A 52,810-nucleotide genomic window follows, 5' to 3' on the forward strand; every position below is an offset into this window, starting at 1 on the left:
CCACGTACGGACCGGCCCCGGCGGTGCTCTCACAGAGCTGTCCCGTACTGTCGTTCCATGCCACGCCGCACCGCGACGATGCTCGCCTCCACCCTCATTTTTATCGCGCTGCTCTGCGCAGGGGTGCTCATCAACGTGCCGTACTCGGAGATGTCGCCGGGGCCGACGGTGAACACACTCGGCGCGGCCCGTGGTGAGCCGGTGCTCAAGATCTCCGGCCGCAAGACATACCCGACGAGCGGTCATCTCAATATGACCACGGTCAGGGTCACCGGCGCGGACTACAAAATGAACATCGTCGAAGCGGTCTACGGCTGGCTGGCCCACGACAATGTGGTGGTGCCGCACGACACGCTCTATCCCGACGGGAAGACGGAAGAGCAGTCGACCCAGGAGAACGCCGAGGAATTCACCCAGTCGCAGGAGAGCGCGAAAGTCGCTGCGCTGCGGGAGCTGAAGATCCCGGTGAAGTCGCGGGTCGTGGTCTCCACGGTGATCAAGGACACCCCCGCGGAGAACCGGCTGCACGCGGGCGACGTCATCAAGGCCGTGGACGGCACGGCGGTGAAGGAGCCCGCGGACGTCGCCAAGCTGGTGGTGAAGCACAAGCCCGGCGAGGACGTCGTCTTCACGATTGTGCCCGCGAAGGACGCCGCGGCGGCGGAGAAGGCGGGCAAGGAGCCCGCCACCACCGAGAAGATCACGCTCACCACCAAGAAGGCGGCCGACGCGGACCGTGCGATCGTCGGCATCCAGGCCGGGACCGACCACACGTTCCCGTTCACGATCGACATCAACCTGGCGGATGTCGGAGGGCCGAGCGCGGGCCTGATGTTCGCTCTCGGCATTGTCGACAAGCTCACGCAGGACGACCTGACGGGCGGCAAGTTCGTGGCCGGTACGGGGACGATCGACGACACCGGCAAGGTCGGCCCGATCGGCGGCATCGAGATGAAGCTGGTGGGGGCGCGGGACGCGGGTGCGGAGTACTTTCTGACACCCGGGGACAATTGCGCGTCGGCGGCGTCGGACATTCCGGATGGGCTGACGCTGGTGAAGGTGAACACGATCGCGGACGCGGCGGATTCGCTGGAGAAGATCCGGACGGGCAAGACGGCGGGGCTGCCGAGCTGCGCCTCCAGCTGACCTGAGCGGGCCCTGGGACTCCAGAGCCCCAGAGCCCCGAGCCCCAGAGCCCCGAGCCCCAGAGCCCCAGGGCCTCCGGACCCCGCGAGCCGCTGCCCCGCCCCGTCGTCGGGCGGGCCCAGCGGCTCCGGTACAGGGTGCCGCAGGCGCGGCTACTCCTCGAAGGTTGCAGACAGGGCCTCCGTCAGGCCCGGGACCAGGTCCGAGCCCGTCAGCACCTCCGTCGGGGAGTCCTTCTCGCGCAGGCGCAGAGCCGACTCGCGTGTGCCGTCGCGCAGTACGGCCACCGTCATGCGGACCTCCTGGCGGTCCGGGTGGGCGGCGACCCATTTCGTCAGGGCCGCCTCGTCGAGGCCGTCCGGAACCGAGGACTCCGCGGACGGCGGGAGCATCAGGCGCTCCACCGTCAGCGCGCAGCCTGCCACCGAGTCCGGCCAGGCGATCGTCGCCAGGAACTCGTCCAGCGCCTTGTCGGCGGGGATCTCGTCCTGTTCGATCGGGGTCAGCGGCGCCGGCGTCTCTTCGCCGTCGAGGCCGAGCTGGGCCGCCAGATCCGGTTCCTGGGAGCGCAGCCGGGCGGTGTCGACCAGTGCGAAGAGCCTGGCCGGCTGGTCCCAGCCGAGCCCGGACGCGTATTCGTCGATTTCGAGCACAGCGCGGGTGAGCGGGGTCGCGGCCATCGGACCCGAGCCCGCAGGCTGCCGATCAGAGGGCGGAGTGGGCGGGGTGGGCGGGGTGGGAGGAGAAACATTGGACATGGCCAATATCCTGCCTCCTTCCAGGGCCAGGACGGGAACTAGGTAAAGCGTCGGTAAGTTGCATCAGTGGGCCCTACGATCGCGGGGCCCGCTTCACACGACCGCGAACTTCGAGGTGCGCACGTTGGCTTTCCAGATGCCGGACCGCGGCGGAGGCCCGACAGGGCCACGGATCAGAGTGGGCCGGCCGTCCCGGCGTGTCCGCACCCTGCTCATGACACTGGGCGTGCTGGCCGTCCTGGCCATGGCGTTTGTCATGTTCGCCGGGTTCTGGACCGACTGGCTGTGGTACCGCTCCGTCAAGTATTCCTCTGTCTTCACCACCACCCTGCGCACCAAGGTCGGACTCTTCGCGGTCTTCGGACTGCTGATGGCCACAGCGGTCGGTGTGAACATCTGGCTCGCGCACCGGCTCCGGCCGCCGCTGAGCGCGATGTCGCTGGAGCAGCAGAGTCTTGACCGTTACCGCATGAGCGTCGCCCCGTACAAGAAGTGGGTGCTCCTCGCGATCACCGCTCTTGTCGGGCTGATCGCCGGAGCCTCCGCCACCGGCCAGTGGCGGACCTGGCTGATGTGGGTCAACGGCGTCTCCTTCGGTCAGAAGGACCCGCAGTTCCAGATGGACGTGTCGTTCTACGCGTTCGACCTGCCCTGGTACCGCTTCCTGCTCGGCTTCGGCTTCGCGGCCACCGTGCTCTCGCTGATCGCCGCCGCCCTGACCCACTACCTGTACGGCGGGCTGCGCATCACCAGCCCCGGCGCGCGGGCGACCGGCGCGGCCACCGGCCATCTCTCGGTGCTGCTCGGCCTCTTCGTCTCCCTCAAGGCCGTCGCGTACTGGCTCGACCGGTACGGCCTCGCCGTGAAGTCCAGCGACTTCAAGGCCACCGGCAACTGGACCGGCCTGCGGTACGTCGACGCCAACGCCTACCTCCCGGCGAAGACGATCCTCTTCTGCATCGCGGTCATCTGCGCCCTGCTGTTCTTCGCGACGCTCTGGCGCCGCACCTGGCAGCTGCCGGTGATCGGCTTCGGGCTGATGGTCCTGTCCGCGATCCTCATCGGCGGCCTCTACCCGGCCATCGTGCAGAAGTTCCAGGTCCAGCCGAACGAGCAGGCCAAGGAAAGCCCGTACATCAAGAAGAACATCGAGGCCACGCGCCACGCGTACGGCATCGACACCGCCAAGCCGGAGGACTACTCCGGCAAGGGCGACACCAAGCGGAAGGCCGAGCAGCGCGCCGCGGCCCCCACGGCCGCCAGCTATCGCCTGGCCGACCCGAACGTCGTCTCGCCGGCCTTCCAGCAGCTCCAGCAGGAGCGCAAGTACTACCAGTTCCCCGCGACCCTGGACGTCGACCGGTACACCGGAGCCGACGGCAAGCCGCAGGACACGGTCATCGGTCTGCGCGAGCTCAACATCACGGGCATCCCCAAGCGCAACTGGATCAACGACCACTTCACGTACACCCACGGCTACGGAGCGATCTCGGCCAAGGGCACCAACACCATCACGGACGCGGACAAGGGCACCGTCGGTTCGCCCGACTTCACCGAGGCCGGGCTGCCGACCACCGGCCAGCTGGGCACGTACGAGCAGCGGATCTACTACGGCGAGAAGACGGACCAGTACTCGATCGTCGGCGGCCCGCAGAAGGAGCTCGACTACGAGAAGAACGGCGAGGAGACCACCAGCTACAAGGGCAAGAGCGGGGTCGACCTGTCCTCCCCGCTGAACCGCGCCGCGTACGCCGTGGCCTTCAGCGAGCCGCAGATGCTCTACTCGGGAGCCGTCGGCGAGGGCTCGCGGATTCTCTACAACCGCACCCCCAAGGAGCGCGTCGAGGCGGTCGCGCCCTGGCTGACCATCGACGGTGACGCCTATCCGGCGGTTGTCGACGGCCGCATCCAGTGGATCGTCGACGCGTACACCACGACCAACGGCTACCCCTACGCCTCTCGTACGACGCTGGGGGACACCACTACCGATTCGCTGACCACCAATCAGCGCGCGGTCGTCGCTCAGCAGAACCAGGTCAACTACATCCGCAACTCGGTGAAGGCCACCGTCGACGCGTACGACGGCACGGTCAACCTGTACCAGTGGGACACCAAGGACCCGGTGCTGAAGACCTGGATGAAGGCGTTCCCGGGCACGGTGAAGCCCAAGGGCGACATCTCGCCGGAGCTCAAGTCCCATCTGCGCTACCCGCAGGACATGTTCAAGGTGCAGCGCGAGCTGCTCTCCCGGTACCACGTCACCGAGCCGGAGCAGTTCTACAGCGGCAGTGACGCCTGGCAGGTGCCGGACGACCCGACGAACAAGGACACCAGCGCCGTCCCGCCGTACTACCTGAGCCTGAAGATGCCCGGGGACACGGTGCAGAAGTTCTCGCTGACGACGACGTTCACGCCGGCCGGACGCCCGAACCTGGGGGCATTCATGGCGGTCGACGCCGATGCCAACAGCGACAAGTACGGCACGATAAGACTGTTGAGAGTCACCGAGACCGTCCAAGGTCCACAACAGGTGCAGAGTGAGCTCAACGGTGTGCCGGAAGTCGCCACGTTCGTCCGGGACCTCAGAGGCACCGACTCGGACATCGAGTACGGCAACCTGCTGACGGTGCCGCTGGATGGCGGGTTCCTGTACATCGAGCCGGTGTACGCCCGAGGTGGCGCCGCGAACTATCCGCTGCTGAAGAAGGTGGCCGTCGCCTACGGCGGAGGCAGGCCGGTCTTCAAGGACAGCCTGACGGAGGCGCTCAACGCGGTCTTCGAGCAGAGCAGCGCGGAACAACCGCCGACGACGCCACCGGATACGACCCCGCCGACCACGCCACCGGACACCACCCAGCCACCGGCGACCGGCCAGGCGGCACTCCAGGACGCCATCCAGGACGCCGTGAAGGCGAGGGCGGACTCCAAGGCGGCGCTGGCGAAGGACCCGCAGGACTGGGCCGCGTACGGCAGGGCCCAGACGGAGCTGGAAGACGCGCTGAAGCGGGCCGAAGCGGCTCTGCCCAAGGTGAGTCCGAGCCCCAGCCCAACGGGCGGCGACTGAGAATGATCCATCCCCGCGTCGTGGTACAGTTGGGACACAACGACGCGGGGTGGAGCAGCTCGGTAGCTCGCTGGGCTCATAACCCAGAGGTCGCAGGTTCAAATCCTGTCCCCGCTACTGAAGACGAAGAGGGCCCGGATCCTTTCGAGGATCCGGGCCCTCTTCGTGCGTGTGCCCGGCTTGTGGGCGTATGCCCGGCTCGCGCGTATGTGCGGCCGGTGGGAACTGCGTGGCGCATGCGGCGAGTTGGGGCGGAACGTGTTTGGCTTATCTCTCTGTGGGCATGTCGACAAAACGCTGAAGTGACCTCACCGGCTGCGGTATACCAGGTGTACGCCGGTGGCAGGTGGTGCGACGATGGAATTTATGGGGGATAGGGCAACTCTGTTGGAGACGGGGCGGTTTGTACGGCAGCATGGCGGTAGCGGTGGAAGTGGCGAGAACGTCGAATCTGTCGAATCCGTAGAGGCAGCCGGGACCGAAGCGCGGCATCGGCGCGCCGCCGACAGCGGTGACACCGCGTCGATGAGCGTGCTCGGCGCGCTGCTGCTGCGCCGCGGCGACCTCGACGGCGCCGAGCCGTACCTGCGGGGAGCGACCGCCGAGGGCGACCGGGCCGCGGCGAACAATCTGGGTGTTCTCCTCCACCAGCGCGGATATGCCGACGAGGCGGCCGGGTGGTGGCGTATCGCCGCCGTGGCCGGTTCCGCCGCCGCGGCGCACGCGCTGGGGCGGCATTTCCGCGAGCGCGGCGACGAGCCCGCCGCGCAGTACTGGCTGTGCCAGTCCGCCGAGCAGGGCCACGCGCTGGGCGCTTACGCCCTCGCCGATCTGCTGGAGCACCGAGGCGACACGGGCGCCGAGCGCTGGCTGCGCGCGGCGGCCGAACAGGGCCACCGCGAGGCGGCGTACCGGCTTGCCAGGGCCCTGGAGCGCCGGGCGGCGGAGGAGGCTCGCACGGGCGGTGGCGTGGGGCTGCCGATGGGCCGCGCCGACGGCGTACGAGTACGAGTACGGGACGAGGGCCGGCGCGGTGCGCCCGGCGGCTCCGCGCGTACGGACCGTGTACGAGGCGGGGACCCGGACACCGCGCCCGCCAGGGGCGGCGAGCAGAGCGAAGGCACCCAGCCGTCCGCGCCGTCCGCGCTGTCCACGCCGTCCGTGCTTGACGAAGCCGCGCAGTGGTTCCAGCAGGCCGCCGCGCGCGGGCACCGGCGTGCCGCGCTGCACCTCGGCGCGATCCTCGAACAGCGCGGCGAGCTCAAGGAGGCCGGCCGCTGGTACCTCACCGCCGCCAAGGACGGCGAGGCCCGCGCCGCCTGCGCGCTCGGCTTCCTGCTCAGGGACGCGGGCGACGAGGAGAGCGCCGCCGTCTGGTGGCTGCGCGCCGCCCAGGACGGTGACGGCAACGCCGCCAATGCCCTCGGCGCGCTGCACGCCGCCCGCGGCGAGCAGCAGACCGCCGAGCGCTGGTACCGCGCCGCCATGGACGCGGGCGATGTCAACGGCGCGTACAACCTCGGGCTGCTCTGCGCCGCCCAGGACCGTACGCCGCAGGCCGAGCAGTGGTACCGCCGCGCCGCCTACGCCGGGCACCGCGAGGCCGCCAACGCGCTCGCCGTGCTGCTCCTGCAGGCCGGCGACCCGACCGGCGCCGAGCCCTGGTTCTCCAAGGCGGCCGAGGCGGGCAGCGTCGACGCCGCCTTCAACCTCGGCATCCTGTACGTCGGCCGGGACGACGACAGAACGGCCCTGACCTGGTACGAACGCGCCGCTGCCGCCGGTCACACCGAGGCGGCCCTCCAGGTCGGCATCGCCCTGCTCAGGGACGGTGACGAACAGGCCGCCGAGCGTCATCTGCGGTGCGCGGCGGGCGGCGGCAGCGCCGAGGCCGCCTTCCGTCTCGCCGCCGTGCTGGACGCGCGCCAGCCGCCGCCCGGGCCGCCCGAGCTCGGCGAGGCGCCGGCCGAGAAGACCGAGTGCGAGGCGTGGTACGAGCGCGCGGCCGAGCAGGGACACCGCCGCGCCCAGGTGCGGGTCGGCATGCTCGCCGCCGCCCGCGGCGACATGACCGACGCGGCCCGCTGGTACCGCGAGGCCGCCGAGGCGGGCAGCCGTAACGGCGCCTTCAACCTCGGGCTGCTGCTCGCCCGCGAGGGCAACGAGCGCGAGGCCGCCCTGTGGTGGTCGCGCGCCGCCCGCGCGGGGCACGGCCGGGCCGCGCTGCGCCTGGCGCTCCTGGCGGCTCGCAGGGGCGAGCTGAGCGAGGGGCAGCGGTGGTGCGCGCGCGCGGTCGAGCTGGGCCCGGCGGAGGTGTCCGAGCGGGCCGCGCGGCTGCGGGAGGCGCTCCACCAGGAGCTCACTGCATAGCTCAGGAACCCACGGCATAGCTGCGGACCTGCGGATATCGATTTGCGTTGCCCCGCGCCTCGACGTAGAGTTGTGTTCAGCGGCGCGGGGTGGAGCAGCTCGGTAGCTCGCTGGGCTCATAACCCAGAGGTCGCAGGTTCAAATCCTGTCCCCGCTACTGAAGACGAAGACCCGGATCCATCAGGATCCGGGTCTTCGTCGTTTCTGTCGTCTTGGCTTCTGTCGTCTTGCGACCGGCTCGCCAAGCCCTGCGAGCGGTCGGCGCCCTGCGAGCGGTCGGCGGCGGGCGCGCTGCTAGGCGGAGGCGCAGTTCGGGCAGGTGCCCCGGTACGTCACTTCGACGCCCGAAATGGTGAAGCCGAAGCGCTCCGTGTCCGGGAGGTCCGCCAGCGGATTCCCCGAAGGATGCACATCGCGGATCGCGCCGCACTGCGCGCACACGAGGTGCTGGTGCGGAGTGTGCGCGTTGGGGTCGTACCGCTTGGCGCGGCGGTCGGTCGACACCTCGAGCACTTCGCCGAGGCTGACCAGCTCACCCAGCGTGTTGTAGACAGTCGCCCGGGAGATCTCGGGCAGCCTTGTCACGGCACGCGCGTGGACCTCGTCGGCCGTGAGATGGACATGCTCGCCATCGAGGACCTCAGCCACGACCCGCCGCTGGGCAGTCATGCGCCAGCCGCGTCCGCGAAGTCGTCCCAAAAGGTCACTCATACGACCAGCCTAACAGCGAGGGGACTCAGATCCCGAACGAGTGTGACTCTGGATGACAGCTTGACTTAGACATTGTCCATTGTAGGATCGAGACCGGTCAATCACCAAGGAGGCGCACGTGATGCAGGGACCGCTCACCACGGAGGCCGGCGCGCCGGTCGCCGACAACCAGAACAGCGAGACCGCCGGCGTCGGCGGCCCGGTTCTGGTTCAGGACCAGGTACTCCTGGAGAAGCTCGCGCACTTCAACCGCGAGCGCATCCCGGAGCGCATCGTGCACGCCCGCGGCGCCGGCGCGTACGGCACCTTCACGCTGACCCGCGATGTCTCGCAGTGGACGCGTGCGAAGTTCCTTTCCCAGGTCGGCAAGCAGACCGAGACGTTCCTGCGCTTCTCCACCGTCGCGGGCAACCTCGGCTCGGCGGACGCGGTGCGTGACCCCCGCGGCTTCGCGCTGAAGTTCTACACCGAAGAGGGCAACTACGACCTCGTCGGCAACAACACCCCGGTGTTCTTCATCAAGGACGCCATCAAGTTCCCCGACTTCATCCACACCCAGAAGCGCGACCCGTACACCGGCTCGCAGGAGGCGGACAACGTCTGGGACTTCTGGGGCCTCAGCCCCGAGTCGACGCACCAGGTGACCTGGCTGTTCGGCGACCGCGGCATCCCGGCGACACTGCGCCACATGAACGGCTACGGCTCGCACACGTACCAGTGGAACAACGAGGCCGGCGAGGTCTTCTGGGTCAAGTACCACTTCAAGACCGACCAGGGCATCAAGAACCTGACGTCGGACGAGGCGGCCAAGCTGGCGGGTGAGGATCCCGACTCCCACCAGCGTGACCTGCGCGAGTCGATCGAGCGCGGTGACTTCCCGTCCTGGACCGTGCAGGTGCAGATCATGCCCGCGGCCGAGGCGGCCACGTACCGCTTCAACCCGTTCGATCTGACCAAGGTCTGGCCGCACGAGGACTACCCGCCGATCGAGATCGGCAAGCTGGAGCTCAACCGCAACCCGGAGAACATCTTCGCCGAGGTCGAGCAGTCGATCTTCAGCCCCGCGCACTTCGTGCCGGGCATCGGTCCCTCCCCGGACAAGATGCTCCAGGGCCGTCTCTTCGCGTACGGCGACGCCCACCGCTACCGCGTCGGCATCAACGCCGATCACCTGCCGGTGAACCGCCCGCACGCCACCGAGGCGCGTACCAACTCCCGTGACGGCTTCCTGTACGACGGCCGCCACAAGGGCGCGAAGAACTACGAGCCGAACAGCTTCGGCGGCCCCTTCCAGACGGACAAGCCGCTGTGGCAGTCGATGGCGGTCAACGGCTACACCGGTGACCACGTGGCCCCCAGCCATGCCGAGGACAACGACTTCGTACAGGCGGGCACGCTGTACCGGATGATGTCCGAGGACGAGAAGGGCCGTCTCATTGAGAACCTCGCCGGATTCATCTCGAAGGTGTCGCGTGACGACATCGCCGAGCGCGCGGTCGACAACTTCCGGCAGGCGGACGGTGACTTCGGCAAGCGCCTCGATGCCGCTGTCTCGGCCCTGCGCGCCTGACCGAGCAGTACGACCAGCACTGACCAGCTCTCACGACCAGCTCTCACGACCAGTACTGACCAGCTCTACGGAGGGCCGGATCCCGTTCCGCGGGGTCCGGCCCTTTGCGCCGCGTGCTACCCGGCCATGCTCGCCGCTCGCCGCCTCGCCGGGGCCCAGCAGCGGATGATGTCGCGTACGGAGACGATCCCGACGGGACCGTCGCCGTCCAGCACGATCAGATGCCGGAAACCGCCGTGCGTCATGGCCGACGCGGCCTCCTCCAGGGTCCAGGAAGGCGCGGCGAAGACGACGTCGGTGGTGGTGTGGGTGCCTGCGGTCTCCAGGTCCGGGTCCTGTCCCATGCCCACGGAGGTCAGGATGTCGCGCTCGGTGAGAATGCCGACGCCGTCGGCGTCGGTGTCGAGGACGACCGCGGCACCGACATGGCGCGCGGCCATCAGGCGGGCAGCCTGGCGGAGTGTGTGTGCGGGGCCGATGGTGAGGACCACCGTGCTCATGGCGTCGCGGACGAGCATGTACGGAGCCACCTCCTGAGTTGAACCGGCAGCCGCGTTCGGGAACCGATTCACAAGTTCACAAGTGAGGGAACTCTCAGAGTCGCAGCGATACGGGACCGCAGCAAGAGGGCGCGCAGCAGCAAGAGGGCGCGCACGACGCCGGTCGGCAGCCGTTCGGTACCGGTACTCAGTACCGCTGGTTGAGATAGCCCAGCAGCTCCTCGTGGAGCAGCCCGTTGGACGCCGCGGCATTGCCGCTGTGCGGACCCCTGCGGCCGTCCAGACCGGTGAAGGAACCGCCTGCCTCCTGCACGACGATCGCCGTCGCGGCCATGTCCCACAGCGAGAGTTCCGGCTCGGCGCAGATGTCCACCGAACCCTCCGCGACCATCATGTACGGCCAGAAGTCGCCGTACCCACGGCTGCGCCAGCAGGCCCGCGTCAGATCCATGAATCCGTCGAGCCGCCCCTGCGCCTCCCAGCCGGTCAGCGAGGAGTACGCGAACGAGGCGTCCGCGATACGCCCGACCTTGGAGACCCGCAGCCGGGTCGCGGAGGTCAGACTGCGCCCCGTGTACGCGCCACCGCCCTGCGCGGCCCACCAGCGGCGGCCCAGCGCCGGGGCCGAGACCACGCCCACGACCGGCTGATAGCCGCCCTCGCCCTGCACCATCAGCGAGATCAGCGTGGCCCAGACCGGCACCCCGCGCACGTAGTTCTTGGTGCCGTCGATCGGGTCGATGACCCACCGGCGGGGACCCGTGCCCTCGATGCCGTACTCCTCGCCGAGGATCGCGTCGCGTGGTCGCGCGCGCTGCAGCTGGCCGCGGATCAGTTCCTCCGCGGCCTTGTCGGCCTCGCTTACCGGGGTCATGTCCGGCTTGGTCTCCACCTTGAGGTCCAGGGCCTTGAACCGGCCCATGGTGGCGGCGTCCGCGGCGTCCGCGAGGACATGGGCGAGACGCAGATCGTCGTGATAGTCGGACATGGTTGTCACTCTATCCGGGCTCCGCGGGGCCGGACCTGGGCGCTTCCTGTGGCCCGCACATGGCCTGCACGGCTATTGACAGTGGGTGGTCGCCCGTCAACTCTGAGCACAGACTCCTTGGCCGGGGTGGCCCGGGGAGGCCCCTGGGAGGCGACGATGGCGACGGCGCGAGAGTCCTTACTGAACGCCGCTCTCGTGGCGCTCGCCGATCTGCCCTGGTCGGCGGTGCGGATGGTCGAGGTCGCCGCCGCCGCGGGCGTCTCGCGGCAGACCCTCTACAACGAGTTCGGCTCCAAGGAAGGGCTGGCCCGCGCGCTGGTGCGGCGCGAGGCCGATACGTACCTCCACGGCGTGGACCGGGTGCTCGCCGAGCGGTCACCAGCCGCGGACCGGCTGGTCGCGGTCGCCGAGTGGACCGTCCGGGAGGCCCTCGCGAGACCGCTGCTGGCGGCCATGCTCACCGGCTGCTGGAGCGAGCGGCTGCCCGCGCCGAAGCCCGCCCGCCTCGGCGCCGCGCCGGCCGGAGTGCCCGCCCAGCGCCGCGCGGACGCCGGACCGCCCGCTCCCGCGGAGCTGGTCGCGGCCGTACGGGAGCGCTCGCTCGACGCCCTCGGCGGCCCCGGCGCGCTCGATCACGGCCATCGGGACGGCTTGGCCCACCGCTGTGAGCTCGCGGTGCGGCTCGCGCTCTCGTATGTGATCGCGCCCGTCGGGGAGAGGGTCGGCCTGATAGTGCGTACGGCCGTCGCCGGGGTCGTCGCCAGTGGCGGGAGCGCCGGGAGCGCCCAGGGACTGCCGGGAGCGGGGACGGCGCGGTCGTCAGTGTGACGAGCCCGAGAGCTGGAGACCGATGACCCCGATGATCACCAGCGTGATCGAGATGATCTTGAGGGCCGAGACCAGGTCGTCCAGGAAGACCATTCCGTAGATCGCGGTGCCCGCCGCGCCGATGCCTGTCCACACCGCGTACGCCGGGCCCACATCGAGCTTCTTCAGCGCGAGCGTCAGCAGGCCGAAGCTGCCCAGCGCGAAGCTGGCGAAGGCGATGGTCGGCCAGAGTCTGGTGAAACCGTGCGAGAGCTTGAGGCAGACGGCGAAGCCCGTTTCCAGGAATCCGGCGACCACCACCAGCAGCCACGCCATCGTCTGTGCCTCCCGCGTCGGTCGGTGACTGCTTCGTAGGCCTCGGTGCGATTGCGATTATGCATTTACCAGCATTCGCAGCTCGCAAACGTACGCGAGTCATACGCCGGGCACAGTCAAACGCGCCCCAGCCATATCGCAGCCCCACCCGGGCCGTGCGTCAGTCGCCTTCGCGCCGCTCCCGCGTGGCGAGCAGCCGCCGCAGCGAGTAGAGCCGCGCCGGATCGGCGTGGCCCTCGGCCACCCACGCGTCCAGCGCGCAGTCCGGTTCGTCGTGGCTGCACGCGCGGGGACACCCCTCCGTACCCGGTACGAGATCGGGGAAGGCGAGGATGACCCGGGCCGGATCCACATGGTGCAGACCGAAGGAGCGCAGGCCAGGGGTGTCGATCACCCAGCCGCCCTCCTTGTCCGCGAGCGGGAGGGCGAGCGCCGATGTGGTGGTGTGCCGGCCCCGTCCGGTGACCGCGTTGACCACTCCGGTGGTGCGCCGCCGCTCCTCCGGTACGAGGGCGTTGACCAGGGTCGTCTTGCCGACGCCGGAGTGGCCGACGAACGCGGTGGTCCGGCCCTTGAGGTGCTCGTGGACCCGCTCGGCCGCGACGCCGTCCACGAATTCGTCGCGCGTGGTGACGATGTACGGGATGCCGAGCGGGACGTACATCTCCAGCAGCTCGTCCGGCGATGCGAGGTCCGACTTGGTCAGTACGAGGAGCGGGGTGAGCCCGCCGTCGTACGCCGCGACCAGACAGCGGTCGATCAGCCGCGGGCGCGGTTCCGGGTCGGCCAGCGCGGTTACGATCGCCAGCTGGTCGGCGTTGGCGACGACCACGCGCTCGAACGGGTCGTCGTCGTCGGCCGTGCGGCGCAGGACCGACTTGCGCGGTTCGATGCGGACGATTCGGGCCAGCGTGTCCTTGTCGCCGGAGAGATCGCCGACGATGCTGACCCTGTCACCCACCACCGCGGCCTTGCGGCCCAGCTCGCGCGCCTTCATCGCCAGTACGATCCGGTCGTCGACGAGGCAGGTGAGCCGCCCTCGGTCGACGGTGAGGACCATGCCCTCGGACGCGTCCTCGTGCTTGGGGCGGATGTTGGTACGGGGCCGGTTGCCCTTGCGGTTGGGGCGGACGCGGATGTCGTCCTCGTCGGGGTTCTTGCCGTAGCGCCGCATTCCTCAGGCCTCGAGCATTCCGGCCCACATCCGCGGAAAATCGGGCAGCGTCTTCGCCGTCGTTCCGATGTTCTCGATCCGTACGCCTTCGACCGCGAGGCCGATGATCGCGCCCGCCGTCGCCATCCGGTGGTCGTCGTACGTACGGAAGACGCCGCCGTGCAGCGGGCGCGGGCGGATGTGGAGGCCGTCCGCGGTCTCGGTGACATCGCCGCCGAGCTCGTTGATCTCCTTGGTGAGGGCCGCGAGGCGGTCCGTCTCATGAAGACGCAGATGGGCGACTCCGCGCAGCGTGGAGGGGGAGTCGGCGAGCGCCGCGACCGCCGCGATGCCGGGGGTCAGCTCGCCGACGTCGCTCAGGTCGACATCGAGGCCGTGGATACGGCCGGAGCCCTGGAAGACCAGGCCGCTGTCGGTCAGCTCGCAGGTTCCGCCCATCTCGGTGAAGATTCCGCGCAGCGCGTCACCTGGCTGGGTGGTGCGCTCGGGCCAGTCCCGGATGGTGACCCGGCCGCCGGTGACCAGCGCCGCCGCGAGGAACGGCTGGGCGTTGGAGAGGTCAGGCTCGATCGTCAGATCGTGGCCGAGCAGCGCGGACGGGGAGACCCGCCAGACATTGGGCTCGCCGCCGGTCTCCGGCTCGTCGACCTGGGCGCCGACGGCGCGGAGCATGTCGACGGTCATCCGGATGTGCGGCATCGAGGGGAGCTTGCCGCCGATGTGCCGTACTTCCACGCCCTGGTTGAAGCGCGGGGCGGACAGCAGCAGGGCGGAGACGAACTGGGAGGACGATGAGGCGTCGATCCGGACCGGGCCGCCGTCCAGCGCGCCCGCGCCGTGCACGGTCATCGGGAGCGAACCGCGCCCGTCGTCGTCGATACGGGCGCCCAGGGCGCGCAGCGCGTCGATCACGGCGTGCAGCGGGCGCTCGTACGAACGCGGGTCGCCGTCGAAGCGGACCGAGCCGTTGGCGAGAGCGGCGACAGGCGGCAGAAAGCGCATCACCGTACCGGCGTTACCGACGTCGACCGTGGCCGGTCCGTGCAGGCCGGACGGGATTACGCGCCAGACCTCGCCCGCGCCGTCGGGGCCCACGCCCTCCTCGATGCCGACACCGAGGGCGCGCAGCGCCTCGGCCATCAGGAGGCTGTCGCGCGAGCGCAGCGGGCGGCGGAGCCAGCCGGGTTCGGCGGCCAGTGCGGCGAGCACCAGCGCGCGGTTGGTGACCGACTTGGACCCAGGCACGGTGACCGTCGCTTCGACGGCTCCGGTCGCATGGGGGGCGGGCCAGAGGGCAGGGTGCACGGAGCTTTCGGTCATGGCCATCACTTTAGTGGCTCGCGACAGACCCGGATCCTGATCAAATACGTTGAAATAGGGGCGTAACGCAAGGGTGGTAAAGGGCGGTAGAGGGGTAGTGGGCGGGTCACAGGCCCAGCAGCCAGCGACCGCCGCCTATGAGCGAACAGAGTGACACCGCGTGGAAGAGGAACAGCCACATCGGTGCCGGGACGTTGGTCAGCCGGGACAGCTGGTCGGCATCCGAGTCGGGGGCCCCGCCGTGGCGGCGCTTGGACTGCAGCTCGAAGGCCGGACGTACGCCGCCGAGCAGCAGGAACCAGACGGCGGCGTAGGCGAAGGCGGACTGTACGGCGGGTTCCGTCAGCCAGGAGATCAGGAGGAAGGCGGCGCCCGTGAGGATGACGGTGAGCGCGCCGTACGCGTTGCGGATCATGACGAGCATCGCGATGAGCAGGGCGGTGGCCAGCCACAGCAGCAGCGTGATGTGGTGCGCGGCGAGCAGCCACGCGCCGCCGAGGCCGAGCAGGGGCGGGGCGGTGTAGCCCGCGGCGGCGGTGAGGATCATGCCGAGACCGGCGGGCTTGCCCGCGCTCACCGTGAGGCCGCTGGTGTCGGAGTGCAGCCGGATGCCGTCGAGGCGGCGGCCGGTGAGCAGGGCGACGAGGCCGTGGCCGCCTTCGTGGGCGATGGTGATGGCGTTACGGGACAGACGCCACAGGGACCGGGGAGCCACGACGGCGAGGGCGGCCAGGGCAGTGGCGACGATGAGCCAGGTGTCGGGGAACGGCTGGGTTCCGAAGACGCGGTCCCAAAGGCTGGTCGCATCGGTCGCGGACAGTGTGATGGCCATTTCTCGGGTGGCTCCTCGGGCGGCGGGCGGGAGTGGCAGTGTGGCACCTATGTGCGGACGGTATGCAGCGAGTCGTAGGCCCGAGGATCTCGCGGGACTCTTCGAGGTCGAGAAGTGGGAGCCGGAGGAGACGCTGGCGCCCGATTGGAACGTGGCCCCCACGAAGGAGGTCTACGCGGTACTCGAACGCCCCCTCAAGGACGCTGAGGACCCTGCTCCGGTTCGTCAGCTGCGGTCGCTCAAGTGGGGACTCGTGCCGTCGTGGGCGAAGTCGCCGGAGGGCGCGGCGCGGATGATCAACGCGCGGGCGGAGACGGTGCACGAGAAGCCGTCGTTCCGCAGGCTCTTCGTCGCGCGGCGCTGCATCATCCCCGCGGACGGCTATTACGAGTGGGTGACCGGGGTCGCCGAGCGGGAGCTGGAGGTCGAGGGGAAGAAGAAGAGGCCGCGGAAGCAGCCGTACTTCGTCACGCCCGCGGACGGCTCGGTGTTCGCGATGGCGGGGCTGTACGAGTTCTGGCGTGACCGGACGCTGCCGGACGATCACCCGCGGGCCTGGTGGGTGACCTGTTCGGTGATCACTACGGAGGCGGACCGGGGGCCGCTGGGGGTGGGGCCCGCCGAGGGGCCGCGGTCGCTGGCGGACATCCACCCGCGGATGCCGCTGATGCTGACGCCGGATCGGTGGGACGCGTGGCTGGACCCGTCGCGGACGGACGTGGAGGAGCTGAAGGGGCTGCTGGAGCCGCCGCCGGGCGGGCTGATGCGGGCGTATCCGGTGTCGACGGCGGTCAGCAACGTACGGAACAACGGGCCGGAGCTGCTGGAGGAGCTGGCGGAGCCGGAGCTGGGCACGCTGTTCTGACAGCCGGCCAGGACACTGTCCTGGCCCGGGCCATCGCGTCGCTGGGAGATACGTTCGAGCAGGCGCCGCGGACGCTGGCCCGCGCCCTGCGCCTGCTCACCGGGGCGGGGCGCGGCGTTCAGGCCAGTCGCCTCGCGGGCATCGCCGTGCGCCCGGGTATCGGGGCCGGGGCGCAGCTGGTGCTCGAGGTCGCACGGGGGCTGGGTGATGCCGGCCGCCACGACCTGTCGGCGGCATATCTTCCGCGTCTGACCGCGTCTGACCGCGCGTGTGATGGACGTGACGGGCTCGCGAGGGGCCGGCGCGGCAGGATGGAACCCGTGACGCGGAATCGTATGGAAATGGTGGAGACCGGTGCGGGCGAGGCCCGTATCACCTGGTATCCGGGCAAGCGGGCACGGCTCGTTCTGGCACTCGGGCACGGTGCCGGAGGCGGGATCGATGCACGCGACCTGCGGGGCATCGCGGCGGCCCTGCCCGCCGACGGCGTCACCGTCGCGCTCGTCGAGCAGCCCTGGCGGGTCGCCGGGAAGAAGCTGGCGCCCGCGCCCAAGACCCTCGACGTGGGCTGGCGCGGAGTCTGGCCCCTCCTCGCGAAGCCCGGTCTGCCCGTCGTCGCCGGAGGCCGCAGCGCCGGGGCGCGGGTCGCCTGCCGGACCGCCGGGGAGCTCGGCGCCACGGCGGTGCTCGCGCTGAGCTTTCCGCTGCATCCGCCCGGCAGGCCCGAGAAGTCCCGCGCCGCCGAGCTTCTCTCCACCCGGGTTCCGACCCTCGTCGTACAGGGCGGCAATGACCCCTTCGGCAAGCCCGCGGAGTTCCCCGAGGGGGAGTACGAACTGGTGGAAGTCCCCTACGGGGATCACGGGTTCGCCGTACCCCAACGGGCCGGGACGAGCGAGGCGGAAGTAGTGAGCAGCATCACGGACGCCGTCCGGACCTGGGCGCGTGGACTGTGGGAATGCTGAGCGGGCGATTGCCGTTGTGGCGGATGTCGGAATGGCCGTGGACGTCAGCGCAGGTCGGCAGACGCCAGTGAACGCCAGCAAACAGAGCATGGAGTAGGGAGTCCCTCAGATGGGTTCGACTATCTGCCCGAGCCGCTCGCACGCCGCCAACCTGGACTGGACGGTGCTTTCGGCGGCCAAGACCGTCCCTGTCCGGGCGGCGGGCGGAGCGGATCGTCGTCTATCCTCCGATTCGAGCGGGTCCGCATTCGGCCTCGCGACATCGTTGGAGGAGGTGGGTCCGGTCACTGGGACCGACGCAGGGACCGACGACGGCCAGGCGGAGCAGTCCGAGGAGACGACCGCCGAGCGCAATGCCCGTTTTGAGCGGGACGCCCTCGGTTACCTCGACCAGATGTATTCGGCCGCGCTGCGCATGACGCGCAATCCGGCCGATGCGGAGGATCTTGTACAGGAGACGTATGCCAAGGCGTACGGATCTTTCCACCAGTTCCGTGAGGGCACGAATCTCAAGGCGTGGATGTACCGCATTCTCACGAATACCTTCATCAACTCGTACCGCAAGAAGCAGCGCGAGCCCCAGCGCAGCGCTGCCGAGGAGATCGAGGACTGGCAGCTCGCCCGCGCCGAGTCGCACATGTCGACCGGACTGCGCTCCGCCGAGTCGCAGGCGCTCGACCACCTGCCGGATTCGGACGTCAAATCAGCGCTGCAGGCGATTCCCGAAGAGTTCCGTATCGCCGTCTATCTGGCTGACGTAGAGGGCTTTGCGTACAAGGAGATCGCGGACATCATGGGGACACCCATCGGTACGGTGATGTCCCGGCTGCACCGTGGCCGCCGTCAACTGCGCGGCATGCTGGAGGACTACGCCCGTGAGCGCGGGCTCGTCCCGGCTGGTGCGGGAGAGTCGAACGACGCGAAAGGCTCGGGCTCATGAGCTGCGGAGAGCCGCATGAGACGGACTGCTCAGAGGTCCTGGACCATCTCTATGAGTTTCTCGACCGAGAGATGCCCGACAGCGACTGCACGAAGTTCGAGGTGCACTTCGAGGAGTGCTCCCCGTGTCTGGAGAAGTACGGGCTTGAGCAGGCCGTGAAGAAGCTGGTCAAGCGCTGCTGCGGACATGATGACGTGCCCAGCGACCTGCGGGCGAAGGTACTGGGACGGATCGATCTCATCCGGTCGGGGCAGGCGGTGCCCGACCAGGACGTGACGGTCGCCAGTACGGAGCTGTCCGGCGCCGAGCTTTCCGGGGGAGAGCGGCCGAGCGTCGCTCAGGAGTAGACGCCGCACTTACGTCATGAGGGTGCGCCGCGATGGTTGTCGCGGCGCACCTTTCGCGTACCGCTTCGCTCACGTGGCTGTCGCCGTCAACGCATACGACGACCTGGCCGGGGGAAGCGAAGGAACAGCGGGCGGGCGTTCACGGGGGTAACCCATGGGTAATGAGCGAGCCTGTGATCGGGCATGGTTGGATGCGAAAGAAGGCACAGAGAGCACGGGGGCAGTGACCCGAGCGACCGGCAGGCGGGAATCGTGAGGATCTTCGGGAAGGTACGGCATCGGCCCTCCGCCTCGTGGCGGCAGGCCACGGACCGCGCGTTCACGCTGATCGGCGACGGCCGGTACGAGGACGCGGGGGCGTTGCTGACGCGGGCGGCGGACCTTGAGCCCTGGCTCTCCGAGTCCTGGTTCAACCTGGCGCTGCTGCACAAGTTCCGCCACGACTGGGAGCAGGCGCGCGCCGCCGGTCTGCGCGCCGTCGCGCTGCTGGACAAGGAGACCGGCGCCCCCGACTGGTGGAACGTCGGGATCGCCGCCACCGCCCTGCAGGACTGGCCGCTGGCCCGGCGCGCCTGGCAGGCGTACGGGCTGAAGGTGCCCGGCGCCGTAGCAGCGAACGGCGAGCCGGTCGGCATGGAGCTGGGCAGCGCGGCTGTCCGCCTCTCGCCCGAGGGCGAGGCCGAGGTGGTGTGGGGCCGCAGGCTCGATCCGGCACGGATAGAGGTGCTGTCCATTCCGCTGCCGTCCTCCGGGCGGCGCTGGGGCGAGGTCGTCCTGCACGACGGCGTGCCGCACGGAGAGCGGACCACCACCGCGGGCCCCTCGTACCCCGTCTTCGACGAGATCGAGCTCTGGGCCCCCTCGCCCGTACCGACCTGGGTGGTCCTGCTGGAGGCCGCGACCGAGGCCGACCGCGACGCCCTGGAGCAGCTCGCCGCCGATGCCGGCTTCGCCGCCGAGGACTGGTCCTCCTCGGTGCGGCTGCTGTGCCGGGCGTGTTCGGAGAGCCGGATGCCCAGCGCGGAGGGCGAGGGCGAGCACCTGGACCCGCACGACCACAGCGAGCCGGGGCATCCCGGGCCGCTGGGCCACCGTACGGCCGGCGAGCTGTGGTCCCCGGAGCGTGAGTGCGGCATCGCGGCGCCCGCGGGGCTGGTGCGCGGCCTGCTGGACGGCTGGGTCGCCGACAGCCCGGACTCCCGTGAGTGGCGGGATCTGGAGGAAGTCTGCTGAGTGCGTGGCCGTAGGCTGTACGGGCACATCGCAACGTCGGTTACGAAGACTGAAGAAGGCGCAGAGCGGACATGTCGCAGCAGGGGACGGACCAGCAGGTCAACGATGGTTTCGTCGTGGACACGGAAGACGCCGAGGAGCGCGAGCTGGCGTACCGGGAGCGCGGCACGGCCCGCCCGATCACGGTCGTCGGCAATCCGGTGCTCCACAAGGAGTGCAAGGACGTCACGGAGTTCGACGACAAGCTCTCCGCGCTCATCGACGACATGTTCGCCAGCCAGCGGGCGGCGGAGGGCGTGGGCCTGGCCGCCAACCAGATCGGCGTGGACCTGAAGGTCTTCATCTACGACTGCCCGGACGACGACGGCGTACGTCACGTGGGCGTCGTCTGCAACCCGGTGCTGGAGGAGCTGCCGGCCGAGAGCCGCGCCCTCGAAGAGGCCAACGAGGGCTGTCTGTCGGTCCCGACGGCGTACGCGGAGCTGGCCCGCACCGACTACGCGGTGGTGCGCGGGCAGGACGCCCAGGGCAAGCCGATCAAGGTGCGCGGCACGGGGTACTTCGCCCGCTGCCTTCAGCACGAGACGGACCACCTGTACGGGTACCTGTACATCGACCGGCTCTCGAAGCGGGACCGCAAGGACGCGCTGCGGCAGATGGAAGAGGGCACGCCGCGCTACGAGACCGTCCCGAACGACTGAAACGACTGAAATGGAGGGGCCCGCTCACATCGAGCGGGCCTTCGCCATTGGGCGAACAAATGATGCCCGCGATCAGTTGTTGACGCGCGTCGACCGGCCCCGTCAATCTCAAGCGGAACACCGCTCTCACGGCACGGAGGCCCGATGTTCCGGCGGACCGTACGACTTTCCCTCTCTCTTGTCATGCTCATGGTTGCGACTCTGGCCGGGGTCGTGGCAACGGCCGGCACCGCCCATGCCGACGGCTGTTACACCTGGTCGCGCACGCTCTCCCAGGGAGCGACCGGCGCCGACGTCACCCAGCTGCAGATCCGGGTCGCCGGATATCCAGGCTCCGGCGGCGTGCTCGCCATCGACGGGGACTACGGCCCGGCGACCGCCGCGGCGGTCAAACGGTTCCAGTCCGCGTACGGACTCGGCGCCGACGGCATCGCGGCAGCCGACACCTTCACCAAGCTCTACGCCCTCCAGGACGACGACTGCACGCCCATCCACTTCACGTACAGCGAGCTCAACGACTGCAACAGCACCTGGGCGGGCGGAGCGGTGAGCGCGGCGACCGCCAAGTCCAACGCGCTGCGCACCATGTGGAAGCTGGACGCCATGCGCCACGCGCTCGGCGACCAGCCCATCACGGTGACCAGCGGCTTCCGCTCGCACGCCTGCAACGACGCGGTCGGCGGCGCGGCGAGCAGCCGCCATCTGTACGGCGACGCGGCGGACTTGGGCGCGGGCCCGCACTCGCTCTGCAAGCTGGCGCAGCAGGCCCGCAGTCACGGCTTCAACGGGATCCTGGGCCCGGGTTACCCGGGCCACGGCGACCACACGCACCTGGACCACCGGGCCAGTCGCTTCTGGTCGGCGTCGAGCTGCGGCATCTGAGCCGCGGCAGCCGAGGGACCGGGTCAGGCCGCCCGGATCAGGCCGCGCGCACCGGTCCGCGGAAGGTGCGGCGGTAGGCGTTCGGGGTGGTCCCGAGCGTACGGAGGAAGTGGTGGCGCAGCCCCGCCGCGTTCCCGAACCCGCTCCGGCCCGCGATCGCGTCCACCGTCTCGTCCGTCGTCTCCAGCAATTCCTGTGACAGGAGCACCCGTTGGCGCAGCAGCCAGCGGTACGGGGTGGTCCCCGTCTCCTGCTGGAAGCGGCGGGCGAAGGTACGCGGCGACATATGGGCCCGGGCGGCGAGCTGCTCGACGGTCATGTCCAGGTCGAGATGGAGCTCCATCCAGGCCAGCACCTCGCCGACCGTGTCGCACCGGGTGCGCGGCAGCGGGCGCTCGATGTACTGCGCCTGCCCGCCGTCCCGGTGCGGCGGCACCACCATCCGGCGGGCGATGTGGTTGGCGACCTCGGGACCGTGCTCCTGGCGCACGATGTGCAGGCAGGCGTCGATCGCGGCCGCGGTGCCCGCCGAGGTGATCACGGACCCCTCGTCCACGTACAGCACATCGGGGTCGATCAGGGCCAGCGGAAAGCGGGCGGCCAGTGCCTGGCTGTGGCGCCAGTGGGTGGTGCAGCGACGGCCGTCGAGGAGCCCCGCCGCGCCCAGGACGAAGGCGCCGGTGCAGACACTGAGAACCCGGGCGCCGCGCTCCACGGCGTCGCGCAGCGCGGTCAGCAGCTCCTCGGGGTAGTCCCGGGTCGGGTAGGAGCCGCCGGTGGGAACGGCGATGAGGTCGGCCTCCGCGAGCCGGTCGAGGCCGTACGGCGTGCTGATGGTGAACCCGGCGTGGGTGCGCACGGTAGGGCCCTCGGCGGAGACGGCCGCGAAGTCGTAGACGGGCAGTCCGTCCGCGCCGCGGTCGAGGCCGAAGACCTCGCAGACGACGCCGAGTTCAAAGGGATGCACTTCGCTGAGGAGTACAGCGGCCACATTTTTCAGCATGGAAGCAGTGTGGCAGTAATTCGATGGTTGCTGACAGTCCTGCCACTGATTTTTTCGCCGCGGCAGGACGACAGTAGAGGACATGAACACATTCCTCAGCTACCTCGTCGTCCTCGCCCTCGCCGTCCTCGTCCTCCTTCCGTCGCTGGTCGGCCACGCCAGGGACCGCGCCATCGACCGACAACTCCGCCAGGCGGAGCGCCCCGCCCCGACGACCGTTCCGACGACTGCCGTGCCCCGGTCGGGGCGGGCCGCCGCCACCCGGCGTCAGGAGCTCGCGCACAAGCGATACGCGGTGTGAGCGGCCCAGCCGACACCCGCCCCGACCGCGTACCAGAGCAGATCGGGAGCGTTGAAGGAGGTGCCCAGCACCAGCCGGGCCACAGTGCTGTGGCTCGCCAGGGAGGCCGGAATTCCGGTGAGCTGGAACACCTCCACCGCGCAGCTGAACCCGAGCGCGATCCCCGCGGCGGCCGGCGGCTTCAGACGCGGGACGAGGAAGACCACAAGGGTGTGGATCAGCACGGTGTACAGCGCGTCCCCCGCGTACTTGGCGAAGACGCCCGTCGCCGCGGACCTGACTCCCAGGCCGGCGGCGACGGTCAGCACAGCCGCGGCGCACGCCATCGGGCGCGTACGTGCGAGGAGAATCACCGGGCTCAGAAGTCGTCGTCGAAGCCGACCGAGCCCTCGACCGCCACCTGGTACGCGGACGGACGGCGCTCGAAGAAGTTGGTCAGCTCCTGGACGCCCTGCAGCTCCATGAACGAGAACGGGTTCTCCGAGCCGTACACCGGCGCGAGGCCGAGGCGCAGCAGGCGCTGGTCGGCAACGCACTGAAGGTAGTCGCGCATCGACTCGGTGTTCATGCCGGGCAGGCCCTCGCCGCACAGATCGCGGCCGAACTGGAGCTCCGCCTCGACGGCCTCCTTGATCATGTCGGTGATCTGCCGGCCGAGTTCCTCGTCGAAGAGATCGGGCTCTTCCTTGCGTACGGTGTCGACGAACGAGAACGCGGCGTCCATGTGGCACGTCTCGTCCCGGAACACCCAGTTGGTGCCGGTCGCCAGGCCGTGCAGCAGACCGCGCGACCGGAACCAGTACACGTACGCGAACGCGCCGTAGAAGAACAGCCCCTCGATGCAGGCCGCGAAGCAGATCAGATTCAGCAGGAAGCGGCGGCGGTCGGCCTTCGACTCCAAGCGGTCGATCTTCTCGACCGAGTCCATCCACTTGAAGCAGAACTGCGCCTTCTCGCGGATGGACGGGATCTCCTCGACCGCGTCGAAGGCGGCGGCCCGGTCCTCCGGATTGGGGAGGTAGGTGTCCAGCAGCGTCAGATAGAACTGGACGTGCACGGCCTCCTCGAAGAGCTGGCGCGACAGATACAGCCGCGCCTCGGGGGAGTTGATGTGCTTGTAGAGCGTGAGCACCAGGTTGTTCGACACGATCGAGTCGCCCGTCGCGAAGAACGCGACCAGCCGGCCGATCATGTGCTGCTCGCCGGGCGACAGCTTGGCGAGGTCGCTCACGTCGGAGTGGAGGTCGACCTCCTCCACCGTCCAGCTGTTCTTGATCGCGTCGCGGTAGCGCTCGTAGAAGTCCGGGTAGCGCATGGGCCGCAGGGTCAGTTCGAAGCCCGGGTCGAGAAGGTTCTTGGTGGAGCTCATTACTGGCAGGCCTCGCAGGATTCGGGGTTCTCAAGGGAGCAGGCGAGTGCGTCCGCCGCTTCAGGGGTCTGTTGGACGGGGACGGGGACGGGGGCCGTCGCCGCAGCCGCGCGGGCGATCCGTGTCGCCGGGCGCGAGCGCAGGTAGTACGTCGTCTTCAGGCCCTGCTTCCAGGCGTACGCGTACATCGAGCTGAGCTTGCCGATCGTCGGCGTCTCCAGGAACAGGTTCAGCGACTGCGACTGGTCCAGGAACGGCGTACGTGCCGCCGCCATGTCGATCAGGCCGCGCTGCGGGAGCTCCCACGCCGTGCGGTACAGCGCGCGGACCTCCGCCGGGATCCAGCTGAAGCCCTGCACCGAGCCGCTGGACTCGCGCAGCGCCTCACGCGACTGCGCGTCCCACACGCCCAGCTTCTTCAGCTCCTCCACCAGATAGCCGTTGACCTGGAGGAACTCACCGCTCAGCGTCTCGCGCTTGAAGAGGTTGGAGACCTGCGGCTCGATGCACTCGTACACCCCGGCGATGGAGGCGATGGTCGCGGTCGGCGCGATGGCCAGCAGCAGGGAGTTGCGCATGCCGGTGCGGGCGACGCGGGCGCGCAGGGCGTCCCAGCGCTCCGGCCAGTTCAGCTCGGTGTCGTAGTGGTCGGGGTGCAGCACGCCACGGGCCGCGCGCGTCTTCGACCAGGCGGGCAGCGGGCCGATGGGGGTCCCCCCTGCACCGGAGCTTGTCGAAGGTGCTTGGGGGCGCTCGGCGAGTGCGCAGGACGCCTCGTACGCCGCGAGCATCATCCGCTCGGCGATCTTCGTAGAGAGGGCCTTCGCCTCGGGCGAGTCGAAAGGCAGACGCAGCTGGAAGAAGACGTCCTGGAGACCCATCGCCCCCAGGCCCACCGGGCGCCACTTGGCGTTGGAGCGCCCGGCCTGCTCGGTCGGGTAGAAGTTGATGTCGACCACCCGGTCGAGGAACGTGACGGCGGTACGGACGGTCTCGTCCAGCCGCTCCCAGTCGATGCCCCCGTCGGCGACGAACGCGCCCAGGTTGACCGAACCCAGGTTGCAGACGGCCGTCTCCCCGTCGTCCGTCACCTCCAGGATCTCGGTGCAGAGGTTCGAGGAGTGCACGGTGTGACCCGGCTCCGCCGTCTGGTTGGCCGTCCGGTTGGCGGCGTCCTTGAAGGTCATCCAGCCTTGGCCGGTCTGCGCGAGCGTACGCATCATGCGGCCGTACAGCTCCCGGGCGGGCATGGTCTTCTGCGCCAGACCGGCGGCCTCGGCCTTGCGGTACGCGGCGTCGAACTCGTCGCCCCACAGGTCGACCAGTTCCGGCGTGTCGGCGGGCGAGAACAGCGACCAGTCGGTGTCGGCGTCGACGCGCCGCATGAACTCGTCCGGGATCCAGTGCGCGAGGTTCAGGTTGTGTGTACGCCGGGCGTCCTCACCGGTGTTGTCGCGCAGCTCCAGGAACTCCTCGATGTCGGAGTGCCAGGTCTCCAGGTAGACGGCGGCGGCGCCCTTGCGCCGGCCGCCCTGGTTCACCGCGGCGACCGAGGCGTCGAGGGTCTTGAGGAACGGGACGATGCCGTTGGAGTGGCCGTTGGTGCCCCGGATCAGCGAACCGCGGGAGCGGATACGGGAGTACGAGAGGCCGATGCCGCCCGCGTGCTTGGAGAGCCGGGCCACCTGGTGGTAGCGGTCGTAGATCGAGTCGAGCTCGTCCAGCGGAGAGTCCAGGAGATAGCAGGAGGACATCTGCGGGTGGCGGGTGCCGGAGTTGAAGAGGGTGGGGGAGGAGGGGAGGTAGTCGAGCCGGCTCATCAGGCGGTACAGCGCGGCGACTTCGTCCAGCGCGTGGGCGCTCTCGTCCTCGGCGAGCCCGCAGGCGACGCGCAGCATGAAGTGCTGCGGGGTCTCGATGACCTGCCGGGTGAGGGGGTGGCGGAGCAGGTAACGGCTGTAGAGGGTGCGCAGACCGAAGTAGCCGAAGCGGTCGTCGGCGGCCTGGTCGATGAGGGCGTCCAGGCGGTCGGCGTACAGCGTCACGAACGCGGCCGTACGGTCGGCGATCAGGCCCTCGCGGTGCCCGACGGCGACCGAGGCGGAGAAGGCCACCGCGCCCTGCCCGGCGGCTTCGTCGGCGATGTGACGGGTCAGCAGGCGGGCGGCGAGCCGGGAGTACGCGGGGTCCTCGGCGATCAGCCCGGCGGCGGCGTCGGTGGCGAGGCTCCGCAGCTCGGCCGCGTCCGACCCGGCGTGCCGGCCACGCAGCGCGGCGGCGGCGACGCGTCCGGGGTCGGTGTCCGTCAGATCGGCGGTGAGCTCGGTCAGGGTCCGCAGCAATACGGTCCCGGGGCCGTCGCCCATCTGCTCGGAAATACCGGAAATGCCTGAAGCCGGATCGGCTGGCGCGATGGTCACGTGGTGCTCTCCCTCGCTCGGCTCTGGGCCGGCGGCGGGTGGTGAGGCCGTACGGGCGTGTCGGTGCCCGGAGTCGGACAGCACGCGGTACGGCGTCCACCGGCCCAACCGCGAGGCCCGGACGTCTGGGCACCCGGTTCGGTCGAGCCGGGTGCGCTGTCGGCAGGTATTCGGACTCCCGGGTGCGGGTGTGCGCACCGGTGCACCGTTGCGGGACAGTCCCGGATTCGCACCGGATTCCCCTGCGGCGACAGCGAGCATGAGCATACATGTGGGGGAGGATCGCTCAAGTACCCCCCACATGTTGTGTTGTGGGCTCACGGAACCGGCGATTGTCGTACCCCTCCGCTATCGTCGGCAGCGCAAGGAGGTGGACGCATGACAGTGATGGGCGACCGGCCGCACCTGTTCCCCGAGGAGTTCGACGAAGCCACTCGCATACTCGCCCGCACGACCGAGGGCGTGCTGCTGGAGCTGATCGACGGGAAGCTGAGGAGCAGGGTAGGGCCGGACGGCGACCACGGGCGGATCATTCAATGGCTGACGCGCATCTGCCTGCAGTCGCGGCCCGAATTGTGGCTTCACCCCGACCAGGGGCTGCAGGTGCAGGCCTACCGCAAGGGCCGCGCCCGACCGGACGGCTCTTTCGCGCCCAGCGACGCCTTCGTCGGTGAAGGTGAGTGGGCCAACCCCGACCCGGTGCTGATGGTCGTGGAGGTCACCTCGTACGACTCCGACACCGACCAGCGGGACCGCGTGGAGAAGCCCCGTGCTTACGCCGAGACCGGCATCCCGCTGTATCTCCTGATCGACCGGGACAACTGCGCAGTGACGGTCTTCAGCGAGCCCGACGGGGTCCGGTACGAGAACGCCCATACCGTCCCGTTCGGCAAGACGGTTTCCCTGCCCGACCCCGTGGGGATCACGCTGGAGACCGAAGCCCTGAAGGAGTGGGTGCGCTGACGGCAACGGGCCGCCGCACTCCCGTGTGGGAACGCGGCGGCCCGTCGTACGGTCGGGTCGGGCCGGGTTCAGCAGCAGCGGAACCCGTCCCGCGGATCCGCTTCCCGCGCGTCGGTCCTGCTGCGCTCGAACTCGCGCCGCGTCATGACCCGGGTCACCGGATCGCAGGCCCGGGCGTGGGCGACGTACTTGTCGTACGTCGCCTCGCCCGACACCTCGCGCACATACCAGCGCACCCACCGCACCCAGCCCACGGCGCGGCGCTTCACCGCGGTCATGTCGAGCCTGTTCATGCCGAGCCCGTCCCTGCCGACACCTCGTCGTCAGTGCCGCCGCTGTTCTTGCGGATGCCGCCCTCGGGGCCGACCCCGGCCGCCACCAGCTCCGCCTTCTCCTCCGGCGTGGGGAACATCCCGGCGGGTGCGACCAGCTTCGATTCGGTGTGCGGGACCTCGGACAGCTTGATGCTCGCGGGGTCGCGTACGGCCTTGACGCAGACCCGTGCCGCGTCCGCGATCACCACGATGATGAGGACGGCGAAGAGCGCGCAGAGCACGCCGTCGACCGTGGAGTTGGTGACGACGGTGTGCATGTCGTCCATGGATTTGGCGGGCGGCAGCACTTCCCCGGCGTCGATGCCCGTCTGGTACTTGTCCCGCTGCGCGAAGAAGCCCACGCGCGGGTCCGCCGAGAAGATCTTCTGCCAGCTCGCGGTGAGCGTGACAGCGGCGTCCCAGGCGAGCGGTACGGCGGTGACCCACGCCCACTTGAGGCGGCCGGACTTGACCAGCAGCGTGGTGCAGACGGCCAGTGCCACCGCCGCCAGCAGCTGGTTGGCGATGCCGAACAGCGGGAACAGCTGGTTGATGCCACCCAGCGGGTCGTGCACGCCGACCCAGAGGAAGTAGCCCCAGCCGCCGACGACGACCGCGCTGGCGAACCAGACGCCCGGCTTCCAGCTGACCTGGCGGAAGGGCTTGTAGACGTTGCCCAGCATGTCCTGGAGCATGAAGCGGCCGACCCGGGTGCCCGCGTCCACCGTCGTGAGGATGAACAGCGCCTCGAACATGATCGCGAAGTGGTACCAGAACGCCTTCATGCCCGTGCCGCCGATGACCGCGGAGAATATCTCCGACATGCCGAGCGCGAAGGTCGGCGCGCCGCCGGTCCGCGACAGCAGCGAGGCCTCCTCGACGTCCGATGCCGCCTTCGCCAGCGCGTCGGGCCCGATGGAGAAGCCGAAGTTCGTGACTGCCTCGGAGGCGGACTGGACCGTGGTCCCGACCACGCCCGCCGGAGAGTTGATCGCGAAGTACAGACCGGGGTCGATGATGCAGGCCGTGATCATCGCCATGATGGCGACGAACGACTCGGTCAGCATGGCCCCGTATCCGATCATCCGGATCTGGGTCTCCTTCTGGACCATCTTCGGGGTGGTGCCCGAGGAGACCAGGGAGTGGAAGCCGGAGAGCGCGCCGCAGGCGATGGTGATGAAGACGAACGGGAACATCGACCCGGCGAAGACCGGACCGTCGCCGCGGCTCGCGAAATCGGTGACGGCGGGCATCTTCAGCGTCGGCAGGGAGACGAAGACGCCGACCGCGAGCAGGCCGATCGTGCCGACCTTCATAAAGGTCGAGAGGTAGTCGCGCGGCGCGAGCAGCATCCATACGGGCAGTACGGAGGCCAGGAAGCCGTACACGATCATCCAGATGACCAGCGTGCTCGGCTCCAGCGTGAAGGTGTCGGCGAGCGACGACTCGGCGACCCAGCCGCCCGCGACGATGGCGAGCAGCAGCAGCGCGACGCCGATGACCGAGACCTCGGTGACCTTGCCGGGGCGCAGTACCCGCAGGTAGACGCCCATGAGCAGGGCGATCGGGATGGTCATGCCGATGGAGAAGACGCCCCACGGCGAGTGCGCCAGGGCGTTGACGATGACCAGGGCGAGCACGGCCAGCAGGATGATCATGATCGCGAAGACCGCGATCAGTGCCGCCGCTCCGCCGAAGGGGCCGATCTCGTCCCGGGCCATCTGGCCGAGCGAGCGGCCGTTGCGGCGGGTGGAGAAGAAGAGCGTGACCATGTCCTGGACGGCGCCGGCGAAGATGACGCCGACGATGATCCAGATGGTGCCCGGCAGATAGCCCATCTGCGCGGCGAGCACCGGGCCGACCAGCGGGCCCGCGCCCGCGACCGCCGCGAAGTGGTGGCCGAAGAGCACACGCCGGTCGGTCGGATGGAAGTCGATGCCGTTGTCGAGCCGCTCGGCGGGGGTGGCCCGGGTCTTGTCGACCTTCAGTACGCGGTTGGCGATGAAGCGCGAGTAGAAGCGGTAGGCGATCGCATACGAGCCGAGGGCGGCGGCGAGCATCCAGGCGGCCGAGATCTCTTCGCCGCGGGAGAGGGCGAGCACACCCCAGCCGGCCGCGCTTACAAGAGCGACAAGCGACCAGATGGCGATCGACTTCGGAGGCAGGCCTCTGGGCGGAGACGGAGTGTTCGGTGGCGCTGACGGCTCTGGCATCGTGGCTCGTCCCCTCGCTATCGCCTGTGTGTAACGCGCAGGAAATGTAAGCGACGGTTCCGGTCGGAGTCACCCCCCGTCCGTATATCGGTCCCGCAACGGTCTGCCGGTCCGTGCGACGGCGGCCTCCCGCGCCCGCCCGGCTCCGGCAGCACGCGCGCCACCTGCGGAATCCCCGCTACGCAACCAGCAGCCAGGCTGTCAGCCGTTGGGCCGCTTCAGCCGCGCCACGAATTTGTACCGGTCGCCGCGGTACACCGAGCGCACCCACTCCACCGGCTCGCCCCGCGCGTCGATCGAGTGGCGCGAGAGCATCAGCATCGGCAGCCCCACGTCCGTACCGAGCAGCCCCGCCTCGCGCGGGTTGGCGAGCGACGTCTCGATCGTCTCCTCGGCCTCCGCCAGGTGGACGTCGTACACCTCCGCCAACGCCGTATAGAGGGAGGTGTACTTGACGAGGCTGCGCCGCAGCGCGGGGAAGCGTTTCGCCGACAGGTGGGTCGTCTCGATCGCCATCGGTTCGCCGCTCGCGAGCCGCAGCCGCTCGATCCGCAGCACCCGTCCACCGGTCGTGATGTCCAGCAGCCCTGCGAGGGTGTCGTCGGCCGTGACGTAGCCGATGTCCAGCAGCTGCGAGGTGGGCTCCAGGCCCTGGGCGCGCATGTCCTCGGTGTACGAGGTCAGCTGGAGGGCCTGCGAGACCTTGGGCTTGGCGACGAATGTGCCCTTGCCCTGGATGCGCTCCAGGCGGCCTTCGACGACCAGTTCCTGGAGGGCCTGGCGCACCGTCGTACGTGAGGTGTCGAATTCGGCGGCGAGCGTGCGCTCCGGCGGCACGGGGGTACCGGGGGGCATCGTTTCGGTCATATCGAGCAAGTGGCGCTTGAGCCGGTAGTACTTGGGCACGCGCGCGGTGCGGTTCTGCGCGCCGCCTTCGGTCTCCGTGCCACCCCCGTCCGTGGCCATGGCCCGCCTTCCCGACTTCTGTGCTGCTGCCGTCACCGGCTCCTCCGTCTGTCGCGGCTCACATCGTGGCACGTACCGCTCACCACTCGTGGCCCTCTCCCAGGTGTCGGTCCGGTAACGGACCGTAAAGCCCCTCTTGTCGAGTCTTGACACCTCTATAGGTCTAGGCCAAGCTCCGGCTACTGGTCTAAACCATTAAAGACCAGATCCCAGCCCCACGGGCAGTACTCGACGTGTGTCTTCGCGGAGGGCAGGGGTTGCAGGCATCCCTGAGGAGGGTGGCGTGAAGCGCAAGCTCATCGCGGCAATAGGTGTCGCGGGCATGATGGTCGGCATTGTTGCCTGTGGCTCGGACGACAGCGGCAGCACCGAGAAGAAAGCCGGGGCCGGGGCCGAGGGCTTCAAGGGCCAGACGCTGACGGTCTGGGCGATGGACGGTTCCACGCCGGAGCAGTGGCAGAAGGACCTCACCGCCGAGTTCGAGAAGCAGACCGGCGCGAAGGTCAAGTTCGAGGTCCAGCAGTGGAACGGCATTCAGCAGAAGCTGACCACCGCCCTCTCCGAGGAGAGCCCGCCGGACGTCTTCGAAATCGGCAACACCCAGACCGCGGCCTACGCCAAGACCGGCGGCCTCGCCGACCTCGGGGAGCTCAAGACGGAGATCGGCGCGGACTGGTCCGAGACCCTGAACGAGGCCTCGATCGTGGACGGCAAGCAGTACGCCGCCCCCTGGTACTTCGCCAACCGCGTGGTCATCTACAACAAGGCCGTCTTCAAGGAGGCGGGCATCGCCGCCCCGCCGAAGACCCGTGATGAGTTCTTCGCCGCCCTCGACAAGATCAAGGCCAAGGGCAAAGAGCCGCTCTACCTGCCCGGCCAGAACTGGTACTTCTTCGACGGCCTCACCATCGGCAAGGGTGCGGAGCTGGTGAAGAAGGACGGCGACAAGTGGGTCTCCAACCTGGACGACCCCAAGATCGCCGAGGCCGCCGAGCTGTACAAGAAGTACCAGTCCTACTCCAAGGCCCCCAAGGACAAGGACGAGGCCACCCCGCAGCAGGCCGACGTCTTCGCCAAGGGCCAGGTCGGCGCGTTCATCGGCATGGGCTGGGAAGCGGGCACCGCCATCAAGGCCAACCCGGCCATCGAGAAGGACATCGGCTACTTCACCATCCCCGGTGACACCGCCGACAAGCCCGAGGGCGTCTTCCTCGGCGGCTCCAACCTCGCCGTCGCCGAGGGCAGCAAGAAGCAGGAACTCGCCAAGGCGTTCCTCAAGCTCGCGCTCTCCGACAAGTACGAGGGTCAGCTCGCCAAGCTGAACGGCGTCATCCCGAACAAGGAGTCGCTCAACACCAACCTGGCGGGCAACGCGGTCGCGGAAGCCGCCGCACCGTCCGCCAAGGTCGGCGGCACCACCCCGCTGATCCCCGAGTGGGCGGCGGTCGAGAACGCGCCGAACCCGATCAAGACGTACCTGACGGCGGTCCTCAACGGCAAGACACCGGCCGAAGCGGCCAAGCAGGTCGAGGGCGAACTCAACAAGCGCCTCGCGCAGAAGCAGTAACAGCAGCTGTAGCCGCAGCAGCAGCAAGGGTGTGAAGCCGGGGACGGCCCCCCTCTCGGGGGTCCGTCCCCGGCAGCCGACAGCTTCTTCGTACTTCCTCGTCCTTCTTCGTACCGCCCAGGAAGAGATGCCGAGCATGACCGTGCAGACCGAACGGCCGCCCTCCGGCCCGACGGAGGTACTCCCGACCTCCGGGGTCCCGGCCAAGCCCCCGCCGCGCGGCAGAGCAGCCGCACTCGCGCCCTACCTCCTGCTGCTGCCCCCGGTGGCCGTCACCGCGCTGTTCCTCGGCTGGCCGATGGTCAAGAACGGCCTGCTGTCGTTCCAGAACCTCAATATGAGGCAGTTGATCCAGCACCTCACCGAGTGGAACGGCGTCGACAACTACCAGGAGATCCTGGGCAGTTCCGACTTCTGGCGGGTCACGGGCCGCTCGATCGCCTTCACCGGCGTCAACGTCGTACTGATCATGGTCCTCGGCACCCTGGTCGGCCTGCTGCTCGCCCGCCTCGGCCGGCGGATGCGGGTCGCCCTGCTGACCGGCCTGGTGCTCGCCTGGGCCATGCCCTTCATCGCCGGAACCACCGTCTTCCAGTGGCTCTTCGCCTCCCGGTTCGGCGTCGTCAACTGGGTCCTCGACAAGGTCGGATTCCACTCCATGGCGGAGTACAACTGGACCGGCAGCCAGTTCTCCACCTTCTTCGTGATCACGGTCCTGATCGTCTGGCAGTCGATTCCGTTCGTCGCGATCAATCTGTACGCCGCGACGACGACGATCCCCAGGGAGCTCTACGAAGCCGCGTCGCTGGACGGCGCGGGCCCCGTCAAGAGCTTCACCTCGGTGACCATGCCCTACCTCAAACCGTTCCTCTTCGCGACGACGTTCCTTGAGGTCATCTGGGTCTTCAAGTCCTTCACTCAGGTCTTCGCGATCAACCAGGGCGGCCCGGACCGGCTCACCGAGACCCTGCCCATGTACGCCTTCGTGGAGGGCGTCGGCAACCAGCACTACGGCATGGGCGCGGCGATTTCGCTGCTCACCATCGTCATCCTGCTCGCCCTGACCTCGTACTACCTCCGAATCGTGCTCAAGCAAGGGGAGGACGAGCTGTGAAGCGCTCACTGGCCGGCCGTATCTGGCCCAACGCGACAGCTGTCGTACTCGTCATCGGCTTTGTCTTCCCCGTGTACTGGATGTTCGCGACGTCCCTCAAGCCGACCCCGGACATCGTCTCCGAGGACCCGGTCTGGTTCCCGTTGGACATCACCTTCGAGCACTTCAGAACGGCGCTGGCCGCCGACAACTTCTGGACGCTCGTCGGCAACTCCCTCACCGTCACCATCCTCGCGGTGGTGTTCTCGCTGCTCCTCGCGCTGGCGGGAGCGTTCGCGCTCGCCCGGATGCGCTTCAAGGGGCGCCGCGGCTTCATCGTCGGCTTCATGGTCGCCCAGATGGCGCCCTGGGAAGTCATGGTCATCGCGATCTACTTCATCGTGCGCGACGCGGACATGCTCAACAGCCTGATCCCGCTGACCCTTTTCTACATGGTCATGGTGCTGCCCTTCACCCTCCTCACGCTGCGCGGCTTCGTCGCCGCAGTGCCCAAGGAGCTGGAGGAGTCCGCCATGGTCGACGGCTGCACGCGCCGGCAGGCGTTCATGAAGGTGATCCTGCCGCTGCTCGCGCCGGGTCTGATGTCGACTTCACTTTTCGGCTTCATCACGGCGTGGAATGAATTCCCGATGGTGCTCATCCTCAACAAGGACGCGGAGTACCAGACGCTGCCGCTGTGGCTCTCGCAGTTCCAGACCCAGTTCGGCGACGACTGGGGCGCCACCATGGCCGCGTCCACCCTGTTCGCGATCCCGATTCTGGTCCTCTTCGTCTTCCTGCAGCGCAGGGCGGTCAGTGGTCTGACCGACGGCGCGGTGAAGGGATAACGCCTCCTCATGACGACTCTCGTACGCGGCTCTTCCGACACCCTGACCCGCGACGCCCTCGCCGTCCTCCAGCCGGGTTTCACCGGCACCGCCGCGCCGGACTGGCTGCTGCGCCGCATCGGCGAAGGCCTCTCGGCGGTGGGCCTGTTCGGCCGCAATATCGTCTCGCCCGGTCAGCTGGCCGCGCTCACCGCGCAGGTACGGGCGGAGCGGGACGACGTACTCGTCGCGATCGACGAGGAGGGCGGCGACGTCACCCGCCTCGAAGTGCGCACCGGTTCCTCCTTCCCCGGCAACTACGCGCTGGGAACGGTGGACGATACGAAGCTCACCCGGGCCGTTGCCCGCGAGCTCGGCCGCCGGCTCGCTGAGTGCGGCGTCGACCTCAACTGGGCCCCGTCCGCCGACATCAACTCCAACCCGGACAACCCGGTCATCGGCGTCAGGTCCTTCGGCGCGGACACCGCTCTCGCCGCCCGGCACACCGTCGCGTACATCGAAGGCCTCCAGGCCGCCGGAGTGGCCGCGTGCACCAAGCACTTCCCCGGACACGGCGACACCAATGTGGACTCACACCACGCGGTGCCCCGCATCGATGTGGATCTCGACACCCTGCACGCGCGTGAGCTGGCTCCTTTCCGCGCCGCCGTCACCGCGGGCTCCAAAGCGGTGATGAGCGCGCACATCCTTCTTCCCGCACTCGACCCGCACCGCCCGGCGACGCTGAGCCCGCGGATCCTCACGGGACTGCTGCGCGAAGAGCTCGGCTATCAGGGTCTGATCATCACCGACGGCATGGAGATGCGGGCCGTTTCGGCGGTGTACGGCATCGAGCGCGGCTCCGTTCTCGCGATCGCCGCCGGAGCCGACGCGATCTGCGTCGGCGGCGGCCTGGCCGACGAGGAGATCGTGCTGCGGCTGCGCGACGCACTGGTCACGGCGGTACGGGACGGTGAACTGCCCGAGGAGCGGCTGGCCGACGCGGCGGCGCGCGTGCGCGCGCTGGCCGACTGGACGCGCAAGGCCAGGGCCGTGGCCGAGAGGTCCGGGGAGCAGGGCGCGGCCGCCCAGGCGGGGACCGCGCCCGGCTCCGACATCGGCCTGGTGGCGGCCCGGCGGGCGGTGCGGGTGACGGTGAGTGACGTGCCGTACGTACCGCTGACGAGCGCCGCCCATGTCGCCGCCTTCGCCTCGGTGGCGAATATCGCGGTGGGGGACGAGACGCCGTGGGGGGTGGCGGCGGAGCTGGCCGCGATGCTGCCGGGCACGGAGACCGCCACGTACGACGAGGTGACCGATATGCGCGCTCTGGTGGGAGATGTGCTGAGTGCGGCGGCGGCCCGTAGGATCGTTGCGGTAGTACGGGATGTCCACCGTCGCCCATGGATGGCGGACGCGCTGGACGCCCTGGTCACGGCGCGCCCGGACACGGTCGTGGTCGAGATGGGCGTGAACCGGGCGGAGCCGAGGGGAGCGCTGCACATCGCGACGCACGGGGCGGCTCGGGTGTGCGGACGGGCAGCCGCGGAGGTCATCACGGGCCATGCCTGATCCCACAGTCTGATCCCAGAGTCTGATGCCACACGCCACAGGGAGGCGCCCCGCATGTCCGAACAGCCGGGCCGGATCATGTCCGGCGAGATGGCAGAGCAGCCCGCGGTGCTGCGGCGCATCCTGGAGGAGGGCGCGTTGAGGATCCGCGAGGCAGCGGCGTCGATAGCGGCGCGCAAGCCGCGGTTCGTCCTGCTGGCCGCGCGCGGTACGTCGGACAACGCCGCGCTCTACGCGAAGTACCTCCTGGAGATCCGGCTGGGGCTGCCGTGCGGGCTGACGTCGATGTCCACGACGACGGCGTACGGAGCGCGCCCGGACCTCACGGACGTGCTGGTCATCACGGTCAGCCAGTCGGGCGGCTCACCGGACCTGGTGGCCTCGGCGAGGGCGGCACAGGAGGCGGGCGCGATCACCCTCGCGGTGACCAACAACCCGGATTCGCCGCTGGCGGCCGTGTCGGAGTTCCACATCGACATCCTGGCGGGCCCGGAGAAGGCGCTCCCGGCGACGAAGACGTACACCGCGTCGCTGCTCGCGCTCTACCTCTTCGTGGAGGGTCTGCGGGGCGAAGAGGGTTCGGCGGCGAAGGCGCTCCCGGAACTGGCCGCGCGGATCCTGTCCCGCCAGGACGAGGTACGGCAGCTGGCCTCCCGCTACCGTTTCGCCGAGCGGATGGTGATCACTTCGCGGGGTTACGGCTACCCCACGGCGAAGGAGGCGGCGCTGAAGCTGATGGAGACGAGCTACATACCGGCCCTGTCGTACTCGGGCGCGGACCTGCTGCACGGCCCGCTCGCGATGGTGGACAACATCTCCCCGGTCATCGCGGTGGTCCCGGACGGCAAGGGCGGCGACGCCCTCCAGCCGGTCCTCAACCGCCTCCGCGGCCGGGGCGCGGACCTGGTGGTCGTGGGCCCCCGCCGCCAGGTCGACGCGGCCTCGGCGGGTTTTGTCCTCCCGACGGACGGCGTCCCGGAGGAACTCCAGCCGATCCTGGAGATCCTCCCGCTCCAGCTCCTGGCGTACGAGGTTACGATCGCGCGGGGCCAGGACCCGGACGCCCCGAGGGCACTGGCGAAGATCACGGAGACCCACTAGGCCAAAAGGGGCGGCGAAGTGGGTCGGGAACAGGCCCACCGCCCCCGAACGCCCCCGAACACACCCGCGGGCCACGGCGCCGTCACGGGACCCTCAGCCCGCACGGCACCGCAGCCCGGAGTTCCCCGGCCGTGCGGGGCAGCCCGTCCCCGTAGAGCAAGGGCCGCCCGCACCGCCGTGTCAGAGGCCTCGGCGCAGTCAGGGCAGAGAGCGCCAAGACCCCATTCCACCCTTCTGTGCGGGAAGGGCGGAGGCTCAGAATCATTGTGGACTAGACCATTCCTCGCTGTCCATGCATCCAGCGGGCCAAGTAGTCAGCAGTTCCCGCCCCACCCTCCACCACGGCCGACCGGAGCAACCGGTTCACCCCCGGGTACGCTCGCATATGTGCCCTCCATGAACGATCTCGTGCACCAGCACACCGCCCTCACCGAGTCCGACCTCGAGTGGCTCCACCTGCTGGTCTCGGAGTGGCAGCTGCTCTCCGACCTCTCCTTCGCCGACCTCGTCCTCTGGGTCCCCACCCGCGACGGCACCCGGTACGTCTCCGTCGCCCAGATGCGCCCCAACACCGGTCCCACCTCCTACCAGGACGACATGGTCGGCCACCTCGTCCCCCGGGGCCGGCGCCCTCTCCTCGATGCCGCGCTCGACGAAGGGCGGATCGTGCGCGAGGGCGATCCCGAGTGGCGCGAGGAGGTTCCCGTACGGGTCGAGTCCATCCCCGTACGCCGCGAGGGCCGCGTCCTCGGCGTGATCGCCCGCAACACCAATCTGCTGACCGTACGGACCCCGTCCCGGCTGGAGCTGACCTACCTCCAGTCCGCCTCCGACCTCGCCCAGATGATCGCCGCGGGTTCTTTCCCCTTCCCCGGCCAGCAGGTCGACATGGACGCGTCCCCGCGCGTCGGCGACGGGCTGATCAGGCTCGACGCGGACGGCGTCGTCCAGTACGCCAGCCCCAACGGCCTCTCCGCGTACCACCGTCTCGGCCTCGCCTCCGACCTGGTCGGACACCACCTCGGCCGGACCACCGCCGAACTCGCCCCGTCCCGCGGCCCGGTCGACGAAGCCCTCGAAAAAATCGCGAGCGGCTACGCGCCCCGCGAGACCGAGGTCGAGGGCAACGGCGGCGTCATCCAGTTGCGTACCATCCCGCTCAAACCCAAGGGAATCCGGATCGGCTCTCTCGTACTGCTCCGGGACGTCACCGAACTCCGTCGCCGCGAGCGCGAATTGATAACCAAGGACGCCACCATCCGGGAGATCCACCACCGGGTGAAGAACAACCTCCAGACGGTCGCGGCGCTGCTGCGGCTCCAGGCACGCCGGATGGACTCCGTGGGCGGCCGTGAGGCGCTCAACGAGGCGGTACGGCGCGTAGGTTCCATCGCCATCGTCCATGAGACGCTGTCTCAGAATCTGGACGAGCGTGTGGAGTTCGACGAGATCGCCGACCGGGTCATCGCGATGGTCGCCGAGATCTCGCCGGGCAAGGTCAACTGCCGCCGCAATGGCCGCTTCGGCATCCTCGACGCCGAAGTCGCCACGCCGCTGGCCATGGTGCTGACCGAGGTGCTGCAGAACGCCCTGGAACATGCCTTCGGGCAGGGGGAACAGGGCTCGGTCGAGGTCGCGGCGGTACGCGGGGAGCCGCGCGCCGATACCAGCCGGCTGCTGATCAGCGTTCAGGACGACGGCTGCGGGCTGCCCGAGGGGTTCGACCCGCAGCGGACCGGCAACCTGGGGCTGCAGATCGTACGGACTCTGGTGGAGGGGGAGTTGGGCGGCACCTTCGACATGGTCCCGGCTCCCGAGCGGGGCACGAGGGTGGTCCTCGACATACCCGTACAGGCGCGGAAACAGAAGTAGTAGGCAGTAGCGGCGAGCAGAACACGAACAGAACAGCAGCGAGCCCCGGACCGTAGGACACGGTCCGGGGCTCAAGGCTTTATGTGCTGTGTGGTGCTGTGCGCTTCGGGGTACTGCGCGCTGCGGCTCGGGAGGCGGTGAGTGCGTACTCTCTGTACGCGCCGCCAAGCGAAGGTTCGTACGGGGGGCGTCAGGCGCTGGCGTTACGCGCCCGATTGCGAGCGGCTCGACGCTTCATCGCGCGACGCTCGTCCTCGCTGAGGCCACCCCAGACGCCGGAGTCCTGGCCGGACTCGAGCGCCCACTGCAGGCACTGCTCCATGACGGGGCAGCGACGGCAGACGGCCTTGGCTTCCTCGATCTGCAGCAGCGCAGGACCAGTGTTGCCGATGGGGAAGAAGAGCTCCGGGTCTTCCTCGCGGCAAACGGCGTTGTGACGCCAGTCCATGGCTGCTACCTCTCCTTGGTATTACATACAGTAGTGCTTGTGAATGTGAACGCTTTCACGAATCCCCCCACGAGGGAAGAGACAACGGCCGACTTCCCGGCGTGGTCCTGGGTCTTGGGAGGGGTTCTGGCGGTCTGTGGGGCCGATGTTGCGGGCCGTCCCGATCGCCATGTAGAGATTCGCAAACCTCGGCGGCGGATACAACCCCTTCTGGAAGTTTTTTTTGATTCCTCGGTGTCGACTAGGTCACAGCCGTACTTCTATGGGGTGGAACCCAGCCCATACGTTCGAGATAAAGGCCTATCAGGCCTTCCACTCACACAATCACACGCAGTGCACGGCGTACGCCTGTGAACGTCACGCTCGTACGCAGTCCCAGGTGGTCACCGTCCATCTGGAAGGGCAGTGGAACCTTTGAATGCAAGGTGAAGTCTGTGAGGTCATGGAGAGTGACCGCGTGCTTGCCGTGTGGTCCGCGCTCAGGGCTGGAGGTGAGCAGCTGGGTGGCGTAACGGGCCGCGCCGGAAGTCGAAAGACGGGACAGTGCGACCAGGTCCAGGGCCGTGTCGAACGAGGCCGTGGGGGACGCGTACACCGGACGATTGCCCAGGTAGGTCCAGGGGGAGGTGTTGCAGATGATGGACAGCGCGAGCCCGGTGACCGGGTCCTGGCCGGGGCGGTCGAGCGTGATCACGCCGTGCCGGCGGTGCGGATCGTCCAGGAACTGGCGGACCACCTGGCGTATGTAGAGGGCGTGCGTGGACCGCTTGCCGCGTTCCCGCTGCTGTTCGACCCGGCCGACGACGCCCGCGTCGAAACCGAACCCGGCGCAGAAGGTGAACCAGCGGGGCGGGACGGATTCGTCCTCCGTGCCGGGGGTGCCGGCCGCGAGACCGAGCCCGACCGTGCGTTCGGTCCGGTCGCGGAGCGCGTCCAGGATGGCGCCGGTGGCCTCCACGGCGTCGTTCGGCAGCCCGAGCGCGCGGGCGAAGACATTCGTCGAGCCGCCGGGGACGACGGCCAGGCGCGGCAGCCGGTCCGGGTCGGGGCCGTGGTGGAGCAGACCGTTGACGACCTCGTTGACGGTGCCGTCGCCGCCGAGGGCGACGACCATCTCGATATCGTCGGACTCGGCGGCCCGGCGGCCGAGATCGCGGGCGTGCCCGCGGTACTCGGTTGTGACGGCTTCCAGCTTCATCTCGCTGGCCAGGGCATGGATCAGTACGTCACGGGTGCGGGCACTGGTGGTGGTTGCCGCCGGATTGACCACGAGGAGTGCGCGCATGCCAAGCAGCGTACCTCTGGGGCTACGGTCCCCGGTCCGGGCCCATTGCGGAGGGCTACCCTGCTGTGGTGAGCGATGACCAGACTCCCCGCCCTGCCCGCCTGACCGCCGCCGCGGCGGTGTCCGGCCTCGAAGGCCTGGCACTGGCCGGGTTCGGCGTCTACATGCTGCTGATGGGGCTGCTCGGCCGGCCGGACAGCCCTACACAGGCGGCGACGGGCGGAGTGACGCTCATCGCACTCGGCGTGATCCCCCTGATCGCGGCGCGGGGACTGCTGCTGCGCCGCAGCTGGAGCCGTGGCCCGGCGATGATCACACACCTGATGGCACTGATCCCGGCCTGGACGCTGCTGCGGGCGTCGGGCGCGCTTATCCCGCTGGGCATTGTCCTGGCGGCGGTCGCGGTGACGGGGCTGGTCCTGCTGGTCAACCCTACGGCAACGGAAGCCCTGGGCATCCGGGGTCCGGCGTCGCCGGACGCGTAGGGCCTTGCCTTGCCCCTCGCTCCTCGCCTCGGTGGCGGCGGCGCGCGGCCGGGTGAGGTCTTCGCCGCGCCGGTACGGGTGCGGGGCTCTGCCGGACCGAGGGCCCGTCGCCTGCCGGGCATTCCGCGCGCGGCCGGGCGAGGTCCGGCGTCGACGGGCCGAAGGCTGCGGGCGCGCCGGGAATTCGTGCTCGCCGACGCGTCGAACCCGACGCGCCCCTACTCCTCCACGAGCAGCCTCTCGCGCAGCTGCGCCAGCGTGCGCGCCAGCAGACGCGAGACGTGCATCTGGGAGATGCCCACCTCCTGCGCGATCTGCGACTGCGTCATATTGCCGAAGAACCGCAGCAGCAGAATCCGCTTCTCCCGCGGCGGCAGGTCCTCCAGCAGCGGCTTCAGCGACTCGCGGTACTCGACGCCCTCCAGCGCCTCGTCCTCCGCGCCCAGCGTGTCCGCCACCGCCGGGGACTCGTCGTCCGTGTCCGGGACGTCCAGGGACAGCGTGGAGTACGCGTTCGCGGACTCCAGGCCCTCCAGGACCTCCTCCTCCGAGATGCCCAGGCGCTCGGCCAGCTCGTGCACCGTCGGCGAGCGGCCGTGCTGCTGGGAGAGCTCGGCCGTCGCCGTGGTCAGGGAGAGCCGCAGCTCCTGCAGCCGGCGCGGCACCCGGACCGCCCAGCCCTTGTCGCGGAAGTGTCGCTTGATCTCGCCGACGACCGTGGGCGTCGCGTACGTCGAGAACTCGACACCCCGCTCCGGATCGAACCGGTCGACCGACTTGATCAGCCCGATCGTCGCGACCTGCGTCAGGTCGTCCAGCGGCTCGCCGCGATTGCGGAAGCGCCGCGCCAGGTGCTCCACCAGCGGCAGATGCATCCGCACCAGCCGATTGCGCAGCTCCGCCCGCTCCGGCGAGCCGTCGGGCAGCTTCCGCAGCTCGATGAACATCGCCCGCGCACCACTGCGGTCATGTGGATCGTGCTGCTTCTCGTGCACGTGCTCGCTCATATGGGCCGCCCGCTCTGCCTGCGCCTGCTCCGCCGCGGCCATCTGACCGCCGATGTCGTCCACCGGGTGCGGCCGGGCCTCCTGCCCCGGGATGTCAGCCGGCGCGCTCAGCACCCTGGGGCCGCGCTCCTCGTCTCGCACCGGACCACCCCCATTCCCGCTCCTCACGCCGACCCGGGTCCCGCGCCGCGCTGTTTGTACAGGCTGATGGAGACCGTACGGTCCTCGGCGACCGTGGCGTCGACCCGGCCGGCCAGCGCGGAGAGCACTGTCCAGGCGAAGGTGTCGCGCTCCGGCGCCCTGCCGTCGGTCGTGGGCGCCGACACCGTGACCTCAAGAGAGTCGTCGACGAGTTGGAACACGCAACTGAGGACAGAGCCGGGAACGGCCTGTTGCAGCAGGATCGCGCACGCCTCGTCGACCGCGATCCGCAAATCCTCGATTTCGTCGAGGGTGAAGTCCAAACGCGCTGCGAGACCGGCCGTGGCCGTACGCAGCACAGACAGGTAGGCACCCGCAGCGGGCAGCCGGACTTCCACGAAGTCCTTGGTCCCGGGCTCGCCTGCGATCTGGGACACCCTCACCTCCAAAGTGGCACAAGCTCTTTCGGGGCTACGGGAGGGGAGATCCCGAAGCCGTTGCCACGTAGCAAGTACGTAGCCGGTACTGGCCCCGCGACGCTATCGCGATCCATGGTGCCCTGTCGCCGGGACCCCTCTCCCGCGCCTGTCACTCATGGTAAGCATATGAGTACACACAGTGGCTAGGGGTCGGTGGCGTCCAATTCAGAGGATTGGGCGGAGGGTTGACGTACCCATGCGTCAGACGATCGAACCGTCCACAAAGCACCAACGCCAGTCTGCCCCAGGCTCGAAGCTGCGCATCACCGGATGGCCCGTCTCCTTGAAATGGCCGGTCGCGTGCCGGTAGGGCGAGGAGTCGCAGCAGCCCACATACCCGCACGCGAGGCAGAGCCGCAACTGCACGGGGTGGCTGCCGGTCGCCAGGCACTTCGCGCAGGTCTCCGCCAGCGGCGCGGGCTCGGGGTGCGGCAGTTCTGCGACATGCGGACACTCGCTCATGATTGCCAGATTACGACGCGGCCGGCCGTTGCACGGAAGCGCTCAGCACGGAAGAGACGAAAGCGACGAAGGTGAGAAAGAGGGCGAGATGGACGCACTGCCGCTGGTGGCGCTGATCGCGGTGAGCGCCGCGATCGCCGGGGCGGCCCGCAGGACACCCGTACCGGCGCCGCTGCTGCTGGTGGCGGCGGGCCTGATCGGCTCGTACCTGCCGGGCTTGCCCGACTACACCCTCGACCCGCACATCGTGCTCCCGCTGGTGCTGCCGCCGCTGCTGCACACCGCCGCACTCGACAGCTCGTACCTCGATCTACGGGCGAATGTGCGGCCCGTCGCGCTGCTCTCGGTCGGCTATGTCCTTTTCGCGACCCTCGCGGTTGGATATCTCGCCTATCTATTGGTGCCGGATCTTCCCCTGACGGCGGCGCTCGTGCTGGGCGCGGTGATCGCTCCGCCGGACGCCGTCGCCGCGACCGCGATCGCCCGGCGGCTCGGCCTGCCGAACCGGATCACCACCATCCTGCAGGGCGAGTCCCTGGTGAACGACGCGACCGCGATCACCGCGTTCAAGGTGGCGCTGGCCGCGGCCGTCGGCGAGGGCGCGAGCTGGGTGGGCGGCATCGGGGAGTTCGCGCTGGCGTCCGTCGGCGGGGTCGGCGTCGGCCTGGTGCTCATGGTGCCGATCCACTGGCTGCGTACGCATCTGAAGGAAGCGCTCCTGCAGAACACGCTCTCGCTGCTCATCCCGTTCGTCGCGTACGCAGCCGCCGAGCACGTCGGGGCGTCCGGGGTGCTCGCCGTGGTCGTTGTGGCGCTCTACCTGGGGCACCGCTCCTGGCAGGTCGATTTCGCGACCCGTCTGCAGGAGGCGGCGGTCTGGAAGATGGTCGCGTTCATTCTGGAGTCCTCGGTCTTCGCGCTGATCGGGCTGCAGCTGCGGCACGTCCTCAAGGGGCTCGGCGGGTACGGGGTCGGCGAATCGCTCGCGTACGCGGTGGGGGTCTTCGTGGCCGTGGTGGTGGTGCGGTTCGTGTGGGTCTACCCGGCGACGTTTCTGCCGCGCGCCCTGTCGAAACGGATAAGGGAGCGCGAGCCGGACCCCGGGTGGTCGGGGGCGCTGATCGTCGGCTGGGCGGGCATGCGCGGTGTCGTCTCGCTGGCGATCGCGTTCTCGATCCCGCTGACGATCACGGATGGCGAGCCCTTCCCGGCGCGGAACCTGGTGCTGTTCCTGACCTTCACGACGGTGATCGGGACGCTGGTGGTGCAGGGGCTGACGCTGCCGCCGCTGATCCGCCTGCTGAAGCTGCCGGGGCGCGATGTGTACGCCGAGACGCTCGCCGAGGCGCAGGCCCAGAGCGAGGCGTCGACGGCGGCTGAGCGGCGGCTGGACGAACTGCTCGCTGACGAGCGGAACGCACTGCCGCAGCCGCTGGCGGACCGGCTGCGGGCCGTGCTGGAGCGGCGCCGGAACTCGGTCTGGGAGCGGCTCGGGACGGTGAACGAGATGACCGGGGAGTCGGCGGACGACACGTACCGGCGGCTGGCGCGGGAGATGATCAGCGCCGAGCGCGAGGTCTTCGTGGAACTGCGGGATCAGCGGCGGATCGACGACGAGATGATGCGTACGCTGCTGCGGCGGCTGGACCTGGAGGAGGCTGCGGCCTACCGCGAGGAGAGGCTCTGACCGGTGGTGACGGCACTGGCGGCGCCGGTACCGGTGATGACGGCGGCGACGGTGGTGCCGGGCGGGAAGGCGGCCTCCTCGGCGAGCCGGGTGAGGCCGTACAGCATCTTGGCGACGTAGACGCGCTCGACGGGGAGCCGGTGGCGGGCCTCGAAGTCCGCGGCGAAGGCGTCGAGTCCGGGGGTGGTACGGGCGTATCCGCCGAAGGTGAAGTGCTCGTCCAGGGACCAGTCACCGGCGGGGCCGCCGAACGCCTCGTACTGAAGGGCGCGTATCGCGTCCCCGAGGAAGCCGCCCTTGAGGACGGGGAAGCCGATGGCGCGCTGCCCGGGGCCGAGGCCGGCGGCGAGCCCGGCGAGTGTCCCGCCGGTCCCGCAGGCGACGGCGACGACGTCTATGGTGTCGGCGCCCGGGTCATGGAGCTCGTGGCCGAGAGCGGCGCACCCCTGGGCGGCGAGAGCGTTGCTGCCGCCCTCAGGCACGACGTAGAAGTCCCTCGCGTCCCTCGGGTCCCTCGCGTCGCCCACGTATCCCAGGATCCGCTCCCGCACCTCGGGGACGTCCTTCTCGCGGTACGTCGTACGGTCCACGAAGACGAGCCGCATGCCGTCCGCCGCGCACTGGGACAGTGACGGGTTCAAGGGGCGCGCGGCCAGTTCGTCGCCGCGCACTATGCCGACTGTCGGGAAGCCGAGCAGGCGGCCCGCCGCCGCTGTCGCGCGCAGGTGATTGGAGTACGCGCCGCCGAAGGTCAGCAGCGGGCGGCCGCCCGCGGCGCGCAGGTTCGGGGCGAGCTTGCGCCATTTGTTGCCGGGCAGGTCCGGGTGGATGAGGTCATCGCGTTTGAGCAGCAGGCGAACACCGTGCCGGGTGAAGCGCTCGTCCTCGACTCGCCGCAGCGGGGACGGTAGCCGCGGTCGCAGGGCAGTGGTGAGGTCGAGCGCTTCCCGGTTCACGCCCCCATTGTCACTTCAGGTGCCGCTTGAGGTGTCACGCAGGTGTCACGGCAGGTGTCACTTCAGGCGCTCGTGGACACGGGCGCGCATCGAGTCCATCGAGAAGCCCCGGGGGTCGCGCTTTCCCGGCTGCCATTCCAAATGGCCGATGACCGAGCGCGCCGTCCAGCCGTGGTGGCGGCAGATCGCGGCCGTGGCCTTCTCGACCGCCTCCAGCTGGACGTCCGGCCACGGGTCCTTGCCGTCGCCGAGATTTTCGCACTCGAAGCCGTAGAAATGCCGGTTTCCATCGGTGCTCGACTCGTTGACCGCCGGGAGCCCCTTCTCCGCGATGAGGGCGCGCAGGACGTCGCCGTCGCCGAGTCCGGCGTGATTGGCGCGACCGTAGCCGACGAGGTGGACGCTGCCGTCCTTGGTGATGACGCCGTGGCAGAGCGGGCCCGGCAGGGCGGCGTGACCTTCCCGGCATGTGCGGACGGTGTTCTCGGCGCCGGTGGTGGCGGTGTGGTGGATCATCACGCCGTGGACGGGGCCCCAAGGGCCCTTGTCATTGCGGTTGTGCGTACGCCATTTGTCGTGCTGGACGATCGTCAGCCCCTCGGCGTGCAGGGCGTCGAGGAAAGTGCTCGCGGACATCGGCGGGGACATGGCCGGCTCCTTATGGGTGCGAGGCGATCTGAGCGGAATGTTCTGTACCGCGCTTTTACCCGAACTGCCTTGGAAGGGCTATTCGTTCGCACTGTGTGCGAGCCGATTTGGCCAATGCCCCGGTTTGGGTGATCCAGTCCCACTCATTTGTGTAATGGCGTGGCCACGGGCTGTGCTGGAAGGCTGTGAGGTGCAGGTCGGATTGAGACCCGTGATCGAGAGGGGAACTCATGTCGGTTGGCTCGGTTGGTTCGGATGGGTCCGGTGGTTCCGGCGGTTCCGGCGGTTCTGCTGGCGAGGTCCACGAGCAGCTGCCGCCGCAGCAGAGTCTCGGTACGGCCGCCGCGAGAAAACTCGCGACCACTACCAAATCGGCCCCGCAGATGCAGGAAATCACCTCGCGGTGGCTGCTGCGCATGCTGCCGTGGGTGCAGGTCCAGGGCGGTACGTACCGGGTGAACCGCCGCCTGACCTACTCGGTCGGCGACGGACGTGTGACGTTCATCCAGACCGGGGACCGGGTGGAGGTCATCCCCGCCGAGCTCCGCGAACTGCCCGCCCTGCGGGAGTACGGCGACGAGGCGGTGCTCGCCGAGCTGGCGAACCGTTGCGAGCAGCGGGAGTTCGCGCCGGGTGAGGTGCTGGCGGCCGCGGGATCGCCGGCGAACCGGATCTATCTGCTGGCGCACGGCCGCGTCGAGCAGGTCGGCGCCGGTCCGTACGGCGGCGAGGCGGTGCACGGCGTCCTCGCCGACGGTGCGTACTTCGGGGACCAGACGATCCTGGACGGCGACGCGACCTGGAAGCACACCGTGCGCGCGGCGACCGCGTGCACGGTGCTTGAGCTGAGGCGCTCCGATGTGCTGAACCTCGCGGAGCGCGCGGAGTCGCTGAGCGCGCATCTCCAGGGGCTGGCGCGCCTGCCTGAACAGCCCACCAACAAGTACGGCGAGGCGGCGATCGACCTCTCCGCGGGCCATGTCGGTGAAGCGGTCGTGCCGCATACGTACGTCGACTACGACGCGGCCCCACGCGAGTACGAACTGAGCGTCGCCCAGACGGTGCTGAAGGTGCACAGCCGCGTCGCAGACCTCTACAACCAGCCGATGAACCAGACAGAGCAGCAGTTGCGGCTCACGGTCGAGGCGCTGCGCGAGCGCCAGGAGCATGAACTCATCAACCACCGGGAGTTCGGACTGCTGAACAACTGCGACTACGGGCAGCGGCTCCAGCCGCACGATGGCGCGCCGACCCCGGACGACATGGACGAGCTGCTCTCGCGCCGGCGCGCGTCGAAGCTGTTCCTCGCACATCCGCGGGCCATCGCCGCGTTTGGGCGCGAGTGCAATAAGCGGGGTCTGGTCCCGGAGAGCGTTGAGGTGGCCGGGCACCACGTACCGGCGTGGCGGGGTGTGCCGATCTTCCCGTGCAACAAGATCCCGGTGACCGACGCCCGTACGACGTCGATCATCTGCATGCGTACGGGTGAGGCGGACCAGGGCGTGGTCGGACTGCAGCAGAGCGGTCTCCCGGACGAGATCGAGCCGAGCCTGTCCGTGCGCTTCATGGGCATCGACGAGCAGGCGATCATCTCGTACCTGGTCACGGCGTACTACTCGACGGCGGTGCTGGTGCCGGATGCGCTGGGGATCCTGGAGAACGTGGAGGTGGGCCGCTGGGGATGAAGGGGGAGGGGCGGGGCGGGCGCCGAGCCGCCTCGGGCGCAGGCGCAGGTGGCGGCGCCGGGCCGGGGGCGCGGGTCCGGGTCCGGGTCCGGGCCCGGGAGTCCGGCCTGGGATGCGGGGCGGGTGCCTGGCGTCTGCCCGGCCCCGGATGCTGTGGCCCGCGACCGGCTGGTCGCCGGGCCGGGTGCCCGGCCTGTGGAGCGAGCCGCGCAGCTGGTCCCTGCGGCTCGGCCGGGCGGCCGACTCCGCCGGTTGGCCGGGGTGCTGGTCCGTGCCGCTCGCCGGGTCGCCGGCCTGTGCGGGTAGCGGTGTGCCGGTGGGCCCGGCAGCCGGCCTGGAGCTGTGTGGAGCCGCTGGGCCGTGCGGCTAGAAGACTCCTGAAGATCTTGCTCAGGCCGCCAGATTCACCCCGGAGTGCCGGTAAATGTCAATCAGGTCGAACCGGTGCAACCCGGGCGCGATTTCAAGATCTTCATCGGTCTCCTCGGGCGTGTTTTAGAAGTAGCTCCCCTGGCTTCTCCCTGGCTTCGCACGGGTGGGGCCCCGGCGAAGCCAGGGGGAAGTACCCCCAGGGGACCCCCAGTCCGCCCGTAGGGCGGGCCCTGCGGGGTCTGGTGCGTGCAGTCGCGAGGCGGTGGGGGTACCTCCCGGACGAAGTCCGGGGGGAGATCGCCCTTGACGCATGGGGGCACTCCCCCCTGGTTCGTCCGGGGAAGAAGCTCCGGGGGAGAGGCTCTGGGGAGTACTTGGGCGACTCCGACAACATCGCGTGGGGGCACTTCCCCTCGCTTTGCCTGGGGGAGGCGCCGCGGGAGTGCGTGCCAGGCGTCGTGGGGCTGGGGGTCCTCCCCCTGGCTTCGTCCGGGGGAGGAGTCCAGGGACTTCTAAAAAAGCCCTGGGCCCGCCGTCTGGCCGGGGTCGCTCGGCCGGGGTGTTCGGCCTGTCGCTGGGCCGGGTTGCGGGGCACGCGCACGCGCCCCCCGCCCCCGGAAACGCGTGCGGCCGGGATGCTCGGTTTAGCGCCCGATGCCGCTCGGCTGGATCCGTGCCGTGGCCCGCGGCGCTGGGCCTGGCGTCCCGTGCGGCTGGGCCATGCAACGTGGCGCGTTGCCTGGCCGGGGCATTCGGCCGCGCGAGGTGTCTGTGAGGTTTGTCCAGCGTTGCTGGGCCGGGTTGCTGGGCCCGCGCCCCAGGAACGAGTGCGGCCCGGATGCTCAGCGCAGCCTCCGCGTCGTTCGGCTCGTGCCAGTCGGCCTGTCGCGCGGCTGGGCCATGCGGGCTGGGCGTGTCGCGGCCGGGGTCGTTCAGCCGCGCGTCCGGGCCCGTGGCCCCCGGCCTGTCCGGTCTCGGACCGCTCGGCTGCGCGGTCCGTCGGGTGTGCTTGGCCTGGCGTCCGGCGGCCCTTGGAGCTGGGTACGGCGTCCCGGCCCGGGGCGTCCGGGCGGCTGGGGCGTGCGCTTCGGTCAGCGCGCTGCCGGGGCCGGCGGCGGGCCCCGACCTTCGTGCCGCCGGGCACGCTCGGCCTGTCGTCCGGCTCGCGGGTGCTCGGCGCGACGTCCTGGCCCGGCCAGGCGTGTATGGCCCGGGGCGTTCGGGGGTGGGGCCGGTCCGGGCAGCGTGTCCGGGGGCGTCCGGGCCCGGCCGTGTCGGGCAGGGGGCGCGCGGCTGCCCCTGCCCGGCATCTGCAAACCAGTGCCAGAAGTCCGACTCCTGACGCCCATACCCAGAGCCCAGCGTCCCGGGTCAGCACCCGGCGTCCCGGGCTCCCCCACCGGAAAGGATCGCTCAGTTGACCATGGCGGACACCGTCGAATGCAGTGAAGCCCTCGCCCTCCTCGAACGCACCCGAGCCACCGTCAGTCCCCAACTACGAGCGACCATTCAGTCGTTGCCCGCCTCCGTACGCCGTGTCGCCATGTACCACTTCGGCTGGGAACACGCCGACGGCACCCCCGCCACAGGGGCCGCCGGCAAGGCCATCCGGCCCGCGCTCGTCCTGGCCGCGGCGCGGGCGCTGGGTGGGGACGCGCAGCCTGCCGTACGGGCCGCGGTCGCCGTGGAACTGGCGCACAACTTCACACTCCTCCACGACGACGTCATCGACGAGGACCCCACCCGCAGGCACCGCCCCACCGCCTGGACCGTCTTCGGCACCGCGGACGCCATCATCGCGGGCGACGCGCTGCTCGCCCTCGCGCTGCGGCTGCTCGCCGAGGACCGGCACCCCGCATCGGCCGCCGCCTCGGAGCGGCTCGCGGCCTGTGTGATCGAGCTGTGCGCCGGGCAGCAGGCGGACTGCGCGTTCGAGGAGCGCGCGCCGTACGAGGTCTCCCTGGAGGAGTGCCTCGCCATGGCGACGGCCAAGACCGGTGCGCTCCTCGGCTGCGCCTGCGCCCTCGGTGCGCTCTACGCGGGGGCGGACGAGGACGAGGCCGCCGCCATGGAGGCCTTCGGCCGGGAGTCGGGGCTCGCCTTCCAGCTCATCGACGATCTGATCGGGATCTGGGGAGACCCGGAGCGTACGGGCAAACCGGCCGGCGCCGATCTTGCCGCCCACAAGAAGTCACTGCCCGTGGTCGCCGCGCTGGCCTCCGGTACCCCGGCCGGCGCCGAGCTGGCCGAGCTCTACCACGGGCCCATGAACGCCTCGGCCGTCCGCCGTGCCGCCGAGGCCGTCGACCGGGCGGGCGGCCGGGACTGGGCGCAGCTGGAGGCCGCCGACCGGATGGCGCGTGCTGTCCATGAGCTCGCGCGCGCGGTCCCGGATCTGGCGGCGGCGGGCGATCTGCTGGCCCTGGCGGAATTCGTCACCCGCCGTACCCGCTGAGCCCGCCGTACCCCCTGAGCCCGCCGTACCCCGTGAGCTGAGCCCGCCGAGCCGGAGAAAGGCCTTGCGTAACCACTACAGCTGGAGCACTGTGAATGGAGTGGCTGACGGCCACCGCATCATCCCCCATCGCTCCAGGACCCAGAGGATTCAGTTTGCGAAAGCTCAGCTACTTCATCGCGGCCTCGATCGACGGCTTCATCGGAGCCCCGGACGGCCACGCGGAATTCTTCAACGCGTTCGTGACCGGGGATTTTCTCGAGTACCTCAGAACGGACTGCGTCGACACCCTGCCGACCGCGGCCCGTCAGGCCCTCGGTCTCGAGGGCACGCCGAACACCAGGTTCGACACCGTCATCATGGGCCGGGCCAGCTATGACATCGCGCTGGATACAAAGATCACCAGGCCGTACGCGCATCTGCGTGAGTACGTGGCGTCGCGGAGCATCAAGGAGTCCCCCGACCCGGACGTGGAGATCGTCTCCGGCGACGTGGTGGCCAAGATTCGCGAGCTCAAAGCGGAGGACGGGCTCGACATCTATCTCTGCGGCGGCGCGGACCTCGCGGGCCAGCTGCTGGGTGAGGTGGACGAGCTGATCATCAAGAGCTACCCGGTGATCCTGGGCTCCGGCATGCCCATGTTCGGCGCGGAATTCGCCATCGCGCAGTTCGCGCTCGACTCCTCCCGTACGTTCGACAACGGCGTGGTCGTACGCAGGTACCGCCGGAAACAGTGACCGACGACTGTCCGACCCGCCCATATCGCCATATCCTGTACACATGGGCAGCGAAGGACACCGGACCGTCCGCCGCCCGTCGATCGAGGAGCTCTCGTGCCCGGTCTGCGGACAGCCTGTCGGTACGGTCATCAAACGACGCAAGACCCTCGGGGCATTCGTCCCCGTCTGGGGTGCCGGCCCCTGCCGTAACCCTGAGTGCCCAGAGTACGTCGAGAAGACGGGTGAAAGGTCGGGTGAGCGCTCGAGCGAGGAGCCCGATGCGGAGGCCGGGACGGCCTGAAGATCCTCTTTGAGGGATCCCGCCTGTCGGGCGGAGCCATAGGTAACGCTACAGTCCGCGCCATGTCATCGGAGTCGACGGAAGTCTGGGCGGGCTGGTACCGCGACATGCGCGGTGCGGAAGCGGTTACGATCGAGGCGCGCGGCCCGCAACTGCGCACAAGCATCAGAGGGGTTGAGTATGAAGGGGTGGCTTTCGCCGCCCTGGGGCAGGTCGGTGAGACCGGCGTGCTGTCGTCCTGCGTACTGGAATGGGACGTGCCGCTGCCCATCCACTCGGACGGTACGGTCCAACAAGCCACGCTGAGCTGCCTGTTGACGCTCGGCGAACCGCAGCCGGACGGTTCCCTCGACCGGGCGGACCTCAATCTCACCCTGCACCACGGCGGCGCCGCGTACGAGTCCGGTGTCGCGGGCGGCGACTTCGGCGACGCCCTCAGCCGGATACGTCGGCTGCTGCCGCCCGGCGCGGAGCTGGGACAGTCGGCAGCACCGGCACCGGCACCGGCACCGGCACCGGCACCGGCACCGGCACCGGCACCGGCACCGGCACCGGCACCGGCACCGGCACCGGCACCGGCACCGGCACCG

Annotated in this window: 48 protein-coding genes, 2 tRNA genes and 1 riboswitch; of the genes, 28 read left to right on the top strand and 22 right to left on the bottom strand. The window is 69.6% G+C overall.

What is annotated here, in order from left to right; genetic code table 11:
* Positions 1-57 precede the first annotated feature (57 nt).
* Complete coding sequence (locus ACIHCQ_RS06285; protein WP_399658491.1) at positions 58-1,146, top strand: PDZ domain-containing protein; 1,089 nt, start codon at positions 58-60, stop codon at positions 1,144-1,146.
* Positions 1,147-1,298: 152 nt separating this feature from the next.
* Here the strand turns inward: ACIHCQ_RS06285 and ACIHCQ_RS06290 are convergent, their stop codons facing one another.
* Positions 1,299-1,904, bottom strand: coding sequence for a PPA1309 family protein (locus ACIHCQ_RS06290; protein WP_399658492.1), 606 nt, complete (start codon positions 1,902-1,904; stop codon positions 1,299-1,301).
* 136 nt (positions 1,905-2,040) lie between these two features.
* Here ACIHCQ_RS06290 and ACIHCQ_RS06295 point away from each other — a divergent pair, with 136 nt between their 5' ends.
* The 4 genes from ACIHCQ_RS06295 (at position 2,041) to ACIHCQ_RS06310 (ending at position 7,495) form a co-directional block, all read left to right on the top strand.
* Entirely contained in the window at positions 2,041-4,968 is a 2,928-nt protein-coding gene (locus ACIHCQ_RS06295) for a UPF0182 family protein (protein WP_399658666.1), read from the top strand.
* A 43-nt stretch (positions 4,969-5,011) separates the two neighbouring features.
* A tRNA-Met gene (locus tag ACIHCQ_RS06300) sits at positions 5,012-5,085 on the top strand.
* A gap of 240 nt (positions 5,086-5,325) precedes the next feature.
* Positions 5,326-7,338 (top strand): sel1 repeat family protein, encoded by a 2,013-nt coding sequence (locus ACIHCQ_RS06305; protein WP_399658493.1) that lies wholly within the window; start codon positions 5,326-5,328, stop codon positions 7,336-7,338.
* A gap of 83 nt (positions 7,339-7,421) precedes the next feature.
* Positions 7,422-7,495, top strand: a tRNA-Met gene (locus ACIHCQ_RS06310).
* A 137-nt stretch (positions 7,496-7,632) separates the two neighbouring features.
* Here ACIHCQ_RS06310 and ACIHCQ_RS06315 read toward each other — a convergent pair.
* Positions 7,633-8,049 (bottom strand): Fur family transcriptional regulator, encoded by a 417-nt coding sequence (locus ACIHCQ_RS06315; protein WP_399658494.1) that lies wholly within the window; start codon positions 8,047-8,049, stop codon positions 7,633-7,635.
* Between the two features lie 100 nt (positions 8,050-8,149).
* On the opposite strand from ACIHCQ_RS06315, the gene ACIHCQ_RS06320 reads away from it, so the two are divergent.
* Positions 8,150-9,619, top strand: coding sequence for a catalase (locus ACIHCQ_RS06320; RefSeq protein WP_399658667.1), 1,470 nt, complete (start codon positions 8,150-8,152; stop codon positions 9,617-9,619).
* Between the two features lie 116 nt (positions 9,620-9,735).
* Here ACIHCQ_RS06320 and ACIHCQ_RS06325 read toward each other — a convergent pair whose 3' ends face one another.
* The gene (locus ACIHCQ_RS06325) at positions 9,736-10,137 is read right to left on the bottom strand and encodes a cyclic nucleotide-binding/CBS domain-containing protein (protein WP_399658495.1); all 402 of its coding nucleotides are present in this window, start codon (positions 10,135-10,137) and stop codon (positions 9,736-9,738) included.
* A 169-nt stretch (positions 10,138-10,306) separates the two neighbouring features.
* A complete protein-coding gene (gene hisN / locus ACIHCQ_RS06330; RefSeq protein WP_399658496.1) occupies positions 10,307-11,107 on the bottom strand; it encodes a histidinol-phosphatase in 801 nt (266 codons plus the stop codon).
* A gap of 156 nt (positions 11,108-11,263) precedes the next feature.
* Between hisN and ACIHCQ_RS06335 the strand changes: the two genes are divergently transcribed.
* Positions 11,264-11,935, top strand: coding sequence for a TetR/AcrR family transcriptional regulator (locus ACIHCQ_RS06335; RefSeq protein ID WP_399658497.1), 672 nt, complete (start codon positions 11,264-11,266; stop codon positions 11,933-11,935).
* Here ACIHCQ_RS06335 and ACIHCQ_RS06340 read toward each other — a convergent pair.
* From ACIHCQ_RS06340 to ACIHCQ_RS06355, 4 genes are all read right to left on the bottom strand, one after another.
* Positions 11,927-12,250, bottom strand: coding sequence for a DMT family transporter (locus tag ACIHCQ_RS06340; protein ID WP_399658498.1), 324 nt, complete (start codon positions 12,248-12,250; stop codon positions 11,927-11,929). The two genes, ACIHCQ_RS06335 and ACIHCQ_RS06340, sit on opposite strands and share 9 nt — an antisense overlap.
* A gap of 160 nt (positions 12,251-12,410) precedes the next feature.
* Entirely contained in the window at positions 12,411-13,424 is a 1,014-nt protein-coding gene (rsgA, locus tag ACIHCQ_RS06345; protein ID WP_399658500.1) for a ribosome small subunit-dependent GTPase A, read from the bottom strand.
* A 3-nt stretch (positions 13,425-13,427) separates the two neighbouring features.
* The gene (aroA, locus tag ACIHCQ_RS06350; RefSeq protein ID WP_399658501.1) at positions 13,428-14,744 is read right to left on the bottom strand and encodes a 3-phosphoshikimate 1-carboxyvinyltransferase; all 1,317 of its coding nucleotides are present in this window, start codon (positions 14,742-14,744) and stop codon (positions 13,428-13,430) included.
* Positions 14,745-14,850: 106 nt separating this feature from the next.
* Positions 14,851-15,576 carry a M50 family metallopeptidase gene (locus ACIHCQ_RS06355; protein WP_399658502.1) on the bottom strand — a complete coding sequence of 242 codons (726 nt, stop codon included), beginning with the start codon at positions 15,574-15,576 and terminating at the stop codon, positions 14,851-14,853.
* 49 nt (positions 15,577-15,625) lie between these two features.
* Here ACIHCQ_RS06355 and ACIHCQ_RS06360 point away from each other — a divergent pair, with 49 nt between their 5' ends.
* The 7 genes from ACIHCQ_RS06360 to ACIHCQ_RS06390 all read left to right on the top strand — a co-directional run bounded on the left by ACIHCQ_RS06360 (position 15,626) and on the right by ACIHCQ_RS06390 (position 21,509).
* The gene (locus tag ACIHCQ_RS06360) at positions 15,626-16,441 is read left to right on the top strand and encodes an SOS response-associated peptidase (protein ID WP_399658503.1); all 816 of its coding nucleotides are present in this window, start codon (positions 15,626-15,628) and stop codon (positions 16,439-16,441) included.
* Positions 16,442-16,752: 311 nt separating this feature from the next.
* Positions 16,753-17,406, top strand: coding sequence for an alpha/beta family hydrolase (locus ACIHCQ_RS06365; RefSeq protein ID WP_399658504.1), 654 nt, complete (start codon positions 16,753-16,755; stop codon positions 17,404-17,406).
* Between the two features lie 274 nt (positions 17,407-17,680).
* Positions 17,681-18,346, top strand: a complete 666-nt coding sequence (locus ACIHCQ_RS06370; protein WP_399658505.1) for a sigma-70 family RNA polymerase sigma factor — start codon at positions 17,681-17,683, stop codon at positions 18,344-18,346.
* Positions 18,343-18,693 (top strand): mycothiol system anti-sigma-R factor, encoded by a 351-nt coding sequence (gene rsrA / locus ACIHCQ_RS06375; protein WP_399658506.1) that lies wholly within the window; start codon positions 18,343-18,345, stop codon positions 18,691-18,693. The genes ACIHCQ_RS06370 and rsrA overlap by 4 nt, the downstream gene beginning before the upstream one ends.
* A 252-nt stretch (positions 18,694-18,945) precedes the next feature.
* The gene (locus ACIHCQ_RS06380; protein ID WP_399658507.1) at positions 18,946-19,926 is read left to right on the top strand and encodes a tetratricopeptide repeat protein; all 981 of its coding nucleotides are present in this window, start codon (positions 18,946-18,948) and stop codon (positions 19,924-19,926) included.
* Positions 19,927-19,997: 71 nt separating this feature from the next.
* Positions 19,998-20,627, top strand: coding sequence for a peptide deformylase (gene def / locus ACIHCQ_RS06385; protein ID WP_399658509.1), 630 nt, complete (start codon positions 19,998-20,000; stop codon positions 20,625-20,627).
* A 144-nt stretch (positions 20,628-20,771) separates the two neighbouring features.
* Positions 20,772-21,509 (top strand): D-Ala-D-Ala carboxypeptidase family metallohydrolase, encoded by a 738-nt coding sequence (locus tag ACIHCQ_RS06390; RefSeq protein ID WP_399658511.1) that lies wholly within the window; start codon positions 20,772-20,774, stop codon positions 21,507-21,509.
* Between the two features lie 37 nt (positions 21,510-21,546).
* Here the strand turns inward: ACIHCQ_RS06390 and ACIHCQ_RS06395 are convergent, their stop codons facing one another.
* A complete protein-coding gene (locus ACIHCQ_RS06395; protein ID WP_399658512.1) occupies positions 21,547-22,512 on the bottom strand; it encodes a helix-turn-helix domain-containing protein in 966 nt (321 codons plus the stop codon).
* 82 nt (positions 22,513-22,594) lie between these two features.
* Here ACIHCQ_RS06395 and ACIHCQ_RS06400 point away from each other — a divergent pair, with 82 nt between their 5' ends.
* Positions 22,595-22,813 (top strand): hypothetical protein, encoded by a 219-nt coding sequence (locus tag ACIHCQ_RS06400; protein ID WP_399658514.1) that lies wholly within the window; start codon positions 22,595-22,597, stop codon positions 22,811-22,813.
* On the opposite strand, the gene ACIHCQ_RS06405 is transcribed toward ACIHCQ_RS06400, so the two are convergent.
* Genes ACIHCQ_RS06405 through ACIHCQ_RS06415 form a run of 3 tightly spaced genes read right to left on the bottom strand, consistent with a single transcriptional unit; the run spans position 22,780 to position 26,602 of the window.
* Positions 22,780-23,139 (bottom strand): DUF2809 domain-containing protein, encoded by a 360-nt coding sequence (locus tag ACIHCQ_RS06405; RefSeq protein WP_399658668.1) that lies wholly within the window; start codon positions 23,137-23,139, stop codon positions 22,780-22,782. The genes ACIHCQ_RS06400 and ACIHCQ_RS06405 overlap by 34 nt on opposite strands.
* A gap of 32 nt (positions 23,140-23,171) precedes the next feature.
* Positions 23,172-24,182, bottom strand: a complete 1,011-nt coding sequence (locus ACIHCQ_RS06410; RefSeq protein ID WP_399658516.1) for a ribonucleotide-diphosphate reductase subunit beta — start codon at positions 24,180-24,182, stop codon at positions 23,172-23,174.
* Entirely contained in the window at positions 24,182-26,602 is a 2,421-nt protein-coding gene (locus tag ACIHCQ_RS06415; RefSeq protein WP_399658517.1) for a ribonucleoside-diphosphate reductase subunit alpha, read from the bottom strand. The genes ACIHCQ_RS06410 and ACIHCQ_RS06415 overlap by 1 nt, the downstream gene beginning before the upstream one ends.
* A gap of 143 nt (positions 26,603-26,745) precedes the next feature.
* Positions 26,746-26,876, bottom strand: a riboswitch (cobalamin riboswitch).
* 104 nt (positions 26,877-26,980) lie between these two features.
* On the opposite strand from ACIHCQ_RS06415, the gene ACIHCQ_RS06420 reads away from it, so the two are divergent.
* Complete coding sequence (locus tag ACIHCQ_RS06420; RefSeq protein WP_399658518.1) at positions 26,981-27,565, top strand: Uma2 family endonuclease; 585 nt, start codon at positions 26,981-26,983, stop codon at positions 27,563-27,565.
* A gap of 68 nt (positions 27,566-27,633) precedes the next feature.
* On the opposite strand, the gene ACIHCQ_RS06425 is transcribed toward ACIHCQ_RS06420, so the two are convergent.
* The 3 genes from ACIHCQ_RS06425 to ACIHCQ_RS06435 form a co-directional block, all read right to left on the bottom strand.
* On the bottom strand, positions 27,634-27,858 hold the full coding sequence (locus ACIHCQ_RS06425; RefSeq protein ID WP_399658519.1) for a YbdD/YjiX family protein: 225 nt from the start codon (positions 27,856-27,858) through the stop codon (positions 27,634-27,636).
* Positions 27,855-30,092, bottom strand: a complete 2,238-nt coding sequence (locus ACIHCQ_RS06430) for a carbon starvation CstA family protein (protein WP_399658521.1) — start codon at positions 30,090-30,092, stop codon at positions 27,855-27,857. Before ACIHCQ_RS06430 ends, ACIHCQ_RS06425 begins: the two co-directional genes overlap by 4 nt.
* Positions 30,093-30,293: 201 nt before the next feature.
* Positions 30,294-31,058: a GntR family transcriptional regulator gene (locus tag ACIHCQ_RS06435; protein WP_399658669.1), complete on the bottom strand. Its 765-nt coding sequence runs from the start codon at positions 31,056-31,058 to the stop codon at positions 30,294-30,296.
* A 283-nt stretch (positions 31,059-31,341) separates the two neighbouring features.
* Here ACIHCQ_RS06435 and ACIHCQ_RS06440 point away from each other — a divergent pair, with 283 nt between their 5' ends.
* The 6 genes from ACIHCQ_RS06440 (at position 31,342) to ACIHCQ_RS06465 (ending at position 39,090) form a co-directional block, all read left to right on the top strand.
* Complete coding sequence (locus ACIHCQ_RS06440) at positions 31,342-32,625, top strand: extracellular solute-binding protein (RefSeq protein ID WP_399658523.1); 1,284 nt, start codon at positions 31,342-31,344, stop codon at positions 32,623-32,625.
* Between the two features lie 136 nt (positions 32,626-32,761).
* On the top strand, positions 32,762-33,739 hold the full coding sequence (locus ACIHCQ_RS06445) for a carbohydrate ABC transporter permease (RefSeq protein ID WP_399658525.1): 978 nt from the start codon (positions 32,762-32,764) through the stop codon (positions 33,737-33,739).
* Positions 33,736-34,566, top strand: a complete 831-nt coding sequence (locus tag ACIHCQ_RS06450) for a carbohydrate ABC transporter permease (RefSeq protein ID WP_399658526.1) — start codon at positions 33,736-33,738, stop codon at positions 34,564-34,566. The genes ACIHCQ_RS06445 and ACIHCQ_RS06450 overlap by 4 nt, the downstream gene beginning before the upstream one ends.
* Positions 34,567-34,575: 9 nt before the next feature.
* Positions 34,576-36,117 (top strand): glycoside hydrolase family 3 protein, encoded by a 1,542-nt coding sequence (locus ACIHCQ_RS06455; protein ID WP_399658527.1) that lies wholly within the window; start codon positions 34,576-34,578, stop codon positions 36,115-36,117.
* A 54-nt stretch (positions 36,118-36,171) separates the two neighbouring features.
* Positions 36,172-37,218: an SIS domain-containing protein gene (locus ACIHCQ_RS06460; RefSeq protein ID WP_399658529.1), complete on the top strand. Its 1,047-nt coding sequence runs from the start codon at positions 36,172-36,174 to the stop codon at positions 37,216-37,218.
* A 396-nt stretch (positions 37,219-37,614) separates the two neighbouring features.
* Positions 37,615-39,090: a sensor histidine kinase gene (locus tag ACIHCQ_RS06465; RefSeq protein WP_399658670.1), complete on the top strand. Its 1,476-nt coding sequence runs from the start codon at positions 37,615-37,617 to the stop codon at positions 39,088-39,090.
* A 190-nt stretch (positions 39,091-39,280) separates the two neighbouring features.
* Here ACIHCQ_RS06465 and ACIHCQ_RS06470 read toward each other — a convergent pair whose 3' ends face one another.
* Positions 39,281-39,538: a WhiB family transcriptional regulator gene (locus ACIHCQ_RS06470; RefSeq protein ID WP_003953983.1), complete on the bottom strand. Its 258-nt coding sequence runs from the start codon at positions 39,536-39,538 to the stop codon at positions 39,281-39,283.
* Positions 39,539-39,854: 316 nt separating this feature from the next.
* Positions 39,855-40,823, bottom strand: a complete 969-nt coding sequence (locus tag ACIHCQ_RS06475) for a diacylglycerol/lipid kinase family protein (RefSeq protein WP_399658531.1) — start codon at positions 40,821-40,823, stop codon at positions 39,855-39,857.
* A gap of 68 nt (positions 40,824-40,891) precedes the next feature.
* Here ACIHCQ_RS06475 and ACIHCQ_RS06480 point away from each other — a divergent pair, with 68 nt between their 5' ends.
* Positions 40,892-41,308 (top strand): hypothetical protein, encoded by a 417-nt coding sequence (locus ACIHCQ_RS06480; RefSeq protein ID WP_399658532.1) that lies wholly within the window; start codon positions 40,892-40,894, stop codon positions 41,306-41,308.
* 218 nt (positions 41,309-41,526) lie between these two features.
* On the opposite strand, the gene ACIHCQ_RS06485 is transcribed toward ACIHCQ_RS06480, so the two are convergent.
* From ACIHCQ_RS06485 to ACIHCQ_RS06495, 3 genes are all read right to left on the bottom strand, one after another.
* Entirely contained in the window at positions 41,527-42,483 is a 957-nt protein-coding gene (locus ACIHCQ_RS06485) for an RNA polymerase sigma factor SigF (RefSeq protein ID WP_399658534.1), read from the bottom strand.
* A complete protein-coding gene (locus ACIHCQ_RS06490; protein ID WP_399658536.1) occupies positions 42,480-42,893 on the bottom strand; it encodes an anti-sigma regulatory factor in 414 nt (137 codons plus the stop codon). Before ACIHCQ_RS06490 ends, ACIHCQ_RS06485 begins: the two co-directional genes overlap by 4 nt.
* Before the next feature lie 243 nt (positions 42,894-43,136).
* Positions 43,137-43,397, bottom strand: coding sequence for a UBP-type zinc finger domain-containing protein (locus ACIHCQ_RS06495; protein WP_399658538.1), 261 nt, complete (start codon positions 43,395-43,397; stop codon positions 43,137-43,139).
* Positions 43,398-43,485: 88 nt separating this feature from the next.
* On the opposite strand from ACIHCQ_RS06495, the gene ACIHCQ_RS06500 reads away from it, so the two are divergent.
* On the top strand, positions 43,486-45,084 hold the full coding sequence (locus ACIHCQ_RS06500; RefSeq protein WP_399658539.1) for a Na+/H+ antiporter: 1,599 nt from the start codon (positions 43,486-43,488) through the stop codon (positions 45,082-45,084).
* Here the strand turns inward: ACIHCQ_RS06500 and ACIHCQ_RS06505 are convergent.
* Positions 45,063-46,040 carry a 1-aminocyclopropane-1-carboxylate deaminase/D-cysteine desulfhydrase gene (locus tag ACIHCQ_RS06505; protein ID WP_399658540.1) on the bottom strand — a complete coding sequence of 326 codons (978 nt, stop codon included), beginning with the start codon at positions 46,038-46,040 and terminating at the stop codon, positions 45,063-45,065. The genes ACIHCQ_RS06500 and ACIHCQ_RS06505 overlap by 22 nt on opposite strands.
* Positions 46,041-46,097: 57 nt before the next feature.
* Complete coding sequence (locus ACIHCQ_RS06510; protein ID WP_399658541.1) at positions 46,098-46,688, bottom strand: N-acetylmuramoyl-L-alanine amidase; 591 nt, start codon at positions 46,686-46,688, stop codon at positions 46,098-46,100.
* A gap of 230 nt (positions 46,689-46,918) precedes the next feature.
* On the opposite strand from ACIHCQ_RS06510, the gene ACIHCQ_RS06515 reads away from it, so the two are divergent.
* From ACIHCQ_RS06515 to ACIHCQ_RS06530, 4 genes are all read left to right on the top strand, one after another.
* Positions 46,919-48,373, top strand: a complete 1,455-nt coding sequence (locus tag ACIHCQ_RS06515; RefSeq protein ID WP_399658542.1) for a family 2B encapsulin nanocompartment shell protein — start codon at positions 46,919-46,921, stop codon at positions 48,371-48,373.
* 1,795 nt (positions 48,374-50,168) lie between these two features.
* A complete protein-coding gene (locus ACIHCQ_RS06520; RefSeq protein WP_399658543.1) occupies positions 50,169-51,200 on the top strand; it encodes a family 2 encapsulin nanocompartment cargo protein polyprenyl transferase in 1,032 nt (343 codons plus the stop codon).
* A gap of 155 nt (positions 51,201-51,355) precedes the next feature.
* On the top strand, positions 51,356-51,937 hold the full coding sequence (locus tag ACIHCQ_RS06525; protein WP_399658545.1) for a dihydrofolate reductase family protein: 582 nt from the start codon (positions 51,356-51,358) through the stop codon (positions 51,935-51,937).
* 390 nt (positions 51,938-52,327) lie between these two features.
* A partial coding sequence (locus ACIHCQ_RS06530) for a DUF6304 family protein (RefSeq protein WP_399658671.1) occupies positions 52,328-52,810 on the top strand: 483 nt, incomplete at its 3' end.

Origin of the sequence: Streptomyces sp. NPDC052236, assembly GCF_044548015.1 — a bacterium.
GTDB lineage: Bacteria > Actinomycetota > Actinomycetes > Streptomycetales > Streptomycetaceae > Streptomyces.

Excerpts from the sequence above, each read along its gene's own strand:
- ACIHCQ_RS06285 (WP_399658491.1), top strand. The coding sequence starts at position 58 with ATGCCACGCCGCACCGCGACGATGCTCGCCTCCACCCTCATTTTTATC.
- ACIHCQ_RS06290 (WP_399658492.1), bottom strand. The coding sequence starts at position 1,904 with ATGTCCAATGTTTCTCCTCCCACCCCGCCCACCCCGCCCACTCCGCCC.
- ACIHCQ_RS06295 (WP_399658666.1), top strand. The coding sequence starts at position 2,041 with ATGCCGGACCGCGGCGGAGGCCCGACAGGGCCACGGATCAGAGTGGGC.
- ACIHCQ_RS06305 (WP_399658493.1), top strand. The coding sequence starts at position 5,326 with ATGGAATTTATGGGGGATAGGGCAACTCTGTTGGAGACGGGGCGGTTT.
- ACIHCQ_RS06315 (WP_399658494.1), bottom strand. The coding sequence starts at position 8,049 with ATGAGTGACCTTTTGGGACGACTTCGCGGACGCGGCTGGCGCATGACT.
- ACIHCQ_RS06325 (WP_399658495.1), bottom strand. The coding sequence starts at position 10,137 with ATGCTCGTCCGCGACGCCATGAGCACGGTGGTCCTCACCATCGGCCCC.
- hisN (WP_399658496.1), bottom strand. The coding sequence starts at position 11,107 with ATGTCCGACTATCACGACGATCTGCGTCTCGCCCATGTCCTCGCGGAC.
- ACIHCQ_RS06335 (WP_399658497.1), top strand. The coding sequence starts at position 11,264 with ATGGCGACGGCGCGAGAGTCCTTACTGAACGCCGCTCTCGTGGCGCTC.
- ACIHCQ_RS06340 (WP_399658498.1), bottom strand. The coding sequence starts at position 12,250 with ATGGCGTGGCTGCTGGTGGTGGTCGCCGGATTCCTGGAAACGGGCTTC.
- rsgA (WP_399658500.1), bottom strand. The coding sequence starts at position 13,424 with ATGCGGCGCTACGGCAAGAACCCCGACGAGGACGACATCCGCGTCCGC.
- aroA (WP_399658501.1), bottom strand. The coding sequence starts at position 14,744 with ATGACCGAAAGCTCCGTGCACCCTGCCCTCTGGCCCGCCCCCCATGCG.
- ACIHCQ_RS06355 (WP_399658502.1), bottom strand. The coding sequence starts at position 15,576 with ATGGCCATCACACTGTCCGCGACCGATGCGACCAGCCTTTGGGACCGC.
- ACIHCQ_RS06360 (WP_399658503.1), top strand. The coding sequence starts at position 15,626 with ATGTGCGGACGGTATGCAGCGAGTCGTAGGCCCGAGGATCTCGCGGGA.
- ACIHCQ_RS06365 (WP_399658504.1), top strand. The coding sequence starts at position 16,753 with ATGGAACCCGTGACGCGGAATCGTATGGAAATGGTGGAGACCGGTGCG.
- rsrA (WP_399658506.1), top strand. The coding sequence starts at position 18,343 with ATGAGCTGCGGAGAGCCGCATGAGACGGACTGCTCAGAGGTCCTGGAC.
- def (WP_399658509.1), top strand. The coding sequence starts at position 19,998 with ATGTCGCAGCAGGGGACGGACCAGCAGGTCAACGATGGTTTCGTCGTG.
- ACIHCQ_RS06390 (WP_399658511.1), top strand. The coding sequence starts at position 20,772 with ATGTTCCGGCGGACCGTACGACTTTCCCTCTCTCTTGTCATGCTCATG.
- ACIHCQ_RS06395 (WP_399658512.1), bottom strand. The coding sequence starts at position 22,512 with ATGCTGAAAAATGTGGCCGCTGTACTCCTCAGCGAAGTGCATCCCTTT.
- ACIHCQ_RS06400 (WP_399658514.1), top strand. The coding sequence starts at position 22,595 with ATGAACACATTCCTCAGCTACCTCGTCGTCCTCGCCCTCGCCGTCCTC.
- ACIHCQ_RS06405 (WP_399658668.1), bottom strand. The coding sequence starts at position 23,139 with ATGGCGTGCGCCGCGGCTGTGCTGACCGTCGCCGCCGGCCTGGGAGTC.
- ACIHCQ_RS06410 (WP_399658516.1), bottom strand. The coding sequence starts at position 24,182 with ATGAGCTCCACCAAGAACCTTCTCGACCCGGGCTTCGAACTGACCCTG.
- ACIHCQ_RS06420 (WP_399658518.1), top strand. The coding sequence starts at position 26,981 with ATGACAGTGATGGGCGACCGGCCGCACCTGTTCCCCGAGGAGTTCGAC.
- ACIHCQ_RS06425 (WP_399658519.1), bottom strand. The coding sequence starts at position 27,858 with ATGAACAGGCTCGACATGACCGCGGTGAAGCGCCGCGCCGTGGGCTGG.
- ACIHCQ_RS06430 (WP_399658521.1), bottom strand. The coding sequence starts at position 30,092 with ATGCCAGAGCCGTCAGCGCCACCGAACACTCCGTCTCCGCCCAGAGGC.
- ACIHCQ_RS06435 (WP_399658669.1), bottom strand. The coding sequence starts at position 31,058 with ATGGCCACGGACGGGGGTGGCACGGAGACCGAAGGCGGCGCGCAGAAC.
- ACIHCQ_RS06445 (WP_399658525.1), top strand. The coding sequence starts at position 32,762 with ATGACCGTGCAGACCGAACGGCCGCCCTCCGGCCCGACGGAGGTACTC.
- ACIHCQ_RS06455 (WP_399658527.1), top strand. The coding sequence starts at position 34,576 with ATGACGACTCTCGTACGCGGCTCTTCCGACACCCTGACCCGCGACGCC.
- ACIHCQ_RS06460 (WP_399658529.1), top strand. The coding sequence starts at position 36,172 with ATGTCCGAACAGCCGGGCCGGATCATGTCCGGCGAGATGGCAGAGCAG.
- ACIHCQ_RS06465 (WP_399658670.1), top strand. The coding sequence starts at position 37,615 with ATGAACGATCTCGTGCACCAGCACACCGCCCTCACCGAGTCCGACCTC.
- ACIHCQ_RS06470 (WP_003953983.1), bottom strand. The coding sequence starts at position 39,538 with ATGGACTGGCGTCACAACGCCGTTTGCCGCGAGGAAGACCCGGAGCTC.
- ACIHCQ_RS06475 (WP_399658531.1), bottom strand. The coding sequence starts at position 40,823 with ATGCGCGCACTCCTCGTGGTCAATCCGGCGGCAACCACCACCAGTGCC.
- ACIHCQ_RS06495 (WP_399658538.1), bottom strand. The coding sequence starts at position 43,397 with ATGAGCGAGTGTCCGCATGTCGCAGAACTGCCGCACCCCGAGCCCGCG.
- ACIHCQ_RS06500 (WP_399658539.1), top strand. The coding sequence starts at position 43,486 with ATGGACGCACTGCCGCTGGTGGCGCTGATCGCGGTGAGCGCCGCGATC.
- ACIHCQ_RS06510 (WP_399658541.1), bottom strand. The coding sequence starts at position 46,688 with ATGTCCCCGCCGATGTCCGCGAGCACTTTCCTCGACGCCCTGCACGCC.
- ACIHCQ_RS06515 (WP_399658542.1), top strand. The coding sequence starts at position 46,919 with ATGTCGGTTGGCTCGGTTGGTTCGGATGGGTCCGGTGGTTCCGGCGGT.
- ACIHCQ_RS06520 (WP_399658543.1), top strand. The coding sequence starts at position 50,169 with ATGGCGGACACCGTCGAATGCAGTGAAGCCCTCGCCCTCCTCGAACGC.